The sequence below is a fragment of the Stenotrophomonas koreensis genome (assembly GCF_001431525.1).
In the GTDB taxonomy this organism is placed as follows: domain Bacteria; phylum Pseudomonadota; class Gammaproteobacteria; order Xanthomonadales; family Xanthomonadaceae; genus Stenotrophomonas; species Stenotrophomonas koreensis.
In genome coordinates, this window is sequence record NZ_LDJH01000012.1 from 168,571 (window position 1) to 216,094 (window position 47,524).

Annotated in this window: 44 protein-coding genes, 3 tRNA genes and 1 pseudogene (1 of these 48 cut by a window edge); 26 read left to right on the forward strand and 22 right to left on the reverse strand. The window is 64.7% G+C overall.

From position 1 onward, the window contains the following. The 3 genes from ABB25_RS07875 to ABB25_RS07885 all read right to left on the reverse strand — a co-directional run. Nucleotides 1-1,968: the 5' portion of an EAL domain-containing response regulator gene (locus ABB25_RS07875; RefSeq protein WP_057665642.1), read on the reverse strand. 105 nt of this gene lie to the left of the window's left edge; 1,968 of the gene's 2,073 nt are visible here — the first part of the coding sequence; it begins with the start codon at nucleotides 1,966-1,968; its stop codon lies off the left edge, out of view. 79 nt (nucleotides 1,969-2,047) lie between these two features. After that, nucleotides 2,048-3,232, reverse strand: coding sequence for a BaiN/RdsA family NAD(P)/FAD-dependent oxidoreductase (locus tag ABB25_RS07880; RefSeq protein WP_057665644.1), 1,185 nt, complete (start codon nucleotides 3,230-3,232; stop codon nucleotides 2,048-2,050). A gap of 1 nt (nucleotide 3,233) precedes the next feature. Next, nucleotides 3,234-3,788: a YaeQ family protein gene (locus ABB25_RS07885; RefSeq protein ID WP_057665646.1), complete on the reverse strand. Its 555-nt coding sequence runs from the start codon at nucleotides 3,786-3,788 to the stop codon at nucleotides 3,234-3,236. A gap of 290 nt (nucleotides 3,789-4,078) precedes the next feature. Between ABB25_RS07885 and ABB25_RS07890 the strand changes: the two genes are divergently transcribed. From ABB25_RS07890 to ABB25_RS07910, 5 genes are all read left to right on the forward strand, one after another. Then, complete coding sequence (locus tag ABB25_RS07890; protein WP_057665649.1) at nucleotides 4,079-4,288, forward strand: cold-shock protein; 210 nt, start codon at nucleotides 4,079-4,081, stop codon at nucleotides 4,286-4,288. A gap of 134 nt (nucleotides 4,289-4,422) precedes the next feature. Then, nucleotides 4,423-5,982 carry a protein adenylyltransferase SelO gene (locus ABB25_RS07895; protein WP_057665651.1) on the forward strand — a complete coding sequence of 520 codons (1,560 nt, stop codon included), beginning with the start codon at nucleotides 4,423-4,425 and terminating at the stop codon, nucleotides 5,980-5,982. A 61-nt stretch (nucleotides 5,983-6,043) separates the two neighbouring features. Further along, a complete protein-coding gene (locus tag ABB25_RS07900) occupies nucleotides 6,044-6,580 on the forward strand; it encodes an adenine phosphoribosyltransferase (RefSeq protein WP_057665653.1) in 537 nt (178 codons plus the stop codon). A gap of 51 nt (nucleotides 6,581-6,631) precedes the next feature. Then, a complete protein-coding gene (locus tag ABB25_RS07905; protein ID WP_057665655.1) occupies nucleotides 6,632-7,414 on the forward strand; it encodes a thioesterase family protein in 783 nt (260 codons plus the stop codon). An 11-nt stretch (nucleotides 7,415-7,425) separates the two neighbouring features. Continuing rightward, on the forward strand, nucleotides 7,426-7,749 hold the full coding sequence (locus ABB25_RS07910; RefSeq protein ID WP_152981102.1) for a hypothetical protein: 324 nt from the start codon (nucleotides 7,426-7,428) through the stop codon (nucleotides 7,747-7,749). Nucleotides 7,750-7,828: 79 nt separating this feature from the next. On the opposite strand, the gene dbpA is transcribed toward ABB25_RS07910, so the two are convergent. Further along, nucleotides 7,829-9,205, reverse strand: coding sequence for an ATP-dependent RNA helicase DbpA (gene dbpA / locus ABB25_RS07915; RefSeq protein ID WP_057665658.1), 1,377 nt, complete (start codon nucleotides 9,203-9,205; stop codon nucleotides 7,829-7,831). Nucleotides 9,206-9,584: 379 nt separating this feature from the next. Between dbpA and ABB25_RS07920 the strand changes: the two genes are divergently transcribed. Both ABB25_RS07920 and ABB25_RS07925 read left to right on the forward strand, forming a co-directional pair. After that, nucleotides 9,585-11,480, forward strand: coding sequence for an ATP-binding cassette domain-containing protein (locus ABB25_RS07920; RefSeq protein ID WP_057665660.1), 1,896 nt, complete (start codon nucleotides 9,585-9,587; stop codon nucleotides 11,478-11,480). A 75-nt stretch (nucleotides 11,481-11,555) separates the two neighbouring features. Beyond that, nucleotides 11,556-12,083, forward strand: a complete 528-nt coding sequence (locus ABB25_RS07925; RefSeq protein ID WP_057665661.1) for an SRPBCC family protein — start codon at nucleotides 11,556-11,558, stop codon at nucleotides 12,081-12,083. 27 nt (nucleotides 12,084-12,110) lie between these two features. On the opposite strand, the gene ABB25_RS07930 is transcribed toward ABB25_RS07925, so the two are convergent. Beyond that, a complete protein-coding gene (locus ABB25_RS07930) occupies nucleotides 12,111-12,536 on the reverse strand; it encodes a barstar family protein (protein WP_083488186.1) in 426 nt (141 codons plus the stop codon). After that, nucleotides 12,536-13,036 (reverse strand): guanyl-specific ribonuclease, encoded by a 501-nt coding sequence (locus tag ABB25_RS07935; protein ID WP_083488187.1) that lies wholly within the window; start codon nucleotides 13,034-13,036, stop codon nucleotides 12,536-12,538. The genes ABB25_RS07930 and ABB25_RS07935 overlap by 1 nt, the downstream gene beginning before the upstream one ends. 192 nt (nucleotides 13,037-13,228) lie before the next feature. Between ABB25_RS07935 and ABB25_RS07940 the strand changes: the two genes are divergently transcribed. After that, the gene (locus ABB25_RS07940) at nucleotides 13,229-13,840 is read left to right on the forward strand and encodes a superoxide dismutase (RefSeq protein WP_057665664.1); all 612 of its coding nucleotides are present in this window, start codon (nucleotides 13,229-13,231) and stop codon (nucleotides 13,838-13,840) included. A 60-nt stretch (nucleotides 13,841-13,900) separates the two neighbouring features. Here ABB25_RS07940 and ABB25_RS07945 read toward each other — a convergent pair whose 3' ends face one another. Continuing rightward, nucleotides 13,901-14,701 carry an endonuclease/exonuclease/phosphatase family protein gene (locus tag ABB25_RS07945; protein WP_152981103.1) on the reverse strand — a complete coding sequence of 267 codons (801 nt, stop codon included), beginning with the start codon at nucleotides 14,699-14,701 and terminating at the stop codon, nucleotides 13,901-13,903. Between the two features lie 128 nt (nucleotides 14,702-14,829). Here ABB25_RS07945 and ABB25_RS07950 point away from each other — a divergent pair, with 128 nt between their 5' ends. Both ABB25_RS07950 and ABB25_RS07955 read left to right on the forward strand, forming a co-directional pair. Continuing rightward, complete coding sequence (locus ABB25_RS07950; protein ID WP_057665670.1) at nucleotides 14,830-16,392, forward strand: POT-type proton-dependent oligopeptide transporter; 1,563 nt, start codon at nucleotides 14,830-14,832, stop codon at nucleotides 16,390-16,392. A gap of 13 nt (nucleotides 16,393-16,405) precedes the next feature. Continuing rightward, on the forward strand, nucleotides 16,406-17,026 hold the full coding sequence (locus ABB25_RS07955; RefSeq protein WP_057665672.1) for a rhomboid family intramembrane serine protease: 621 nt from the start codon (nucleotides 16,406-16,408) through the stop codon (nucleotides 17,024-17,026). A 74-nt stretch (nucleotides 17,027-17,100) separates the two neighbouring features. Here ABB25_RS07955 and ABB25_RS14835 read toward each other — a convergent pair whose 3' ends face one another. Further along, entirely contained in the window at nucleotides 17,101-17,274 is a 174-nt protein-coding gene (locus tag ABB25_RS14835) for a hypothetical protein (protein WP_169787802.1), read from the reverse strand. Nucleotides 17,275-17,459: 185 nt separating this feature from the next. On the opposite strand from ABB25_RS14835, the gene ABB25_RS07960 reads away from it, so the two are divergent. The 3 genes from ABB25_RS07960 to cfa are packed head-to-tail and all read left to right on the forward strand — an operon-like array spanning nucleotide 17,460 to nucleotide 19,752. Next, nucleotides 17,460-17,771: a GNAT family N-acetyltransferase gene (locus ABB25_RS07960; protein ID WP_244477773.1), complete on the forward strand. Its 312-nt coding sequence runs from the start codon at nucleotides 17,460-17,462 to the stop codon at nucleotides 17,769-17,771. A gap of 24 nt (nucleotides 17,772-17,795) precedes the next feature. Beyond that, nucleotides 17,796-18,617 (forward strand): DUF3298 and DUF4163 domain-containing protein, encoded by an 822-nt coding sequence (locus ABB25_RS07965; protein WP_057665674.1) that lies wholly within the window; start codon nucleotides 17,796-17,798, stop codon nucleotides 18,615-18,617. Nucleotides 18,618-18,633: 16 nt separating this feature from the next. Further along, nucleotides 18,634-19,752 (forward strand): cyclopropane fatty acyl phospholipid synthase, encoded by a 1,119-nt coding sequence (gene cfa, locus ABB25_RS07970; protein WP_057665676.1) that lies wholly within the window; start codon nucleotides 18,634-18,636, stop codon nucleotides 19,750-19,752. A gap of 65 nt (nucleotides 19,753-19,817) precedes the next feature. On the opposite strand, the gene ABB25_RS07975 is transcribed toward cfa, so the two are convergent. After that, nucleotides 19,818-21,983, reverse strand: a complete 2,166-nt coding sequence (locus ABB25_RS07975; RefSeq protein WP_057665678.1) for a M3 family metallopeptidase — start codon at nucleotides 21,981-21,983, stop codon at nucleotides 19,818-19,820. Between the two features lie 128 nt (nucleotides 21,984-22,111). On the opposite strand from ABB25_RS07975, the gene ABB25_RS07980 reads away from it, so the two are divergent. After that, nucleotides 22,112-22,600 (forward strand): glutathione peroxidase, encoded by a 489-nt coding sequence (locus tag ABB25_RS07980; protein ID WP_057665679.1) that lies wholly within the window; start codon nucleotides 22,112-22,114, stop codon nucleotides 22,598-22,600. A gap of 50 nt (nucleotides 22,601-22,650) precedes the next feature. On the opposite strand, the gene ABB25_RS07985 is transcribed toward ABB25_RS07980, so the two are convergent. From ABB25_RS07985 to ABB25_RS08005, 5 genes are all read right to left on the reverse strand, one after another. Beyond that, nucleotides 22,651-25,056, reverse strand: a complete 2,406-nt coding sequence (locus ABB25_RS07985; RefSeq protein ID WP_057665681.1) for an AAA family ATPase — start codon at nucleotides 25,054-25,056, stop codon at nucleotides 22,651-22,653. Between the two features lie 90 nt (nucleotides 25,057-25,146). Next, the gene (locus ABB25_RS07990) at nucleotides 25,147-25,929 is read right to left on the reverse strand and encodes a ferredoxin--NADP reductase (protein WP_057665683.1); all 783 of its coding nucleotides are present in this window, start codon (nucleotides 25,927-25,929) and stop codon (nucleotides 25,147-25,149) included. 69 nt (nucleotides 25,930-25,998) lie between these two features. Beyond that, nucleotides 25,999-27,852 carry an ABC transporter ATP-binding protein gene (locus ABB25_RS07995; RefSeq protein ID WP_057665685.1) on the reverse strand — a complete coding sequence of 618 codons (1,854 nt, stop codon included), beginning with the start codon at nucleotides 27,850-27,852 and terminating at the stop codon, nucleotides 25,999-26,001. 40 nt (nucleotides 27,853-27,892) lie between these two features. Further along, nucleotides 27,893-28,210, reverse strand: a complete 318-nt coding sequence (locus ABB25_RS08000) for a BON domain-containing protein (RefSeq protein WP_160319422.1) — start codon at nucleotides 28,208-28,210, stop codon at nucleotides 27,893-27,895. A gap of 65 nt (nucleotides 28,211-28,275) precedes the next feature. Further along, nucleotides 28,276-28,926, reverse strand: coding sequence for a trimeric intracellular cation channel family protein (locus ABB25_RS08005; protein WP_057665689.1), 651 nt, complete (start codon nucleotides 28,924-28,926; stop codon nucleotides 28,276-28,278). Between the two features lie 182 nt (nucleotides 28,927-29,108). On the opposite strand from ABB25_RS08005, the gene ABB25_RS08010 reads away from it, so the two are divergent. Further along, nucleotides 29,109-30,629: a fumarate hydratase gene (locus tag ABB25_RS08010; RefSeq protein WP_244477778.1), complete on the forward strand. Its 1,521-nt coding sequence runs from the start codon at nucleotides 29,109-29,111 to the stop codon at nucleotides 30,627-30,629. A gap of 136 nt (nucleotides 30,630-30,765) precedes the next feature. Here the strand turns inward: ABB25_RS08010 and ABB25_RS08015 are convergent, their stop codons facing one another. Then, entirely contained in the window at nucleotides 30,766-31,905 is a 1,140-nt protein-coding gene (locus ABB25_RS08015; RefSeq protein WP_057665693.1) for a phospholipase A, read from the reverse strand. A 130-nt stretch (nucleotides 31,906-32,035) separates the two neighbouring features. Beyond that, the gene (locus ABB25_RS08020; RefSeq protein WP_057665695.1) at nucleotides 32,036-32,521 is read right to left on the reverse strand and encodes a DUF456 domain-containing protein; all 486 of its coding nucleotides are present in this window, start codon (nucleotides 32,519-32,521) and stop codon (nucleotides 32,036-32,038) included. 229 nt (nucleotides 32,522-32,750) lie between these two features. Here ABB25_RS08020 and ABB25_RS08025 point away from each other — a divergent pair, with 229 nt between their 5' ends. Next, entirely contained in the window at nucleotides 32,751-32,960 is a 210-nt protein-coding gene (locus ABB25_RS08025) for a cold-shock protein (RefSeq protein ID WP_057665697.1), read from the forward strand. Nucleotides 32,961-33,032: 72 nt separating this feature from the next. Here the strand turns inward: ABB25_RS08025 and ABB25_RS08030 are convergent, their stop codons facing one another. Both ABB25_RS08030 and ABB25_RS08035 read right to left on the reverse strand, forming a co-directional pair. Next, nucleotides 33,033-33,506, reverse strand: a complete 474-nt coding sequence (locus tag ABB25_RS08030) for a glycine zipper 2TM domain-containing protein (RefSeq protein WP_057665699.1) — start codon at nucleotides 33,504-33,506, stop codon at nucleotides 33,033-33,035. Nucleotides 33,507-33,588: 82 nt separating this feature from the next. Next, complete coding sequence (locus tag ABB25_RS08035; protein WP_057665700.1) at nucleotides 33,589-34,032, reverse strand: hypothetical protein; 444 nt, start codon at nucleotides 34,030-34,032, stop codon at nucleotides 33,589-33,591. A 69-nt stretch (nucleotides 34,033-34,101) separates the two neighbouring features. Between ABB25_RS08035 and ABB25_RS08040 the strand changes: the two genes are divergently transcribed. Further along, on the forward strand, nucleotides 34,102-34,899 hold the full coding sequence (locus ABB25_RS08040) for a tRNA threonylcarbamoyladenosine dehydratase (RefSeq protein WP_057665703.1): 798 nt from the start codon (nucleotides 34,102-34,104) through the stop codon (nucleotides 34,897-34,899). On the opposite strand, the gene ABB25_RS08045 is transcribed toward ABB25_RS08040, so the two are convergent. Together ABB25_RS08045 and ABB25_RS08050 are read right to left on the reverse strand one after the other, a co-directional pair. Beyond that, the gene (locus tag ABB25_RS08045; RefSeq protein ID WP_057665746.1) at nucleotides 34,896-35,681 is read right to left on the reverse strand and encodes a TatD family hydrolase; all 786 of its coding nucleotides are present in this window, start codon (nucleotides 35,679-35,681) and stop codon (nucleotides 34,896-34,898) included. The two genes, ABB25_RS08040 and ABB25_RS08045, sit on opposite strands and share 4 nt — an antisense overlap. A gap of 6 nt (nucleotides 35,682-35,687) precedes the next feature. Next, on the reverse strand, nucleotides 35,688-35,906 hold the full coding sequence (locus ABB25_RS08050; RefSeq protein WP_057665705.1) for a DUF6116 family protein: 219 nt from the start codon (nucleotides 35,904-35,906) through the stop codon (nucleotides 35,688-35,690). Nucleotides 35,907-36,056: 150 nt separating this feature from the next. Between ABB25_RS08050 and ABB25_RS08055 the strand changes: the two genes are divergently transcribed. The 5 genes from ABB25_RS08055 to ABB25_RS08075 all read left to right on the forward strand — a co-directional run bounded on the left by ABB25_RS08055 (nucleotide 36,057) and on the right by ABB25_RS08075 (nucleotide 43,017). Continuing rightward, entirely contained in the window at nucleotides 36,057-36,842 is a 786-nt protein-coding gene (locus tag ABB25_RS08055; protein ID WP_057665708.1) for a glycine zipper 2TM domain-containing protein, read from the forward strand. 95 nt (nucleotides 36,843-36,937) lie between these two features. Next, nucleotides 36,938-38,884 carry an asparagine synthase (glutamine-hydrolyzing) gene (gene asnB / locus ABB25_RS08060; RefSeq protein WP_057665710.1) on the forward strand — a complete coding sequence of 649 codons (1,947 nt, stop codon included), beginning with the start codon at nucleotides 36,938-36,940 and terminating at the stop codon, nucleotides 38,882-38,884. Between the two features lie 212 nt (nucleotides 38,885-39,096). Then, a complete protein-coding gene (locus ABB25_RS08065) occupies nucleotides 39,097-40,512 on the forward strand; it encodes a replicative DNA helicase (RefSeq protein ID WP_057665712.1) in 1,416 nt (471 codons plus the stop codon). Between the two features lie 265 nt (nucleotides 40,513-40,777). Beyond that, nucleotides 40,778-42,193: a cryptochrome/photolyase family protein gene (locus tag ABB25_RS08070; RefSeq protein WP_057665714.1), complete on the forward strand. Its 1,416-nt coding sequence runs from the start codon at nucleotides 40,778-40,780 to the stop codon at nucleotides 42,191-42,193. Nucleotides 42,194-42,318: 125 nt separating this feature from the next. Then, a complete protein-coding gene (locus ABB25_RS08075; protein ID WP_057665716.1) occupies nucleotides 42,319-43,017 on the forward strand; it encodes a YiaD family glycine zipper/OmpA-like lipoprotein in 699 nt (232 codons plus the stop codon). A 56-nt stretch (nucleotides 43,018-43,073) separates the two neighbouring features. Here ABB25_RS08075 and ABB25_RS14305 read toward each other — a convergent pair. Further along, a pseudogene (locus ABB25_RS14305) lies at nucleotides 43,074-43,684 on the reverse strand (ISL3 family transposase); the annotation flags it as partial. A 1,447-nt stretch (nucleotides 43,685-45,131) separates the two neighbouring features. Between ABB25_RS14305 and ABB25_RS08080 the strand changes: the two are divergent. Further along, nucleotides 45,132-46,277, forward strand: coding sequence for a site-specific integrase (locus tag ABB25_RS08080; RefSeq protein ID WP_244477774.1), 1,146 nt, complete (start codon nucleotides 45,132-45,134; stop codon nucleotides 46,275-46,277). A gap of 10 nt (nucleotides 46,278-46,287) precedes the next feature. Here ABB25_RS08080 and ABB25_RS14310 read toward each other — a convergent pair whose 3' ends face one another. Beyond that, nucleotides 46,288-46,902, reverse strand: coding sequence for a DNA-binding protein (locus ABB25_RS14310; RefSeq protein ID WP_083488189.1), 615 nt, complete (start codon nucleotides 46,900-46,902; stop codon nucleotides 46,288-46,290). Nucleotides 46,903-47,173: 271 nt separating this feature from the next. Here ABB25_RS14310 and ABB25_RS08090 point away from each other — a divergent pair. The 3 genes from ABB25_RS08090 to ABB25_RS08100 all read left to right on the forward strand — a co-directional run bounded on the left by ABB25_RS08090 (nucleotide 47,174) and on the right by ABB25_RS08100 (nucleotide 47,503). After that, nucleotides 47,174-47,249, forward strand: a tRNA-Ala gene (locus ABB25_RS08090). Between the two features lie 48 nt (nucleotides 47,250-47,297). Further along, a tRNA-Glu gene (locus ABB25_RS08095) sits at nucleotides 47,298-47,373 on the forward strand. A gap of 54 nt (nucleotides 47,374-47,427) precedes the next feature. Then, nucleotides 47,428-47,503: transfer RNA gene (locus ABB25_RS08100), tRNA-Ala, on the forward strand. Nucleotides 47,504-47,524 lie beyond the last annotated feature (21 nt).

Sequence of the window (47,524 nt, forward strand, 5' to 3'; positions counted from 1 at the left end):
GACGAACTCGGCAATGGTCTGGATCCCCAGTTCGCTGGCACGCTTGGCGATGGTCTCGATTTTCTCCTGCTGCTCGCGCACTTGGTTGTAATCGGCAGTGAAGCTGCGGTCCAGCTTGATGAAGGACGGATGGAAGTGGCTGAGCAGCTGGGCCGAGTCCAGGCCCGAGCCAAACTGGTCCAGCACGATCTGGCAGCCGTGCAGGCCGATGTCTTTCAGGAACTGCTGCGCCGCACGCAGGTTGGTGTAGACCTTGGCTTCGGAAACCTGCAGGCTCAGCTGCGAGCCGTCCACGCCCTGGCTTGCCAGTTCCTGGCTGATGGTGAGCAGATACTGCGGGTCGTTGAATGACTCCGGGCCGACGCGCACGTTGAGGTGGGTGAGATGGCCGGCACGCTTGCGCTCGCCCATCACCCGGATCGCCTGGCGCACCACCCAGCAATTGATCCGGCCCAGCAGTCCATGCTCCTCGGCCAGGCCGATGAAAACGGCTGGTGCGACCAGTTCACCGTTGTTGTCCAGGCGCAGGAAGGCGTCATAGCGCTCGGTCGGCTCACCGGCCAGGCTCAGGATGGGCTGGTAATGCAGCTGGAAGCCATTGCCATCCAGGGCCTGGTCCAGCAGCAGCAACCAGCGCTGCACACGTTCGGCTTCGGCACGGTCCACTGCGGCCGGGTCGAACAGCTGGATGTCATTGCCGCCCAGTGCCGCCGCCGAGGCCAGGCATTCGCTGGCACGGGTGAGCACCTGCGACAGGCCACTGATCTTTTCGCCGATCTGCACGCCACCGACCGACACCGTGACGCTGGCCGAGCGTGCGCCAACGGCGACTACCTGGCTGGCGAAGGCTTCGGTAATACGGCGTGCCAGCGCATTGGTCTGTTCCCAGTTGCCGCGGGCCAGTACGGCAAAGCTGTGCTCGCCCATGCGGCCCACCGCGACCTGTTCTCCGGTTGTACTGGAAAGGACGCCGGCCAGCGCAGCGATCAGGGTATCGGCCTCGTCCAGGCCGAAGTCCGGCAACAAACGCGCATAGTGGTCCGGCTGTACCAGCAGGAAACCGTACTGATGGTCGTTGCGGCTGACCTCGGCCAGTGCCTGCTCCAGCTGCAGCATGAAGGTCGGGCGGTTGAGCAGGCCGGTGACCTGGTCGCGCTGACGCAAGGCCTCCACCTCGCGGGCCAGGTCTGGGTCGATGTCATCACGGCGGCGGAAGATCACCTGCAGGCATTGCTCACCCTCGTAGGTGGCGCTGGTGAATTCCATCACCGCCGGGAACAGCTCGCCATCCACATTGCAGGCATCAAGCTGGTATTGCGGTGGCGGTGACTCGCCCTTGGAAAGCGACTTGAGCAGGGCCTTGAAATCATCCACATACTGCGGGGCAACCATGTCCAGCAGCGAGATGCCTTCGATATCGTCAAAGCTTTCGTAGCCGAACATCTCCAGGTAGGCATCATTGGCACGGATGTGCATGCCTTCGTGGACATAGGCAATCGGGTCGCGCGAGGAGGCAATCAGTGCATCGCAGCGGCGCTCGGTTTCACGCATCTGGGTTTCGATCCGGCGCATGCCGCGGCGGGCCTGCAGGTCGGTGAACTCACGACGGATCACCGACAGGGTGTGTTCGGGGTGCTTGCGCAGGGCAATCCCGCGCAGGCCGGTGCTCATCGCAGCGACAAACCGGGCTTCATCCAGGCTGTCAGCCAGCAATATCAGCGGTACGTCCTTGCCGCTGGCGGCCACCGTGCCGGCAGCACTGACCATGTCGATCCCCTGGCCTTCGGCGACCAGTACCAGGTCAATGGGCTGGCTGCCCAGCAGCTGTGCCAACTCGGCCAGTGAGGTCGGGCGCTGCGGGCGGACCGCGATTCCGTTGTTGCGCAGCAGGCTGACCAGGGCCTCGGCGTTCTCGGCGCTGTCATCGATGATGGCCAGGCGCAGGGTAATTTCGTTGGCGTTATGCATGCAGGCTCCCTCGGTGAGGCTTTAATACACGAAGCGACGCAGGTCGTCCATGCGCGATGACAGGAACTGACCCGTTGCGTCACACCGCCTGCGCGGCGGCATGTGCCGAAGCCCAGGCCCACTGGAAGTTGTAGCCGCCAAGCCAGCCGGTGACATCCAGGACCTCGCCGATGAAGAACAGTCCGGGCTGCAGCCGGGACTCCATCGTTGTCGAGGAGATCTTGTTGGTATCCACGCCGCCCAGCGTGACTTCGGCGGTGCGGTAGCCCTCGGTGCCGGAGGCCGTCAGTGGAAAATCATTCAACAGCCTGGCCGCCGTTGCGAGCTGGCGCGGATCGAACTGGCGCATGGGCTTGTCACCCAGCCACAGCTCGCACAGCCGCTGGGCCAGGCGCTTGGGCAGGACCTCGGCCAGCACGGTACGCAGCTCACTGGCCCCGCGTTCGCGCCGGTTGTGCTCCAGCCAGGCCAGCGCATCGATGCCGGGCAGCAGGTCAAGGTGCAGCGGCTGTCCAGGTTGCCAGTAGTTGGAAATCTGCAGGATGGCCGGGCCGGAGACACCGCGGTGGGTGATCAGCATCTGGTTGCGGAAACTGGCCTTGCCGCAGCTGGCCTGTACCTCCAGTGCCACCCCGGACAGGCCATCAAACTGCTGCAGCGGTTTGCCCGACAGGGTCAGCGGCACCAGTCCGGCACGGGTGGGCAGCACGGCATGCCCGAACTGGCGGGCAACCTGGTAGCCAAAGCCGGTGGCGCCCATGGTCGGCACCGACAGCCCGCCGGTGGCCACCACCAGCGAGCGGGCGGTAAACACACCGCCACTGGTGCGCAGTTGCCAGCCGTCGGCAATGGTCTCGATGGCCTCGACGGTGGTGTCGGTGCGCACCTGCACGCCGGCAGCGGCGCATTCGTCCATCAACAGGCGCACGATCGCCTTGGACGAGCTGTCACAGAACAGCTGCCCCAGTTCCTTCTCGTGGAAGGCAATCTTGTGCTTGTTGACCAAGGCGATGAAGTCGGACGGGGTGTAGCGCGCCAGTGCCGACTTGCAGAAGTGCGGGTTGGCCGACAGGTAATTGGCCGGGCTGGTGCCGGTATTGGTGAAGTTGCAGCGGCCGCCACCGGACATCAGGATCTTCTTGCCGACCTTGTTGGCATGGTCGATCACCTGTACCCGGCGACCACGCTGGCCGGCGCTGAAGGCGGCAAACAGGCCCGCGGCGCCGGCGCCGATGACCAGCACATCACAATCAATCACTGCCACCTCAGGCCTCGCGCTTGCGCCACAGCGGGACAATGGTCAGCGGGTCAAAATGGGCGTCGCCACCGATCAGCTGCATCTCGCCATCCTGGATCAGCACATCAAAACGCATGCTGCGCGCAATCCGCTGGCCCAGGGCCGCCACCGTGGCGGCATCAAAGCCGATCACGGTCAGATTGTCATGCCGCATCAGGGCGCTGCGGTTCTTCTCCCACCAGACCTCGGCACTCTGATCGCCGTAGTTGACCACCACCACGTGGGCGGCGCGGTTGCAGGCCTTGCGGATGCGCGCCGGGTCTGGCTGCCCCAGGTCCAGCCAGGTCTCGATCTGGCCGCTGTAATCGTGTTTCCACAGATCCGGTTCGTCTTCGTTGCTCAATCCGGCACCGGCAAGCAGCCGTTCATCGGCCAGCAGTGCAAAGGCGGCAATCCGTACCATCAGCCGTTCATCCGTCTCGGAAGGGTGCTGGGCATAGGTCAGGTGATGTTCGGCGTAGTAGCCGCGGTCGATGTCGCTGATATTCAGCGCAACCTTGCGCACTGTGGCGGTCAGGGCCATGAGTTTGGGTCCGAAGGGCAGGCGTCATTGTAGCGGTCGCGCAGCGTCAACCGTGGCCTGGCGCCCGCTTTGGATGAAAGCAGGCAAAATATTCTCAGCGGGTTATCGCTTTTTCGATAAAAGCCGCGTATGGTACTCGTACTGTGTTTGTCAGGGTCACCGTAAATCGTGGCCTGGTGTCGCACCGCTTAACGCGGCTGAACATCGATCCGCTTTGCTAACCTGCAACTCAGTCTCGGCCATTTGTCGATGGCTGCGATTTTTTTTCATCAAGTTTCAGGAGTTTGCAAATGTCTGATCGTCAGACCGGCACCGTTAAGTGGTTCAACGACGCTAAGGGCTTTGGTTTCATCACCCCGGAAAGCGGCCCGGACCTGTTCGTGCACTTCCGCGCCATCATGGGCAACGGCTTCAAGTCGCTGCAGGAAGGCCAGAAGGTTTCCTTCGTCGCCGTCCAGGGCCAGAAGGGCATGCAGGCTGACCAGGTTCAGCCGCTGTAATTTTACAGTGCACCTGTGATGCCTTGAACGCCGGCGCTTGCGCCGGCGTTCTTTTGTTTGGCGGCCATTTCGTTACGAAACAGGCCGCACGCAATACGTAATACATAGAGCAAGCAGCCAGTACAGGGTGGCCCATGCAGTGGATCGAACAGGGCCGTTTCATTGACCAGGTGAGCGGGCAAGCCGAGCGCCACAGTGGCGTGCGCCAGCTGCACCAGGCCGCCTGGGCGGCGGCCTGGCCAACGCCGGTACCGGCGGCAAGGATCATTGCCGTTGACTGGCAACTGGCTGACCGTCTCGGCCTGGACGCAGCACTGTTCAGTGACCCCGGTTTCACCCAGGTCTTGGGAGGCAGCGCGCTGTACAGCGGCATGACCCCGTGGGCAGCCAATTATGGCGGGCACCAGTTCGGCCATTGGGCCGGGCAGCTGGGCGATGGGCGGGCCTTGAGTCTGGGCGAGCTGCGTGATCGGCAGGGCAGGGGCTGGGAGATCCAGCTCAAAGGCGCCGGGCAGACTCCGTTCTCCCGCAGCGGCGATGGCCGTGCGGTGTTGCGCTCGTCATTGCGCGAGTACCTCGCCAGTCAGGCGATGGCCGCACTGGGCGTTCCCACAACCGATGCACTGTGCCTGTTGACCACCGGTGCCACGGTGGTGCGCGATGTGCTGTATGACGGCAATCCGCGGCCCGAGCCGGGGGCGATTGTGTGCCGGGTGGCGCCCAGTTTCCTGCGCTTTGGCAGCCTGCAGTTGCCGGCCTGGCGTGGCGAGACTGAACTGCTGCAGGCGCTGGTGGATTTCACCGTGCAGCGTCATTACCCGCAGTTGCTCGGTGTGGCCGAGCCGGCCGCGGCGTTGTTGGCACACGTGGCGGTGGCCAGTGCCGAGCTGGTCAGCCACTGGCAGCGGGTAGGGTTTGTCCACGGCGTACTCAACACCGACAACATGCATCTGGCCGGGTTGACCATCGATTACGGGCCGTTTGGCTGGATGGAGGTGTTCGACCCTGATTACACCCCCAATACCAGCGATACCCACAGTCGCTACTGTTATGCCGCACAGCCGGCGATGGTGCGCTGGAACCTGGTGGCGCTGGCGCAGGCACTGGCGCCGCTGTGCCGCGACAGCCAGCACCTGGCCGATGGTCTGGCAGCTTACGACCGGCATCTGGCCCAGTGCCGGTTGCGTGATGCCGCGGCCAAGCTTGGCTTGCCCGGCGGGCCGGAGGCACTGGCGCTGCAGCGTCGCTGGGAGGGCTTGATGGCCCAGGCGCAGCTGGACATGAGTCTGGCCTACCGGGCCCTGGCGCGGGTACGTGGCGACAATGCGCTGGCCAGTACGCCCTCGCTGCTGTTTGCCAATGCCATCACCGCACCGTCGGCATTTGCGCAGGCGCAGCAGGCCTTGCTGGCGTGGCTGGCCGATTACCGTCTCGCTGTTGCCGCGCACGGACAGGAGGCGGCCGTGCGTGCGGCCGCCATGAATGCGGTCAATCCCTGGCTGACGCCGCGCAACTGGCTGCTGCACCGCGCCGCGCAGGCGGCGGCGCGCAATGACCTGCAGCCGCTGCAACGCCTGAGCCAGGCGCTGCAACAGCCGTATGTGGAAAATCCGGCAATGGCCGACCTGGTGGCCGTCTGCCCGCCCCACCTGCGCCAGCAACCGGGTTGCAGCCTGCTGTCGTGCAGTTCCTGAGTGATCTGCGCTACATCCGCTGGGCGCTACACTGAGCGGCCGTTTTGCAACCGGCAAGCCAATGAACAACCCTGATCAATCGCCCGCGTGGACGGCACAGTTGCGGGATGTGGCCGATTTTCCCAAGCCGGGCATCGTCTTCAAGGACATCAATCCGCTGCTGGCCCACCCACAGGCGCGGGCGCAGGCATTGCAGACCCTGATCGCGCCGTGGCAGCAGATTGCCCCGCAGGCCGTGCTCGGGGTGGAGGCGCGTGGTTTCATCCTGGGCAGTGCGATGGCCCTGCAGATGGACCTGCCCTTTGTCCCGGTGCGCAAGCACGGCAAGCTGCCGGGCCCAGTGGTCAGTGAGCACTACGCGCTGGAATATGGCAGTGACTGCATCCAGATGCAGGCTGACGCACTGCCTGCCGGTACCCGCGTGCTGATCGTCGATGATGTGCTTGCCACCGGTGGCACCCTGGCCGCTGCGGTGGCGCTGGCCCGACAGCTGCAGCTGGAGGTGGTGGGCGGCGCAGTGCTGATCGAGCTGGCTGCGCTGGCAGGGCGCTTGCGTTGGCCCGGCGACGTGCCGCTGCACGCCAGCCTGGTGGTGTGATCGCCCGGGGATTGGGTAGTCTGGCGACCTTGTCTTGCTGCGGAGGCCGCGATGGCCGGTTTGCGCCAACTGCTGGCCGGGTTCGATCCGGATGCCGGCCTGTCCCTTCCTGATGATTGGTGCCAGGGGCGCACCGCCTACGGTGGCCTGACGGCGGCCACGGCCCTGCTGGCAGCGCTGCGCGTGCTGCCGGCAGGGCAGGGCACACTGCGTTCTGCCCAGCTGGCCTTTGTCGGGCCTGCGGATGGCCGGCTGCGTTACAGCGCCAGCACATTGCGCAGCGGCAAGTCGGTGTCCAGCATCGGTGTGGACGTGGCAGGCGACAGCGGCATGGCGGCACGCGCCCTGTTCGTATTCGGCCAGGAGCGTTCCAGCACGATAGCCCACGATTTTTCACCGCCGCCCCCGGCAAGCAGTCACGACCGTTATCCGATGGTGGATCTGGCGGCCATGCCATTTGCCCCGGCTTTCATCCGGCATTTCCAACTGCGGCCAGCGGCCGGAGCGATGCCCCTGTCCGGCGCCGACACGCCGGAAATGGTGATGTGGCTGGCACATGCCGACGCCGCCGGGGTGGATCCGGCCGTTGCCCTGCTGGCCGTTGCCGATGCCTTGCCGCCAGCAGCCTTCACCGCTTACACCCGGCCGGCACCGATCAGTACCATCACCTGGTCGCTGGACCTGCTCGGGCCGCTGCAACCGACCCAGTGGTACCTGTTGCGGTCGGCCAGTGTCCACGCGGCAGACGGCTATTCGGTGCAGAGCATGCAGGTCTGGGACGAATGCGGCCGCCTGCTGTTGCGCGGGCGCCAATGCGTGGCGGTATTTGCCTGATGGCCGTTCCCGTGTCTGCTTCATCGCGCTGGCTGCGCCGCAGCGGTCACTTGCTGCTGTTGTGCTCACTACTGGGCTGGAGTGCCTGGTGGGCCATCTGCAATGTCTACGAATTTGCCCCGGACCTCCCCACCTGGCCGCTGCTGGCGGCCTGGGGCGCAGCGGTTGTGCTGCCCATGCGCCGATCCCGTCGCGCGATCGTGCCGCTGCTGTTGGCCGGCATCAACGGCTTGTGCGTGTTGTTGCAGCATCGTGCCGGGGCCGATGGCGTTGGCCTGGCCCAGCTGCCGCTGGTGGCATTGATGATCGCCGTGCTGTGCTGGCATCGCCGTTGAGGCACGCCGTGGCTGAACCCAAAAGCAGATGGCCGGCACCGGGCCGGCCGTCTGCAGCGTCAGCGTCTGCCGGGTGCGATCAGAGCTTGCGCACGCGAAAGCGCTTGCCCTTGATCTTGCCGGCTTCCAGCTTGGCCAGTGCGCGGCCGACCTGCTCGCGGGCAATGGCCACATAGGAGCGGGTGGGCTGGATCACGATCTTGCCGATCGCCTTGCCCGACAGCCCGGCCTCGCCGGTGAGCGCACCGAGGATGTCGCCAGCGCGCAGCTTGTCGGTCTTGCCGCCATCGATGCGCAGGGTAACCATCGCCGCCTGTGGCAGCTGCGCCGGGCGGGCGGTGGCGAGCGGGGTTTTCTGCCAGTTCAGTGGTTCACCAGCCAGCACTTCCAGAGCCTGCGCACGCGGCTTCTCGCGCGCAGCCACCAGCGAGATGGCCAGCCCGGTGGCGCCGGCGCGGCCGGTACGGCCAATCCGGTGGCGGTAGCTCTCGGTATCGGTGGGCAGCTCGTAGTTGATCACGGCCGCCAGTTCCTCCACATCCAGGCCGCGGGCGGCCACGTCGCTGGCCACAAGTACATTGCAGCTGCGGTTGCTCAGGCGCACCAGCACCTCCTCTCGGTCGCGCTGCTCCAGCTCGCCGTGCAGGGCCAGCGCGGAGAAACCGAATTCCTGCAGCGAACGGGCCACTTCATCCACGTCCTTGCGGGTGTTGCAGAACACCACCGCCGATTCGGGCGTGTACTTGAGCAGCAGCCCGGCCAGCGCTTTCTGCTTCACCGCCGGCTCGGCTTCGCAGAACAGTTCGGTGATTGCCGGGGCGTGTTCGTTGCCATCGACGGTGACTTCCACCGGATCATTGAACAGCTCACGGGCCAGTTCGCGGATTTCTTCCGGGAAGGTGGCCGAGAACAGCAGGCTCTGGCGCTGGGCGTGGGTGCGCCCGGCCAGCTCGGCAATCGGCTCGGCAAAGCCCATGTCCAGCATGCGGTCGGCCTCGTCCAGCACGAAGGTGCGCACCTGGCCCAGGTTCAGGAAACGCTTGCGGGCGAGCTCCTGCACCCGGCCGGGGGTGCCGACGACCACGACCGGATCATGCGCCTGCAACGAAGCGATCTGTGGGTCCAGGGCAATGCCGCCGGTGAGCACGCTGAGCTTGAGGTTGGCGATGCCGGTGGCCAGCTTGCGCAGCTGGGCGCCGACCTGGTCGGCCAGCTCGCGGGTCGGGCACAGCACCAGCGCCTGGGTGCGCGACACACTCGGATCCAGCTTGTTGAGCAGGCCCAGGCCAAAGGCGGCGGTCTTGCCACTGCCGGTCGGTGCCTGGGCGATCAGGTCGCGGCCGGCAAGGATCACCGGCAGGGCATCGGCCTGCACCGGGGTCATGGAGGTATAACCCAGGGCATCAAGGCCGGGGCGCAGCGCTGCATTCAGCGGAAGGGAGGAAAAGTCGCTCATGGCCCATTTTCGCAGATGACGCGCCGTCGTGCCTGATCCCACGCTGGTCACTGTCATGGCCAGAGCGAGCCCGGCCCTCACTGCCGAAGCGCCACGGATCGCGTGGCTGGCAGCGATCAACAGCGCCGGCGCTTCGTACGTACCCCCAGCTGTCGCCGCTCAGTAGCAATGCCGCGCAGGCCGCCCGGGCAGTGGCACAGCTGCAGCAGGTGCGCCCCCCCGGGCCAGCACCCCGGCCATCGTGGCTGCCGGTGTTGAGCGCCCTCGGGCGGCTTGAGCATCCGCAGTGGCAACGTCCGCCGGCCTTTGCACGTCTGTTGAGCATGGCGGTGATCCCACATCGGCGCCCATCGTACCGCCCAACCCGTACAATGGCGGCATGCCTTTGATCACTCTGCAAAACGTCGACTACAGCGTCGGCGGCCCACTGTTGCTGGAAAAAGCCGAACTGTCGATCGAACCGGGCGAGCGCATCGCCCTGATCGGCCGCAACGGCGCCGGCAAATCCACCCTGATGAAATTGATGGCCGGCGAACTGAAGCCGGACGATGGCGAGATCCGCGTCCAGCAGGGCGTGCGCATCACCCGGCTGGAACAGGAGGTGCCGCATGGCGCGGCCGGCAGCGTGTTTGACGTGGTTGCCGATGGCCTGGGCGAGCTCGGCCATTGGCTGGCCGAATTCCACCGCCTGACCCATGCCGAGGATTACGACGGCGATGCGGTCGCTGCGGTGCAGACCCGGATTGAAGAGGTCGATGGCTGGGGCCTGGACCAGCGCGTGGCCGAGACCCTGACCAAACTGGAACTGGATGGCGAGCTGGAATTTGCCCGCCTGTCCGGCGGCATGAAGCGCCGCGTGCTGCTGGCCCGTGCGCTGGTCGCTGCCCCGGACGTGCTGCTGCTGGACGAGCCGACCAACCACCTGGACATCGAGGCGATCGACTGGCTGGAAGCCTTCCTCAAGGGCTGGGCCGGCTGCGTGGTCTTTGTCACCCATGACCGCCGCTTCCTGCGTGCGCTGGCCACCCGCATCGTCGAGATCGACCGCGGCCAGGTCACCAGCTGGCCGGGCGACTGGGCCAACTACGAGCGCCGCCGCGAGGAGCGCCTGCATGCCCAGGCCCAGGAAAGTGCCAGGTTCGACAAGCTGCTGGCACAGGAGGAGGTCTGGATCCGCCAGGGCATCAAGGCCCGGCGTACCCGTGATGAGGGCCGTGTGCGCCGCCTGAAGGCGCTGCGCAACGAGCGCAGCGCCCGCCGCGAACTGGGCGGCAACGTGCGCATGGAAGCGGCCGTGGGTGAGAACTCCGGCAAGAAGGTGATCGAGCTGAAGGATGTCAGCTTTGCCTTCGGTGAGCGCAGCATGGTCAAGGACTTCTCCACCCTGGTCATGCGCGGTGACCGCATCGGCCTGATCGGGCCCAACGGCAGTGGCAAGACCACCCTGCTCAAGCTGATGCTCGGCGAGCTGGCCCCGGACAGCGGCGAGGTCAAGCTTGGCACCAACCTGCAGATTGCCTATTTCGACCAGTACCGTGCGACCCTGCGCGAGGACTGGAGCGCGATCGAGAACGTGGCCGAGGGCCAGGATTTCCTCGAGTTCAACGGCAAGCGCAAGCACGTGCATGCCTACCTGCAGGACTTCCTGTTCACCCCCGAGCGGGCACGCGCGCCGATCACCCGGCTGTCCGGTGGCGAGCGCAACCGCCTGCTGCTGGCCAAGCTGTTCGCCCAGCCGTCCAACCTGCTGGTGATGGACGAACCGACCAACGACCTGGACGTGGAAACCCTGGAGCTGCTGGAAGAGCTGCTCGGCGACTACCCGGGCACCCTGCTGCTGGTCAGCCATGACCGTGACTTCATCGACAACGTCGTGACCTCGACCATGGTGATGGAAGGCGACGGGAAGATCGGCGAGTACGTGGGCGGCTACAGCGACTGGGTTCGCGACCGCGACCGTGTTGCCGCCGCAGCCATGGCCGCGGCCCGGCCGGTGGAAACCAGGCCGGCGGCTGCCGTTGCCGCCGCCTCGGCAGCAGCCGAGCCGGCAGTGGCAAAGAAGAAGCTCAGCTACAAGGATGCACGCGAGCTGGAGCAGCTGCCGGGCCTGATCGAGCAGCTGGAACTGGACGTGGAAGGGCTGACTGCGGCAATGAACGACCCGGCCTTCTATACCCGTTCCAGCGCCGAGGTCACTGCCCACACCCAGAAGCTGTCGGCGGTGCAGGCAAAACTCGATGCCGCCTACGCCCGCTGGGAAGAGCTGGACGGCTGAGAGAGCCTGCCCGGCGCTTGTCGCCGGCGGGCACTGCCCGCATGCTGCCCCTTGACCAAGACCGGGAGAGGGGCAATGACACCAACATGGATCCTGATCGCCACCGTGCTGGCCTGCGGCCTGGCGCTGCCGGCGCGTGCCGAGGTGCGCCAGGCCTCGGCCAACGGCTTTGAGCTGGAAAACAGCGAGCTGGTGCAGGCCCCGGCCGACAGGATCTGGGAGGCGATGACCGCCGGTATCGACCATTGGTGGCCAAAGGACCACAGCTGGTGGGGCAGCGAGAGCACGTTGCGTCTGGATGCCCATGCCGGTGGCTGCTTCTGCGAGCTGGCCGGCGAGCGCCAGGCCCAGCACCTGCAGGTCGCCCTGGTCGAACCGGGGCAGCGCCTGCGCCTGCTGGGCGGGCTCGGACCCTTGCAGGCGATGGGCCTGCACGGCGTGGCCGAATGGACGCTGGAGCCGCAGGGCCAGGCCACCCGGGTGGTATGGCGTTACACCGTCGGCGGTTACAGCACGACCGACCTGACTGCACTGGCAGCGGTCGTGGACCGGGTCCAGGCCCAGCAGCTTGATGGACTGGTGCGCTGGGCCGGCACCCGTTGATCCCGGCAAGCGCTGATCAGCCGGCTCTCAGCCGGGTGTCACCGGCAACGCTTCGCTGCAGGTAAATACCTGGAACGCCACCCCGCGCATGGCCCAGCCGGCTGCGGCTTCGGCCAGGATATCCAGCGCGGTGTCCAGCACCTCGTGGTCAGCCTTCTCCAGGTCGGCAGTGCCGTCCAGGACCAGTACATGGCCGCCGGCGTCCAGCCAGGACAGGTCACCCAGCGCATCGGCCAGCGCATCCCAGTTGCCGCCCAGCCCGTCGGGAAAGGCCATCGCCGCGGCAAACAGGGCCAGCAGGGTCGGCTTGTCATGGGTATCGGCCAGGGCCAGGCGCGCCACCCGCAGCCCGGCACGCTCGGCCGCGTCGATCAGTTCGGGCAGCATGCTGGCCGGGATGTCACGCACGCCATTGCCGGTAACCGGCGCCGCGGCAGGAGGATGTTGGTTCATCAGTGGCGGCTCGCAGGCGGGGTGAAGGGGCGGAAGCTGGCGTAGTGGTCGGCGGTGTAATACCACTCGCGTGGCGGATGGCCGCCGGTGACGATACGCCGTGGGCCGCGATGGCTCAGGCCCGGGGTGTCCACGGTGTACTCGCGATACCAGCCGCGTTCGCGCGGTGGCAGCAGGCGTTCGCGGTTGCCGAAGACGGTGCCGTCCTGGCGGTAAGGGTAGGGCCCGCCGCGCTGGATCAGGGCCACGGTCTGCCGCGCCTCGGGGGTCAGGAACGCAGGCCACTGCCCGGAAGGGGCTGGCTCCGGTGTGGCCGCCGTGCCGGTACCGCTGCCAGCACGCGCGATGGCCGGAGCGATCTGTTCCAGTGCCTGCGCCGGGTCGCTGCGCAGACGCTCCGGGCTGACGCCGAGCCAGAGCGCGGCCAGGCCGAGGACGGCCGTGGCCAGCCAGGCCAGTGGGTGATTGCGGCGCGATTGTTTTCTGGAACGCTTGCCCATCGATGGACCGTCATGCAGGAAATCAGGGCTGATTATCCGCAAACCGTGACCGCCTGGCAGTGTCCGCCGATGGCTGAAACAGAACTTTCCTTGATGCCACCCTTGGTAAGTTGGGCCGGCATCCCTACCATTGCACAGTTAGTACGTGTCGGCAGCCTGCCGACGTCCCATGCATCACCAGGAGATAGCCCCATGGCACACAGCCTGCCCGCACTGAAGTTCGCCAGCGACGCCCTCGAGCCGTTCATGGATGCCCAGACCGTGGAGATCCACCACGGCAAGCACCACCAGACCTACGTCAACAACCTCAACGCACTGGTCGAAGGCACCGAATATGCCGACCTGTCCGTGGAAGACCTGCTGCGCCAGGTATCGCAGATTCCGCAGCCGCTGCAGCAGGGCATCCGCAACCAGGGCGGTGGCCACGCCAACCATGCCCTGTTCTGGGACGTGATCGGCCCCAATGCCGGTGGTGCACCGGTCGGCGCGCTGGCCAAGGCCATCGACGAGCAGCTCGGTGGCTTTGACAAGTTCAAGGAAGAGTTCACCAAGGCCGCCACCACCCAGTTCGGTTCCGGCTGGGCCTGGCTGAGCGTCACCACCGACGGCAAGCTGGTGATCGAGAAGACCGGCAACCAGGAAAGCCCGCTGATGGAAGGCCGTACCCCGGTGCTGACCATCGACGTGTGGGAGCACGCCTACTACCTGAAGTACCAGAACCGCCGTCCGGAATTCATCGCCCAGTTCTACAACCTGATCGACTGGAACGCGGTGGAAGCCCGTTACCAGGCCGCCATCGGCTGAGTCCTGGATTCCCGTTGTTGCAGACAAAGGCCGGGCATTGCCCGGCCTTTGTCTTTCACCTCAAGCCTCTGCCGATGGCTGTTGCAGTTCCAGCTCCACCACCAGGCCCAGCAGCGGTGCCGGCGAGGCGGGAGCATCGGCGCCTTGCCGCAGTGGCGCGGGCTCCTGCAGCTCCAGCAGGGTCACTGCATGCAGCCGTGCCTGCTGGTTTTGATACAGCACGTCCAGGCCATGGGCCTGGGGGGTGCCGGCACTGCGCCGTGCGGCACGCAGGCCCGGCATCAATTGCTGCAACTCGGCATGCTGGGAGCCAAAACGGCCTGCGATCAGCGTAGTCGCTGCCGGTGCATGGCTGGTCATCCAGTTGCGAAGATCGGCAGCCTGGCGCAGCCGACGCGGGTGATGCTGCTGGCCTGCGACCAGGCTGGCGGTATACAGCCGGACCTGCTGCTGCCCGACCAGCAGCCGCAGGTAACCGGCCGCTACCGGCGCACTGCCATCCTGGGCATGCAGCAGGGTGGCACCATCCTCCATCACCGGTCGTGCACTGAGCAGGGCGGTGCCGCGACGGTGCGGCCGGCTGGGGGGATCGGCGCTGACAAAGTCACAATGCATCCGCAGGGGCTGGGCCAGGCTGCAGACATCCACAGGACTGCTGCCCTGGACGTGAACGTCCTGCACCACCAGGACATCCGGTGTGGCCCGGGTCAGCAGGGCAAGGACCTGCTCGCGTCGGGACGGCCACACGCTTTCCGGCAACGCAATATTGGCCACCACCAGATACGCAGGACGTGCCTGCAGCGGCAGCGCTGCAGACAGCACAAGACACAGGGCAATGCAGCGGGGCAGCAGTCGGGGCATGGGCCACGGCAACGGGTGGGCGGGCCAGTATCGCCGGCTGCCGGTGCACAGCGCGTGCAATAGTCGGCACTGCCCCGGGCATATGCGGTAGTCTTGCAGGCTTGAAAATTTCCAGGATCGCCAGCGACATGACGACCCCCGCTTCCGCCGCGCCCACTGCCGGCAAGATGCCCCGCCAGATTCCGTACATCATCGGCAACGAAGCCTGCGAACGCTTCAGTTTCTACGGAATGCGCAACATCCTGGTGCAGTTCCTGATCACCTCGCTGCTGCTGCAGGAGTTGACCGCCGAAGGCCGCGCGTCCGAAGCCAAGGACATCATGCACAGCTTCATGATCGGGGTGTATTTCTTCCCGCTGCTCGGTGGCTGGCTGGCCGACAAGTTCTTCGGCAAGTACCACACCATCCTCTGGTTCTCGCTGATCTACTGCGCCGGCCATGCCTGCCTGGCGCTGTTCGAGGACAGCCGCCAGGGCTTCATGCTGGGTCTGGGCCTGATTGCCCTGGGCGCCGGTGGCATCAAGCCGTTGGTGGCCTCGTTCATGGGCGACCAGTTCGACCAGTCCAACAAGCACCTGGCCAAGCTTGTCTTTGATGCCTTCTACTGGATCATCAACTTCGGCTCGCTGTTTGCCTCGCTGCTGATCCCGCTGGTGCTGAAGAACTACGGTCCGGCCTGGGCCTTCGGCATCCCTGGCATCCTGATGTTCATTGCCACCTTCATTTTCTGGATGGGGCGCAAGAAGTACGTGCTGGTGCCGCTGCCGCCCAAGGATCCGAACTCCTTCGGCAATGTGATCCGCACCGCCTTGCTGACCCAGTCGCCGGGCCAGGGCCGTCCCGGCCTGTGGGTGGCGGTGACCGGTGTGATCGCTGCCATCGCCTCGATGGGGCTGGTGCCGCAGCTGGGCATCGTGATCTGCCTGTGTATCGCCCTGGTGTTGATCCTGGCCGGCATCGGTGGCGGCACCATGATGCAGCTGGACCGCGCCCGCGGCGTGCATCCGGCCGAATCGGTCGATGGCGTGCGCTCGGTGATGAAGGTGCTGGTGATCTTCGCCCTGACCACCCCGTTCTTCTCGCTGTTTGACCAGAAGGCCTCGACCTGGGTGCTGCAGGGCAGCCAGATGAGCATGCCGTCCTGGTTCACGCCCTCGCAGATGCAGGCGCTGAACCCGCTGCTGGTGATGATCCTGATCCCGTTCAACAACATGGTCCTGTACCCGGCCCTGCGCCGCATGGGCATGGAGCCGACCGCGCTGCGCCGCATGACTGCCGGTATCGCCTTCTCGGGTCTGGCCTGGATCGTGGTCGGTGGCATCCAGGTGATGATGGACGGCGGCAATGCCATGTCCATTGCCTGGCAGATCCTGCCGTACGCCCTGCTGACCTTCGGTGAGGTGCTGGTCTCGGCCACCGGTCTGGAGTTTGCCTACAGCCAGGCACCGGCGGCAATGAAGGGCGTGGTGATGAGCTTCTGGAACCTGACCACCACCATCGGCAACCTGTGGGTGCTGCTGTCCAATGCAGCGGTGCGCAACCAGGGCGTCACTGACAAGATCGCCAGCACCGGCCTGAGCGAGGCGGCGTTTTTGATGTTCTTCTTCGCTGGCTTTGCCTTCATCGCCGCCATCGCTTTCGGTCTGTATGCACGGACCTACAAGGCCGTGGACAACTACCGCGCTGCCTGAAGGACCCAATGCAATGCAGTCCCCGTTTACCTTCCTGCTCATTGCCATCACCGGCCTGGTCAGCTGGCAGGCGTTCAACAACCGCCGCCTGGCTGACCGCCTGATCCTGTGGCCGCCGGCGATCAGCCGTCACCGCCAGTACGACCGTCTGATCGGCTATGGCTTCATCCATGCCGACTGGGCGCACCTGATCTTCAACATGATCACGCTGTTCTTCTTCGGCCGGCTGATCGAACAGGTGATGGCCCAGATCAGCGGCAGCGTGTTGACCTTCCCGCTGTTCTACCTGGGTGCGCTGGTGGTATCGATCCTGCCCACTTACCTGAAAAACAAGAACAACCCCAATTACCTGAGCCTGGGCGCGTCCGGTGCGGTGTCAGCCGTGCTGTTTGCCTTCATCCTGCTTTCGCCGTGGTCGCTGATCTTCGTGCTGTTCATTCCGGCACCGGCCATTGTGTATGCGGTGTTCTATGTCGGCTACAGCCTGTGGATGGACAAGCGCGGTGGCGACCAGATCAACCACAGCGCACATCTGGCCGGTGCTGCCTTTGGCGTGCTGTTCATGCTGTGCATGGAGCCGGGGATACTGGGCCATTTCCTGCAGCGCCTGGCCAACCCCAGCTTCTCGCTGTAAGCCTAACGGTCCCAATGCAGAAGGCCCCGTCAATGACGGGGCCTTCCTGCAGGCGCCGGCCGCATCCGCCGGTGCTATGACGCAGTGGTGGGCGACTGATAGGTGTCCTGCAGACGGGCATACACCTCACGCTCGATCAGGGCGAAATCATGCCCGCCGGACTGGCCACTGATGGCCAGCTGGAACAACCCTTCCAGCAAGCTCTGATCGTGGTCGGGTCGGCCCGGTTCACTGGTGCTGTTATCCATAAAGCCCCTCCGTCATCGACGACTGCTTTCCAGCAAGCAAATCGCATGCCAGGTCATCGGCAAACAAAACAGTGGCTTGGCAGGGACAAGGCCAGGAATCCCGGCCAGTAACTGACGTAAAGTGACACTACCTGCCGTGCTTTCCTGCATTCACGCAACCCGTGCAGCCTGGGCAGGATACTTGCATGGTTTTCCGCTGCTACCTGTTCAAATCCATGCCCACCGCCATGATCACGCACGACCCCGCAGGCCACCGTTTCACCCTTGAGCAGGACGGCCATCTGGCCTTTGTCGAGTATCGACTCGCCGACCAGCAGATGATCATCACCCATACCCAGGTGCCCGAGGCGGTTGCCGGGCAGGGGATTGCCGCACGGCTCAACGAGCAGGCACTGGAGCATGCGCGTCAGTCAGGGCTGACGGTGGTGCCTGTGTGCAGTTACACCCAGTCCTATATCCGGCGCCACCCGCAGTACCAGGATCTGGTTGTCCGCTGAATCTGCAGCCTACAGGGAGGTGATATGAACAAGCATGCTGTGCTGGTTTCCGTAGTGATGCTGTGCCTGACCCAGGCCGGGTGCAAACCCGAGCCGGCTGCTGAGCCCAGGCCGTCAGCGACCCCTGCTGCTGCCGGCTCCGAAGCCAGGCCAGAGACGGTGGCATTGGTCGATGTGATCGAGACCTCGCCGAGCAGGATCATCGGCATCAGTTATCCGCACGATGCCAGCATCCCGGCCGGATTGGCTGGCGTGTTGCAGCAGTATGCCGGGCAGGCCCGCGACGAACTGCAGATGGCGCTCGATGGCCTGGGCAACGACCAGCCACGGGCACCCTATGAGCTGAGCCTGAGTTTCACCGTCAGCGCCGATACCCCGGCATTTATGGCGGTATCGGCCGATGGCAGTCGCTATACCGGCGGTGCCCACGGCCAGCCGTTGATGGCGCGTTTTGTCTGGCTCAAGCAGCAGCAGCGTCTGCTGCCCATCGATGCGTTGATCACCGAGCCAGCCAGCCGCGCGGCACTGGCCGACTATGTCCAGAATGCCCTGGTCCAGCAGATGGAAAACCGTCTGCGTGCCGACCAGCTCTCGGCCGAGGAGCTGGCATCGGCACGCTCCAATGCCCGCCGGATGATCAACGAGGGCACCGCGCCGGAAATGGAGAATTTCAGCCAGTTCCTGCCGGTGGTTGATCGTCAGGGCCAGATCACGGCCTTGCGGTTTGTTTTTCCGCCGTACCAGGTCGGCCCTTATTCCGATGGTACGCAGACGGTGGACGTGCCGGTCAGTGTGCTGTTGCCGCACATCGCGGCCGAATTCAGGGGGCTTTTCGCAGCCGGATAAGACACAGGAGGGGACGGTGGATCTGGGATTGCAACAACGCGTGGTTGCTTTGCTGGAGGAGGCCGACATCAGCGTCGGTGGCCAACGGGAGCAGGACATCACCGTACATGACCCGCACTTCCATGCGCGGGTGCTGGCCCATGGCTCGCTGGGCCTGGGCGAAAGCTACATGGACGGTTGCTGGGACGCCGTACGGCTGGATGCCTTCCTGTTCCAGCTGATGCAGGCACGCATTGACGAGCGTGTGCACGGCATGGGCGAGCTGGTGGATGCCCTCAAGGCCCGGCTGTTCAATCTGCAGGCAGGCAAGGGCAGCTACGAGGTCGGTCGCCGCCACTACGACCTGGGCAACGACCTGTACCAGGCCATGCTCGGGCGATGGATGGTGTACAGCTGTGGCTACTGGCGGCAAGCCGCCGATCTGGACCAGGCGCAGGAAGCCAAACTGGACCTGGTCTGCCGCAAATTGCGCTTGCAGCCGGGCCAGCGCGTGCTGGACATCGGCTGCGGCTGGGGCGAGGCATTGAAATTCGCCGCCGAGCGCTATGGCGTTCAAGGCGTGGGTATCACCATTTCCGTCGAACAGGCCGAGCATGCCCGGCGCCTGTGTGCCGGGCTGCCGGTAGAAATCCGCTTGCAGGACTACCACCAGCTCGATGAGCCCTTCGATGCCATCCTCTCGCTGGGCATGTTCGAGCACGTGGGCGAGAAGAATTACCGCGACTACTTCCAGGTGGTCCGGCGTTGCCTGCGCCCGCAGGGGCTGTTCCTGCTGCATACCATCGGCACCAATGTCTCGCGCCATCGCACCGACCCGTGGATCGCACGGTACATCTTCCCCAACTCGATGCTGCCTTCGGCCGCGCAGATTGCCAGCGCCAGCGAAGGCCTGTTCGTGCTCGAGGACTGGCACAATTTCGGCACCGACTACGACCGTACCCTGCAGGCCTGGTGGAGCAACATCCAGGCCGCTTGGCCACGGCTGGACGCACTGCGCTATGACCAGCGCTTTCGCCGCATGTGGCACTTCTACCTGGCCGGGTCGATGGCCACCTTCCGCAGCCGCCGCGCCCAGTTGTGGCAACTGGTGCTGTCACCGGAAGGGGTGCCCGGTGGCTACCGGGCACCGCGCTGAGGCGCTGGATTGCCAATGAAAAACCGCCCGGCAATGCCGGGCGGTGTGTCTGCAGGCGCGGTTGTTTACTGGGCAGCGTCAGCCGGGACCAGCCCACGCTTTTCCAGCAGCGGCCCGATCTGCGGCTCGTGACCGGCAAAGTCGCGGAAGATCTGCATCGCATCGGCGCTGCCACCACGCGAGAGCAGGGTCTTGCGGAAGTGATCGCCGTTGGCCCGGGTCAGCCCGCCGTTCTGCTTGAACCACTGCTGGGTGTTGGCATCGAGTACTTCGGACCAGATGTAGGCGTAATAGCCGGCCGAGTAACCGCCCATGATGTGGCTGAAGTAGGTGGTGCGGTAACGCGGCGGCACCGGGGCATAGTAGATGCCGGCGTCTTCCAGCGCCTTGCGCTCGAAGGCGATCACATCGGCCGGTGCGGGCACCTGCCCGGCACTGATCTGGTGCCAGGCCTGGTCGAGCATCGCAGCGCCCAGGTACTCGGTGGTCATGAAGCCCTGGTTGAACTTGGCGGCGGCAACGACCTTGTCCAGCAGGGCCTGTGGCATGGCATCGCCGGTCTGGTGGTGCTTGGCATAGTTGGCCAGGATGGTCGGCTCGTCGGCCCACATCTCGTTGACCTGGGAAGGGAACTCGACGAAGTCACGTGGCACGGCGGTGCCGGCGAAGGACGGGTACTTCACGTCGGAGAACATGCCGTGCAGGGCATGGCCGAACTCGTGGAAGGTGGTGGTGACCTCGTCCCAGGTCAGCAGGGTCGGCTGGCCGACCGGCGGCTTGGGGATGTTGAGGTGGTTGGCTACCACCGGCAGGTCACCGGTCAGCCCGGACTGGCTGACGTAGGCATTCATCCACGCGCCGCCACGCTTGGAGGCACGGGCGTAGGGGTCGAACAGGAAGATCGCCAGCTGGCTGCCGTCGGCGTTGAACACGTCATAGACGGTCACATCCGGGTGGTAGACCGGCAGGTCGGTGCGCTGCTTGAAGCTCAGGCCGAATTCCTTCTCGGCGGCAAAGAACACGCCGTCTTCCAGTACGCGGGTGATTTCGAAGTACGGCTTGAGCTGGGATTCGTCGAAGTTGTACTTGGCCTGGCGCACCTTCTCGCTGTAGTAGGCCCAGTCCCAGGGCTGCAGCTGGAAGGTCGGCTGGCCGGCGGCCTGCTGCTCGGCATCGATCATCGCCTGCAGGTCGGCGGCCTCGCGCTGGGCGTTGGCCACGGCAGCCGGTGCCAGCTGGCGCAGCATGGCATTGACCGCTTCGGGAGTCTTTGCGGTCTGGTTGCCCAGGCCATAAGCGGCGAAATTCGGGTGACCCATCAGCGCGGCCTTTTCGGCACGCAGGGCCATGATGCGCGAGACCAGGGCGGTGTTGTCGTAGTCGCCGCCCTTGGAGCCGCGATTGATCGATGCCTCGTAGAGCTTCTGGCGCAGGTCGCGGTTGGCCAGGTTGCTCAGCAGCGGCTGACCGGTGGTGTTGAGCAGGGCAATGACGTACTTGCCTTCCAGACCGCGGGCCTTGGCGGCCTCGGCAGTGGCGGCAATCTGGCCTTCGGACAGGCCGGCCAGTTCGGCCACATCCTCCACCACGATGTAGGAGCTGTTGACCTCGTTGAGCACATTGAGGTTGAACTTGGCGCCGAGCTCGGCCAGTTCGGCGTTGATCGCCTTGACCTTGGCCTTGTCGGCGTCGGACAGCCGGGCACCACCGCGCTCGAAGTTTTCGTAGTAGCGCTCGATCAGGCGCACGCCTTCGGCATCCAGACCCAGATCATTGCGCTGGGCATACAGGGCAGCAATGCGCTCGAACAGCTTGCTGTTCAGCGCGATGGCATCGCGATGGGCGGCAAAGCGGGTGGCGTACTGGGTCTGCAGCGCCTTGCGTGCGTCATTGGTGTCGGCACCGGCCAGGGCCGAGAAGACGGTACGGGCGCGCTGCAGGATCGCGCCGCTGCGCTCCATGGCCAGGATGGTGTTGTCGAAGGTCGCTGCGGCCGGATTGTTGGCAATGGCCTCCACTTCTTCCAGTTCCTGGGCCATACCGGCATCGAAGGCCGGGGCAAAGTCGCTGTCGGCAATCCTGTCAAAGGCCGGGTAGTGCAGCGGCAGCGCGCTTTCGGCAAAGAACGGATTGGCGGCTTGGGCGGTGGCAGCATTCGGCGCAGCGTCGGCAAAGGCCGGGGCCGACAGGCCCAGCGACAGGGCCAGGGCAAGTGCGAGACGGGTAGGCAAGGCGATATCCTCCGGGTGGTGAACCGCCTGTGAGAGTACCGCATGGCCGTGCTGGACTCGACATAGGCCGCCGTCGCCTGCCGCAGCGGGCGCGTCACCGCCTCCATTTCATACAGGAAACCCACCCGGTGGATTCGGTTTTTGATTTTGTTTTCAATGACATCCACGGTCAGCCGCAGGCCTTGTCGCAATGGCGCGGCCAGTCGCTGCTGCTGGTCAATGTGGCCAGTCGTTGCGGTTTTACCCCGCAGTACACCGGGCTGGAAGCGTTGTGGCAGCGCTACCGCGATCAGGGACTGGTGGTGATTGGCTTTCCCTGCAACCAGTTCGGTGGCCAGGAGCCCGGCGATGCGGCGCAGATCCAGTCGTTTTGCCAGCTTGATTACGGCGTCAGCTTCCCGTTGTCGGCCAAGGTTGATGTGAAGGGTGAGCAGGCCGACCCGTTGTGGCAATGGCTGGGCAAGCAGAAGCGCGGGCTGCTGGGCACGCGCGCCATCAAGTGGAATTTCACCAAGTTCCTGATCGGTCGGGACGGACAGGTATTGCGCCGCTACAGCCCCACCCGATCCCCGGCACAACTGGAAGCCGACATCCTCCACGCCCTGCAGGCGCCATGAAAAACGGCCGGGTAATTCCCGGCCGTCCTGGGCAGCACGTCGATGCCGGATCAGACGGCGGTCGCCAGCTGACCCAGCAGGTCCTCGGCGCGAATGCTGACCTTGGTCGGATCGCCGTGATCGACCATTGCCCGCTGCAGCGCGCTGCGGGTGCCGGCAGTGACCAGGGACTGCAGGTCGCGACCGGACAGGCCGGCCGTGGACTGTGCCAGTTGCTCGATCAGGCTGTCTTGGTCGCCTTCGATCGGCTTGCCGGCCAATTGCAGGCGGACAATGCCGCGGCGTGCTTCCAGATCCGGCAGGGCCACTTCGATCTTGCGCTCCAGGCGCGAGAGCAGGGCCGCATCGATGCTGTCAGGCAGGTTGGTGGCGGCCAGCAGGAATACCTGGCCCGGACGCGAGCCGATGCCGTCCAGTTCCTGCAGCATCTGGGCGACGATCTCGGTGGTCATCACATCGCCACCGTCACGGGAGCGGGCGATGGTGTCCAGCTCGTCCAGGAACAAGATGCACGGGGCCTGGGCGCGTGCCCGCTCGAACAGCTGTTTCACCTTCTCGCCCGATGCACCGATGTTGGATGACTTCAGGTCGGCCGAGGAGGCGGCGATGAAGGACAGGCCGGACTGGCTGGCCAGCACACGGGCGATCTGGGTCTTGCCGGTCCCCGGCGGGCCGTAGAGCAGGATGCCGCGCGGCACCGGCAGGTTCATCTTCGCCAGCTCCTCGGCGTGGACCAGTTCCTTGCCCAGTGACTCGAACTCGCGACGCGTGGCCGCCGGCAGGATGATGTCATCCCAGGTCAGGGTCTGAACCGAAGTCGAGGACTTGCCACGCAGCCGGGCCACGGCAGCAACGAAATCCTCGATGGCCGGCTGGCCTGCCGGATGACCGGAAACCACGTTGGTGACCAGGGTGGAGAGATCACGGCCGCTCATGCCGGTGGTCTCGCGCACCAGCACCTCGGTGACCGGCAGGGCGACATTGGCTTTGTCGAACTCACTGGCCAGAATGCGCTGGCGGGCCTCGGCATTGGGGGCAGGCAGCTCGATGGACGAGGAAAAACGCGAGAGCACCGCATCATCGATCAGCTCACGACGGTTGGTCGCGCCGATCACCAGCACATTGCCACCGCCCTGGTTGAAGCCGTCCCACTCGGCGATGAAGGTCTGCACCAGCTCGTTGCCGAAGGTATCGGTGTCACGGCCGCCGCGTCGGGCAAACGCGCTTTCGCACTCGTCAACGAACAGGATGGTCGGCCCCTTGCTGCGGGCATCGGTCCAGAGTTTCTTGACCTTGGGACCGGTCTGGCCGATGTATTCGGCCTTCAGGTCGGCGATGGTGACCGCGACAAAGTTGCACTCCACATGCTCGGCCAGCTTGCGCGCGATCAGGGTCTTGCCGGTGCCCGGCGGGCCCCAGAGCAGGATGCCACGGGGCAGGGGGGGCACGCCGGCGGCAAAGCGATCCACCAGCTTGAGGATGGTTTCCAGGGTGTCATTGGGTATAGCCACGTCCTGCCAGTTGCGCTCCACCCTGTCCAGCGACGCCAGACGGGCGGACAGGGCCTCCATGGCGGCCTGCTCGCGGGCCAGCGGCTCGGCAGCCCGGGCAAGTTCCTGGGCCGGGGCGGCCAGGGCCTGCAGCGGCTCGGCCAGGTCGGCCGCCAGCTCGGCAAGCTGGGCACTGCGTGACTGCATGTGGCCGTTGATCATGGCAAAGCCGGCCGGATGGCCGTTGGCGGCCAGGCGCAGCGACAGCACATAGCCGTCCTGGGCAGTGGTCAGGCCGATCTGCACGCTGTTGGAATTGTCGTGCGCCTCGCTCAGCTGCCAGCCGGCAATCGCCTGGCCGGGCGAGTCTGCCGGTGCACTGTAGGCCGGGTAGGGGAAGCGGCGGCCATCGCTGGCCTTGCTACCCAGGGCGACCAAGGTGGGAGTCAGGCCGGCCAGTTCATCAAGCAGCGCCAGCTGGCTGGCGGCGCTGCGGGCTGCGAGCTTGCGCCGCCCCCACCAGGCAAGCCCGGCCCAGATGGCCACGCCCAGGCCATGGTTGAGCAGCAGGAAGATTGGCAGCAGGACCGGTAGCAACAGGTCGCTGAATTCATAGGACACCATCGCAATGGTGCCCATCAGGCTGTTCTTGCCAAACACCAGGTACAGCACCACCGCCCATAGCAGCACGGTCAGCCAGGTGCGGCCACCGGTCACCGCGCGCAGGCTCATGGCCTGCCACAGATGTCCTTTGCCCGCACGTTTGATGACCTGCTTGCGCGTGGCTGCCACTGCGTTTTTCCACAGTCGCTCACGCAGTTGGCTGGCGGCGCCGTTGGCACTGGCCAGTGCCGGCTGCGCGGCTTGTGTGGCAGCGGCCAGGCGGCCCTGCAGCTGTGCCGATTGCTCCAGCAGCTGCTGGCGTTGCGTGTCGATGAAACCGGCGCGGGAAGATGTGGCGCCCATGAACTGTCCCCCTGAAAACAAAACGGGTCGGACTGGAACGTCCGACCCGCAGCACTATAGGGAATTTGTACAGCAGCGTTAAGCGCTTGCTTACTTTTCCACGAAGGCCCGTTCAAACACGTAATGGCCCGGCTGGCCGATGCGCGGGGACACCTCGAAGCCACGCGCGTCCAGGACCTGGCGCAGGTCAGCCAGCATCTGCGGGCTGCCGCAGATCATGAAGCGGTCATTGGCCGGGTCGAAATCCGGCAGGCCCAGCGTACGCGGCATCTGGCCGTTTTCCATCAGGGTGGTCAGGCGGCCCTGGTTGGCAAACGGCTCGCGGGTGACGGCCGGGTAATACAGCAGCTTGTCGCGCACGATATCGCCCAGGATCTCGTCGTTGGGCAGGGTCTTTTCGAAAAATTCGCGGTAGGCCAGATCCTTCTCGAAGCGCACGCCATGACAGACGATGACCTTCTCGAAGCGCTCGTAGGTTTCCGGGTCCTTGACGATGGACAGCCACGGCGCCAGGCCGGTACCGGTACCGAGCAGGTACAGGTGCTTTCCGGGGTGCAGGTCGGTGATCAGCAGGGTGCCGGTGGGCTTCTTGCCGACCAGGACCTTGTCACCGGGCTTGAGGTGCTGCAGGCGCGAGGTCAGCGGTCCGTCGGCCACCTTGATGCTGAAAAAGTGCAGCCGCTCCTCCCAGTTGGCACTGGCAATGGAGTAGGCGCGCAGCAACGGCCGGGCACCTTCGTTTTCCAGGCCAATCATCACGAACTGGCCGTTTTCGAAACGGAAGCCGGCATCGCGGGTGGTGGTGAAGCTGAAATAGGCATCGGTCCAGTGGTGGACCGCAAGCACGGTTTCGTAGCCGTAGGCAGCAGACATGAGTGATTACATCGGTGAGTCAACAGGCTGATTCTACCTCAAGGGCCAAGCCGGGCTTGAAATCCACGTTCAGCGATAGCCCTCGGCCTGCAGTGCGAACAGTTCGGCATAGCGGCCGCCCGCGGCCATCAGCTGCTCGTGGGTGCCGGACGCTTCGACCCGGCCATTGCCCAGCACCAGGATGCGGTCGGCCATGCGCACGGAGGAGAAGCGGTGCGAGATCAACACCGCGGTGCGCCCGGAAGAGAGCTCCTTGAAGCGCTGGAAGACCTCGAACTCACTGCGCGCATCCAGTGCCGCGGTCGGCTCATCCAGGATCATCACCTGGGCATCGCGCATGTAGGCTCGGGCGATGGCGATCTTCTGCCACTGACCACCGGACAGGTCCACGCCCTGGCGGAAGCGGCGGCCGACAATCTGCTCGTAGCCATCGGGCAGGCCGGCAATCACGGCATCGGCCATGCCACGGCGGGCGGCTTCCTCGATGCGGGCGCGGTCGCCCATGGCATCGACCTGACCGACGCCGATGTTCTCGGCCGCGGTGAGGTGGTAGCGGACGAAGTCCTGGAAGATCACGCCCAGGTTGGCGCGCAGGTCATCGACGTCGTAATCGCGCAGGTCCACCCCATCGAGCAGGATGCGGCCCTCGTCCGGGTCGTAGAGCCGGGCCAGCAGCTTGACCAGGGTGGTCTTGCCGGCCCCGTTCTCGCCGACCAGGGCCAGTACCTCACCGGCACGCAGCTCAAAGCTCAGGTGGCGTACCGCCCATTTGCTCGAGCCGGGGTAACAGAAGCCCACATCCTCGAAGACAAACCCCTGCCGCAGTGGCTTGGGCACGGGCAGGGCGCCGGGCCTGGAGTCGATTTCCGGCTCGATGGCAAAGAAGGAAAACAGGTCATCCAGGTACAGCGCCTGGCTGGCGACCTGGGAGAAGCCCACCAGCAGGCCTTCGAGCAGCTGGCGCAGGCGCTGGAAGCTGCCGGCCAGGAAGGTCAGGTCGCCGACGGAAAATTCGCCGCGCACCGTGCGCCAGGCGATGTAGGCATAGGCCAGGTAGTAACCGGCCGTACCCAGCGCGGCCAGCGCCGTACCCCAGGCGGCACGCCGGCGCGCCAGCGAGCGGTTGGCCAGGTAGAACTTGCCGGCCAGCTGTTTGTAACGGGCGATCAGGAAGTGGTGCAGGCCGAAGATCTTCACTTCCTTGGCCGTTTCCACGCTGCCCCCGGTCTGGCGGATGTATTCGAGCTGGCGCCGCTCCGGGGTCCAATGGAAGTTGAGGGTGTAGCCCTGGGTATTGAAGTGCGATTCGCCGATGAAGGCCGGTACCAGGGCAACGGCCAGCAGCACGATCAGCCAGGGCGCATACACCACCAAGCCCACGGCCAGGCTGGCCACGGTGATGATGTCCTGCACCTGGCCAAACAGCTGGCTCATCAGGCTGGAGCGGCCCATGGTCTGGCGGCGGGCCCGTTCCAGCCTGTCCTGCTGCTCGGGGTCTTCCAGGTCTTCCAGGTCCAGCCGGGCGGCATGCTCCATCAGGGCCACCGAGCTGGCGTTGGTGAACAGCTCGCCAAGCATGCTGTCGGCATAGCTGACCAGCCGGCCGAGCAGGTCCGAGCCGATGGCCAGGCCGAACTCGGCCGCCAGCAGCCACAGCAGCGGGGTCAGCAGGCCCGACGACAGGGCTTGCTCCAGCGGTGGAAACGGCCCGGGCAGCCCGGCCAGGCGTACGGCCTCGTCGATGATCAGCTTGCCCACCCAGAGCATGGTCACCGGCAGCAGGGCCCGGATCAGGCGCAGGCCAAGGCTGGCCAGGGTCAGACCGGCACTGGTGCGCCAGATCATGGCCAGGAAGGGCGGGATGTTGCGCAGCGCACCGAAACGTTCGCGCAAGGTGGGACGGGCAGCCGGGGCAGTACTCATGGGCAGGGCGAAGGTTCCAGTGCGGGCAGGTCGGGCAGGGTCAGCGGCGGGGACGCAATTCGGCCTCGGCGGCCAGAACCGCGCTGTCCCCGTCGGGATTGTCGCGCACGGCCTGGCCCGGCTCACCGAAGGCCCGGCTGCCACTGTCCACCTGCAGGCGGCTGTCCACCCCGCGGACACCGATCAGGGCCTGGATCCGTGCGCGGATATCGGCCGCGACCTCGGCGCTGGGCACATCGCCCCGCAGCACGACATGGCCATCGGTGACCTGGGCCAGCACCTGGCTGGCCTGACCGTGGGTGCCCAGCAGCTGCACCACGTCGGCGGCAATGAGGGAGTCGGCTCGGTTCTGGGTCATGCGCAGGTCCTCCATGCAAGGGGAATGCAGCATGCCAGTGATGGCGTTAGCGTGCTGTCCGCCACTCAGCGTGGCGGGCCGTCCGGCGCCGGCGGATCATCGCTGTTGCCCTGCAGGGCCACCGGCAGGTGCCAGCCGAAGTGCATGGCCATCACCCGCAGGCCGAAGCACAGGCCGGCCCCGGCCAGGGCGCAGGGCAGGGGGGGCAGGGCCAGCCAGTGGCCGATGGCCACCACCGCCGCCCCGGCCAGGGCCGCAATCGCGTACAGCTCGGCCTGCAGCACCAGGGGTACCCGTGCTACCAGCACATCGCGGGCGATGCCGCCGCCGATGCCGGCCAGCATCCCCAGCGCCGCCGCCATTGGCGGGGCGATGCCAAAGGACAATGCCTTCTCGGTGCCGGCCACCGCAAACAGCGCCAGCCCCATGGCGTCGAACAGACGTACCGGGAACTGCAGCCGCTCGATCAGCGGCGCCCAGAAAAAGGTGACCACCCCGGCCACCAGGGTGGTTGCCGGATAACGCCAGTCGCTGATCGCCACCACCGGGGTGGCGCCGATCAGTACATCGCGGGTCATGCCGCCGGCCAGTGCGGCGGCAAAGGACAGCACCAGCACCCCGAAGATATCCAGCCGCCGGCGTACCCCCAGGGTTGCGCCGGAAAGGGCGAAGGCAAACGTGCCGATCAGATCCAGAATCAGAACAAAAGTTTCCATGCCGCCATTTTGCCCGCCCGCGCGTGCGCCCACCATCGCCGTAACGGCCGCCCGGCCACTTGGATTGCCGTTATCCCTTGGTAGGCGGGCGCGTGGCGGCGAACCGGCGTAGAATTAAGCAGTTATCCACTGCAAGCCGAATGCCCGCCGTGAGCCAGACCAACGCCAACCGCGACCCCCACCTGCCGGTTTCGATCAAGCAGGAAGACCTGATCCAGTCCATCGCCGATGCCCTGCAGTACATCTCGTACTACCACCCGGTCGACTACATCAAGAACCTCGCCGCCGCCTACGAGCGCGAGGAGTCGCCGGCGGCCAAGGAAGCGATGGCGCAGATCCTGATCAACTCGCGCATGTGCGCCGAGGGTCATCGCCCGATCTGCCAGGACACGGGCATCGTCACCGTGTTCCTTCAGATCGGCATGAACGTGCGCTGGGACGACGCCACCATGGGCGTGGAGGACATGGCCAACGAGGGCGTGCGCCGTGCCTACGCGCACCCGGACAACAAGCTGCGCGCCTCGGTGCTGGCTGACCCGGCCGGCAAGCGCATCAATACCAAGGACAACACCCCGGGCGTGGTCAACGTCAAGGTGGTACCGGGCAACACCGTCGAGGTGATCGTCGCGGCCAAGGGGGGCGGCTCGGAAGCCAAGAGCAAGTTCGCCATGCTCAACCCGTCCGACTCGATCGTTGACTGGGTGCTCAAGACCGTGCCGACCATGGGCGCCGGCTGGTGCCCGCCGGGCATGCTCGGCATCGGCATTGGTGGTACCGCCGAGAAGGCGATGCTGCTGGCCAAGGAGGCGCTGATGGAGCCGATCGACATCACCGAGCTGCAGGCCCGTGGTGCCTCCAACCGCGCCGAAGAGCTGCGTCTGGAGCTTTATGAGAAGGTCAACGCACTGGGCATCGGCGCCCAGGGCCTGGGTGGCCTGACCACCGTGCTGGACATCAAGGTCAAGGATTTCCCGACCCACGCGGCCAACCTGCCGGTGGCGATGATTCCCAACTGCGCCGCCACCCGCCACGCCCATTTCACCCTGGACGGCAGCGGCCCGGTGATGCTGGATCCGCCATCGCTGGAAGACTGGCCAAAGCTGACCTACGACGCCTCCAAGGGCACCCGGGTCAACCTGGACACCATCACCCCGGAAGAAGTGGCCAGCTGGAAGCCGGGCCAGATCCTGCTGCTCAACGGCAAGCTGCTCACCGGCCGCGACGCCGCGCACAAGCGCATGGTGGACATGCTCAACAAGGGTGAGCAGCTACCGGTCGATCTGAAGGGCCGCTTCATCTACTACGTCGGCCCGGTCGATCCGGTGCGTGACGAAGTCGTCGGCCCGGCCGGCCCGACCACCGCCACCCGCATGGACAAGTTCACCGAGCAGGTGCTGGAGCAGACCGGCCTGCTCGGCATGGTCGGCAAGGCCGAGCGCGGCCCGGCCGCGATCGAGGCGATCAAGAAGCACAAGTCGGCCTACCTGATGGCCGTCGGTGGTTCGGCCTACCTGGTGTCCAAGGCGATCAAGGCCGCCAAGGTGGTCGGTTTTGCCGACCTGGGCATGGAGGCGATCTACGAGTTCGAGGTCCAGGACATGCCGGTGACCGTGGCGGTGGATTCCACCGGCGAGTCGGTGCACCAGACCGGCCCGAAGACCTGGCAGGCGAAGATCGGCAAGATCCCGGTGGTCGTGGCGTAAGCTGCGATCGACCAGTAGCAAAAAGCCCGGGCACTGCCCGGGCTTTTTGTTGTTGCGGCACCGGCGCGCTGACACCGGCGCGCTTGTCGGGGAATACCCTGCCTCCCGGTCTGCACCGCTGGGCATGGCGGTGCCATCAGAACCAGTCCAGCAGCGAGACCCCCAGGCCGACATGGGTGGATTTGTGGTTGTAGTCGATCATGCTTTCGCCATAGCCGCTGAATACCTGCAGGTGGCCGCGCAGCAGGTTGGTCAGCGGGAAGCCGTAATCGACCTGCAGCGAACCGTGCGAACGCTCGCCGCCGCGCAGCGAGTGGCGGCCGGTCAGCGACAGGGTATGGCCATCGCGCGTCCAGACCACGGTGGCATCGCCACGGCCGATGTAGTCATCGATATCCGGGTTGTTGTCCTCGCTGTTGCTCTCCGGCACCCGGTACCACGGCCGCAGCATCAACGCCCAGTTGTCACGGTCCAGGCCGACATTGAGGATCACCCGGTTCCAGGAGCGCGACAGCGGGTCGGAGCGGCCATTGGACTGGTGGTTCAGGTGCAGCGCGGTCATTCGTCCGTTCCAGCCCAGCAGCGAGTAGCCATTGCGGAAGGCCAGCATCACTTCCGGCTCGTAGTTGGTTTCCCGGAACGGGCGCGAAACCTCGCTGTTGTAAGCCTGCCAGCGCGAGGACTGGGTATAGCCCATCCAGATGTCGCCGTTGTCGCCGAACACGTTCTCGGCGACCTTGGTCTTGAAACTGAGCTGGAATTTCAGCTCGGTGTTGTCGATGGCCTGGGCGGTGGTGGTGGTGTTGTTCGGATTGGGCGAGGACGGCAGCTGGTTCGGGTCACTGGACCAGAACGCCGGCAGCAGGTAGACCGGCTTGTAGGCCCGCAGCTGGAAGGTGCCGAGCTTGGAATCGTTGGCCAGCTCCCAGCGGCTGTCCAGCAGCGAGCCCTTGCCGGCATTGGCTTCATCGCCACTGGCATGAAGATCGGTAGTGAAAAACTCACGCAGCCGTTCACCGCGCGGGAGCGGCGCACTGGTGCTGGACTGCTCCTCGCGCCGTTGGGCACGCGCCTGTGCGGCCGCTTCATCTGCCGCGGCGGGATCGGGAGTCATGCGCCCGAGGGCGGCGTCATAGCAGGCCAGTCGGGCGGCGTCGGAAGACAGCGCCACGCAGGCCTGGGCCGACGGGCTCGGTGGTGCGGGCTCGCTGGCCAGGGCGGGCCGGCCAAGCAGGCAGAGCAGGGCAGAGGCAAGGGCGGCAGTGCGTACAGGCATGAAAGGGATCCGTGGTCATTGCCAGAATGGAGGCGCAGCCAGCAGATGCGGGCCAGCGCGATGAAGATTATCGCGGTTTATTGCCAGCGCATTGTCTTCGGGCTTGCCCAGAACCAGAGTGGTTGGGCCATCACCACCACCAGGCCAGCGCGAACAGCCCCAGCATCGCAACGGCCAGGCCCAGCTTCAATGCCACCGCAATGACCAGGCCCAGCCAGGTGGCCAGCCCGACCTTGGTGGCCAGGCCCAGCTTGCGCGTCTGCCAGTACTCACCGAGCAGGGCGCCGAAAAAGGGGCCGGCCAACAACCCCCACGGCAGGAACAGCAGGCCGACCAGGCTACCGACGATGGCCCCCAGCATCGCCTGCCGGCTTGCGCCCAGCCCTCTGGCGCCCAAGGCAGAAGCGACGATATCCACCAGCACCGAGACCAGGGTCATCACGCCCAGTGCCAGCAGCGGCAGCCAGCCCACCCGCTGGAAGTCATCGGTCCATGCCGCCAGCAACAGGCCTGAAAATACCAGCGGCAGGCCGGGCAGCGCCGGCAGCAGGATGCCGGCAATGCCGATGGCCACCAGCAGGCCCGCGAGCAGATAAAAGATGAACGAACTATCCATGGTGGGTTCCCACTGTGTCCAAAGGGGCTTGACAGATTGCGTGCCGAAAGGTTGCTTTTTGATTTTGGCGCTGTTAATTTTTTGACGCTGGGCTTTGCCAAGTCAGTTACAACGGCTTGGGTGGGGGGCCGGAATGCCGACCTGCACGATCGATTCCTCCTTGCAGTAAGCCGCAGTCGAAGTATCTACACCACTTGTTTGCTTAATACTGGAAGTTGGAGAGAGAAAGATGGCAGAGCGTGAAACCGGTACGGTGAAGTGGTTCAATGATGCCAAGGGTTTTGGCTTCATCAGCCGCGAGAATGGCGAAGATGTGTTCGTGCACTTCCGTGCCATTCAAATCCAGGGCTTCAAGAGCCTGAAGGAAGGGCAGAAGGTCTCCTTCACCGTGGTCCAGGGGCAGAAGGGCCTGCAGGCTGATGCCGTGCAGCCGGCCTGAGCACCTCCGATATCGATAAACGACAAGGCCCGCAAGTTGCGGGCCTTGTCGTTTAAAGCGGCGGCAGAACAATCAGCGGGCAACAACGCGGCCGTTGACCACGCGCACCTGGCTGTTCTGGCCGAAGCCTTCTACCGACTTCTGGTTGACCACCACGACACGGCCATCGTCCATGCGTACGGTGATGTCATAACTGACACCGGTGGTGTTTTGCTGGATACGGTTGCCGGCAAGCGCGCCGGCCGCAGCACCGGCAACGGCGGCGACATTCTTGTTGCCACGGCTGCCGCCGGTATGGTCAGCAATCTCGTGCCCTGCAACAGCGCCGACGATGCCACCCAGTACCGCACCCGTGGCGGCCGGAGCGGTGCGGCCGGAATCGAGCACCATGATGCGGGTGACCGTGCCGCAGTCGCTGCACACCTGGCTGCTGGCATAGCCGCTGTTGTAACCGTTGTTGTAACCACTGTTGTAGCCACCACCGCTGGCACAGCCGACCAGTGCCAGGACTGTCAGGCCGGCCGGAATCATCACCGAGAGCTTCATGTTTGTCTCCTTACCAAAGCGGGTTAGCTGGGTTGATGGGCATGGTGTCCACTGATAGATGAATGCAGTGAGAATCTGACGGTCAGGGTTTGAAAACCTGATGGCAGCCCTTGCAGGTCTGGCCAATGGCCTGGTTGAGTTCAGCCAGTGCCTGGCAATCGGCCGGCGGCGCGAGCAGGGCCGCATTGAGGGTGGAGCGCAGCTCGGCTGCCTGTTTCTGGAACTGGACATCGTCCTTGAACTGCGGGAAAGCGGCATCGATATCGTTGGTCAATGCGCGCAGGGTCTGCAGTGGCTGTACGACATCGGCCGGGGTGCAACGGCTTTGCTCCTGGGTCTGGCGCAATGCCGCACTTTGTTTGGCCATGATGGTCATCAGCGCGCCGGGGAACGGATCCTGGCGCTGTTGCCAGGCGCGCATGCCCATCACCGTGGCGATGATGCCCAGCACCAGGCCAAAGATCAGCACGAACAGATAGCGCGAGGCGGTGGAGGGGGTCTTTTTCGAAAGCAGCTCGTCGGCCATGGCAAAGTCTCCTTGAACAGCCGTTGATGGTACTGCGGCCACTGCCGGCCAGCACGCTAAAATGCCACGATGAACGAGATTCTGCGCGAACGATTTGCCGGCATTGACCGGTTGTACGGGGTTGGCACGGTGCAGCGGCTGGCCGCCTGCAAGGTGGCCGTGGTGGGCATGGGCGGGGTCGGCTCATGGATTGTCGAGGCATTGGCGCGCACCGCCGTGGGTAGCCTGACCCTGATCGATGCCGACGATATCTGCGTATCCAACACCAACCGCCAGTTGCCGGCACTGGAAGGGCAATACGGCCGCAACAAGAGCCAGGCAATGGCCGAGCGTTGCCGGGCGATCAACCCACTCTGCCAGGTAACCGTGGTCGAGTCTTTCCTGACCCCTTCCAATCAACAGCAGCTGCTCGACCAGGGATTTGACCTGGTGATTGATGCCTGCGACAGCTTTCGGGTCAAGGTCGAGGCAATTGCCTGGTGCCGTCGCCGCAAGATCCCGCTGCTGACGGTCGGCGCGGCTGGTGGCCGTACCGACCCGACCCAGGTGCGGGTCCGCGACCTGTCGCGTACCGAACACGACGCGATGCTGGCGCTGATCCGCAAGAAGCTGCGCACCGAGTTCAATTTTCCGGCCAACCCCAAGCGGTATTTCGGGGTGCCGGCGGTGTACTCGCTGGAGAACGTCAACTACCCGCAGGCCGACGGCAGTGTCTGTGGCATCCGCCCGCAGCTGGGGCCGGATGCGGCATTGAATCTTGCCTGTGGCGGCGGTCTGGGCGCGGCGACGCATATCACCGGCGCCTTCGCATTTGCCGCCGCGGGCAAGGCAATCGAGATGCTGATCACGCCGAAAAAGACGGCCTAGACCGCCGCTTGCTCCAGGGCGGGCAGGTTGAACAGACGGCGGGCGTTGGCGCTGGTCAGGCTGGCCAGCGCTGTCGGCGTGGTCTGTCGCAGGCGGGCGGCACATTCGGCGATCGCTGCCAGCCGGGCCGGCGCGTTGCGCTGGCCCTGGCAACAGGCATCGGGCTGGTCCGGGGCATCGGTCTCCAGTAGCAGCTGCCAGTCGGGCAGGGCTGCGACCAGGCGCTGCAGCCGTTGCGCGCGCGGGTGGGTCATCGGCCCGCCCACGCTGATGTGCACCCCCAGCCCGGCCAATTGCCTGGCCTGCTCGATGCTGCCCGAATAGCTGTGCACCACTGCGGCCACGTCCCCGGCGCGCTTCAGCGTCAGGATCACTTCTTCGACCGCCTTGCGGGCATGGATGATCAACGGCAGGCGTGCCTGCCTGGCCAGGCTGATCTGTGCCTGGAAGTAGTAGCGCTGCTGTGTCGCATCCCAGGCTGGCGAGCTGAAATCCAGGCCGCATTCGCCCACCGCCACCGCCTCACCGGCTGCCAGCGCCTGTTCCAGTGCGCGCAGGTCGGTTGGCCGGTGGTCGTCGACGAACATCGGGTGCAGGCCGAAGACCGGGTACAGGCCTTTGGCCATCGCGCTGGCTGCGCGCACCGCCGGCCATCGCGCGGCTGTCGTGGCCGGGATCACCATCTGGCGCACACCGGCTGCCGCAGCGGCGGCAATCACGCACTGGCGGTCAGCATCAAAGCGTGGGTCATCCAGATGGCAGTGCGAGTCGACCAGGTCCAGCATGGCTCAGCGTCGGCCATCGATGACCGGGTCGATCGGTTGTTTACGTTTTTTCCAGCTGGCCAGCAGCAAGGTGCCCAGCCCGAACAGGATCTCGTCCAGGAACGGGATCGGGTCGGGAAGCAGCATCGACACCGTGAACAGCACGGCGGTGATGGCAAACAGGGTCGGAAAGCGCAGTTTTCCGGCCCAGCCAAGTAGACCCAGGGAGAACACGTTCGGCATGCACAAAAGCTCATGGAAGAGGCGTAGTCACCACTATGGGGGCTGGCAAGCTGTGATTCCATCCGCAGTTGCGTCAAATTTCTGCCATCAGTTCAGTTGATCCATGCTGAAATCTGCAGCCTGCCTCGTTTTTTGTGAGACCCCACGACAATGAACAACAAGAACACCTTGATCCTGGCCGCTGGCGGCGCCTTGCTGGTCGGCGGGATCGCTACCGCTGCGTTTCTGGCCGGAGGGGCGAGCAAGCAGGCGGACCTGGCCGCAGCCAGCACGGGCCTGGCCGGTACGCTCGATGCGGTCGACCCGGATACGCTGCCGGCCGGTGCACAACTGACCCAGGCCGATGTGGTGGCGGTGTCGCCGGTGCGCAAGCAGCGCCAGATCACGGCGACCGTAACCCAGAGCACGCCGATCGTGCAGACCGTCAACAGCACCCGCGACGAGCAGCAGTGCAACGATGTCGTGGTCCAGGAGCGAGCACCTGAGCGTGATGGCAATGTCGGCGGTACTGTCGCCGGCGCGGTGATCGGCGGCCTGGTCGGCAACCAGATCGGTGGCGGCGACGGCCGCAAGGTCGCTACCGTGGCCGGTGCGGTGGCCGGCGGCGTGATTGGCAACCAGGTCGACAAGCGGCATGTCGGCGGCCGGGTCAGCGAGCGGGTGGAGCGTCAGTGCCAGACCATCCAGGTGCCGGTCAGCGAAGAGAAGGTGGTCGGTTACGACGTCACCTATCGGACCGCCGAAGGCATCGTTGCCACCCGGCGCATGGAAACCAAGCCAGGCCAGAGCATCGTCCTGGATGCCGACAGCGAGGTCGTTGGCTATGACGTCACCTACCGCCTGGACGGCAATGAGCACCAGGTGCGCCTGCCGCAGCGCCCGCAGGGTGACCAGCTGACCCTGGTCGACGGCCAGGTGCCCGGCGCGATCCAGTAACCGGTGTCGGCACCGGGCCAGGCAATCGCGCTTGAATCTGGTCACAATGCACGCCTTGAGTTGATCAGCGGCCCGCCGGGCCAGTGGATGCAGGCATGTGTGGATTGGCAGGGTTGTGGGCTCCCGCAGCGGGGCACGACCAAGCGCAGCTGGAGCGGTATGGGCAGCAGATGGGCAATGCCATCGCCCATCGGGGCCCGGATGATGCCGGGATCTGGGTCGATGCCGGACAGGGCCTGGCATTGGCACATCGCCGGCTGAGCATCCAGGACCTCTCACCGCTGGGCCATCAGCCGATGCGCAGCGCCGATGGCCGCTATCAGCTGGTCTACAACGGAGAAATCTACAACTTCCAGCAGTTGAGCCAGGAGCTGGCCAGCCTGGGTCATGCCTTTGCCGGCCATTCCGATACCGAAGTGTTGCTGGCAGCCATCGTGCAATGGGGCCTGGAGGCTGCGCTGGAGCGCAGCAACGGCATGTTTGCGCTCGCACTGTGGGACAGCCAGACCCGGCGTCTGGCGCTGGCGCGTGACCGGGTGGGCAAAAAACCGCTGTATTACGGCTGGGCCGGAAATACGCTGGTATTTGCTTCAGAACTCAAGGCGTTGTGGCAGCACCCGCAGTTCAGCAATCCGGTCAACCCCGATGCGCTGGCGCTGCTGCTGCAGCTGGACTACATCCCCGCCCCGCACAGCATCCATAAGGATTGCTGGAAGCTGCAGCCCGGCTGTGTGCTGTGGCTGGATGCGGCGGCCATCATGGCCGGCCCGCAGGCGCACCAGCCCCGGCATGATCAGATCCCGTTCTGGTCGGCTGCCGAGGCCATGCGCCGTGCGCTGGACAATCGCTTTACCGGCAGCTTCGAGCAGGCGGTGGACGCGGTGGACCGGCTGCTGGCCGATGCCGTCAACCTGCGCAGCGTGGCCGATGTGCCGGTGGGGGTGTTCCTCTCCGGCGGGACCGATTCGGCGCTGGTGGCCTCGATGATGCAGGCGCGCGGGCAGGGCCAGGTGCGCAGCTTCAGCATCGGCTTTCGTGGCTCCAGCCATGACGAGGCGCCGCTGGCCAAGGCCGTGGCCACGCACCTGGGAACCTGCCACACCGAGCTGTACGTCGATGGTGCCGATGCCCTGGCCGTGGTGCCACAACTGCCGGCGATGTTCGACGAGCCATTTGCCGATGCCTCGCAGGTGCCTACCGCGCTGGTGGCACGGCTGGCGCGCAGCGGGGTGACGGTTGCCTTGAGTGGCGATGGTGGCGATGAGCTGTTCTTTGGCTACCTGCGCTACAGCCGGGCCTTGCGCAACTGGGCGATGCTGCGGAAAGTTCCGGCCAGCCTGCGTCGCCGGCTCGGAAGTGCCGTGGGCGAAGGCGGGCGTACTGGCGGCCTGGCAGCGGTACGTGCCGAACTGGACGCCTTTGGCATTGGTGATGTCTACCGCCACCGCGTGCAGCGCTGGCGTGACCCGGTCGCCATTGTCCGCAATGCCGGTGCCGGCGCATTGGACAGCATCTACCAGCAGCCTGACCCGCTGGCAGGGCAGGGCGAGGATGCTGATGCCATGATGCTGGCGGATTTTTCCTGCTATCTGCCCGACGATTTGCTGGTAAAGGTCGACCGCACCAGCATGGCGGTGGGGCTGGAGGCGCGTGCGCCGCTGCTGGATTGGCGCGTGGCCGAGCTGGCCTGGTCGATGCCGCTGGCCTTCAAGCACGATGGCCGCCATTCCAAGGCCCTGCTCAAACAGGTGTTGTGCCGTTACCTGCCGCAGGAGATGGTCTACCGGCCCAAACGCGGTTTCGGTGCACCGGTGTCGCAATGGCTGTCCGGCGCGCTGCAGCCCTGGGCCGATGCGTTGCTGGACCGGCAGCGCCTGCGCCGTGAGGGGTATCTGGATGCCGATGCAATCGCCACGATCTGGAGCCAGTTCAAGGCTGGCCAGCGTAAATGGCATACCCATCTGTGGGGCGTGCTGATGTTCCAGAGCTGGTTGCAGCATTGGCAGCAGGTGCGTGCGCAGGTGCCGGGCCAACAGCGCTAAGCTTGGCCCGGGAAGCAGGCATCGGCTCATCGGACAGCATCGTCCGGTCACCGGCTGCAGGCAGCTGTCCGGGTTGCCGGATCAGCCGTCTGGCCGGGTTTGGGCGATAATGCCGCCTGTTTGTGGCTTGATTGGTGGTTGCGCCTTGTGCGTCTGCCCGGCTCCGGCCCGGCTGTTGTGTTTTTTTGCTTGTCGTCAGGAAAAATATCCCCATGTCGCGTACCGGCTTTCGCGCTGATCGTTTCCCCCGCAACGAGCGCAGCAATGAGCAGCGCCTGGACCAGCTGCGGGTGCCACCGCATTCGGTAGAGGCCGAGCAGGCCGTACTGGGGGGCTTGATGCTGGCGCCAGAGGCGTATGACCGGGTCAATGACCAGCTCACTGCCGAAGACTTTTACCGGCGTGATCACCAGCAGATCTACACCGCCATCCGCGACCTGTCCGAACGCGGCCAGCCGTTTGATGCGGTGACCCTGGGCGAATGGTTTGCCAGCCAGGGCAAGCTGGCCATGGTCGATGATGGCGCCTACCTGGTGGAGCTGGCCACGACCACGCCATCGGCTGCCAACATCGTGGCCTACGCCGAAATCGTGCGTGACAAGGCGGTACTGCGCCAGTTGATCCAGGTCGGTACCGACATTGTCGATTCCGGCTTCCAGCCCGAGGGCCGCCCCAGCACCGAGCTGTTGGCCAGTGCCGAAAAGAGCGTGTTCGCCATCGCCGAGCAGGGCGCCAAGGGTCGTACCGACTTTGTCGCCATGCCCGGGGCGCTGAAGGATGCCTTCGAGGAGCTGCGCAATCGTTTCGAGAACGGCGGCAACATTACCGGCCTGCCGACCGGCTACACCGATTTTGACAACATGACCGCCGGCCTGCAGCCGACCGACCTGATCATCCTGGCCGCCCGTCCGGCGATGGGCAAGACCACCTTTGCGCTGAACATCGCCGAATATGCGGCGATCAAGTCGAAAAAGGGCGTTGCAGTATTCTCGATGGAAATGTCGGCCTCGCAGCTGGCAATGCGCCTGATCTCTTCCAATGGCCGCATCAATGCCTCGCGCCTGCGTACCGGCCAGCTCGAGGACGAGGACTGGGCGCGTGTCACCGGCGCGATCAAGATGCTCAAGGAAACCAAGATCTTCATCGACGACACCCCGGGGGTGTCGCCGGAAGTGCTGCGCTCCAAGTGCCGCCGGCTCAAGCGTGAGCATGACCTGGGCCTGATCGTGATCGACTACCTGCAGCTGATGAGCGTGCCGGGCAACAGCGAGAACCGTGCCACCGAGATCTCCGAGATCAGCCGTTCGCTGAAGGGCCTGGCCAAGGAACTGAACGTTCCGGTGATTGCGCTGTCCCAGCTCAACCGCTCGCTGGAAACGCGTACCGACAAGCGTCCGGTGATGGCCGACCTGCGCGAATCCGGCGCCATCGAGCAGGACGCGGACATGATCGTGTTCATCTATCGCGATGACTACTACAACAAGGAAACCTCGCCGGACAAGGGCCTGGCCGAAATCATCATCGGCAAGCACCGTGGTGGCCCGACCGGCTCGTGCAAGCTGAAGTTCTTCGGTGAATACACCCGTTTTGACAACCTGGCCCACGATTCGGTCGGTTCTTTCGAGTGATCCCGGCGGCGGGCGCGGATCGCCACCCCGCGCCGGCAGCAAAGGCCCGCATGATGCTGGCGCGCTAGGCAGTGCCGCACGTGTCCATCAGGGTGCCGGGCAGGGCAGATGATGCTGCGTGCATCCACAATGGCCGGCCCGGCGTAGAAGTGAGGGCTTGTCAGGCGTGCTGCCAGCTCCGGGTTGATGGGGTGATGCACTCCACTGCAAGCGTGCGCCCATCCTGATGGTCGTCCCCATCTCCTCCCGTGCCCCTGCTGCTGCCATGTCCTCATCATCCTCTGCCCTGATCTGGTTTCGCCGCGATCTGCGCCTGGCCGACAACCCCGCGCTGGATGCCGCACTCGCTGCTGGACTGCGGCCGATTCCGGTCTACATCCACGCGCCGGAGGAGGAAGGGGAATGGGCGCCAGGAGCGGCTTCCAATGCCTGGCTGGCGCGCTCATTGAGTGCATTGCAGCAAGACCTGCGCCAGCGCGGCAGTGACCTGCTGATCCTAAAGGGCGACAGCCTGGACTGCCTGCAGCAGCTGCTGCGGCACACCGGTGCGCAGGGGGTGTACTGGAACCGCCGCTATGAGCCACTGATCAGCCAGCGTGATGCACGGATCAAGCTGGCCCTGCGTGAGAGCGGTGTGCAGGCCCGCAGCTTCAACGCCCGGCTGCTGGTGGAGCCCTGGCAGCTGTTGAGCGGGCAGGGGACCCCATACAAGGTATTCACCCCGTTCTGGAAGGCGCTGCAACCGCAGCTGCAGCTGCCGGCCTTGTCGGCAGCACCGCAGCACCTGCCCGCCCTGCCGTTGACGGAGCTGCCGGCCAGCCTGCCCGTGGCAACGCTGGGGCTGAGCCCATCGTTGGACTGGGATGCTGGTTTCTGGTCACGTTTTGTTCCCGGCGAAGCCGGTGCGGGGCAGGCACTGTCGGTCTTCGTCGAGGGCGCATTGAGCGGTTATCTGCAGCAACGTGACCTGCCTGACCGCGTCGGCACCTCGCTGTTGTCGCCACATCTGCATTTTGGCGAGATTGCCCCTTGGCGTATTGCACAATCTATAAATGAAATACGTAATGCAGAAGTCGTGACGGATGCAACCGGCTATCTCCGCCAGCTGGCCTGGCGCGATTTTGCCCACTACACGCTGTATCACTTCCCGCGCAGCGCTGATTGCAACCTCAACCCACGCTTTGAACAGATGGCCTGGCAGCCGGCAATGGAGGATTTCCTCCGGGCCTGGCAGCGGGGGCGTACCGGGGTACCGATTGTTGATGCCGGCATGCGCGAGCTGTGGCACACCGGCTGGATGCACAACCGGGTACGGATGATTGTCGGCAGCTGGCTGTGCAAGCACATGCGCGTGCACTGGCTGCACGGCGCGCGGTGGTTCTGGGACACCCTGGTCGACGCGGATCTGGCCAACAACAGCCTGGGCTGGCAATGGATCGCCGGTACCGGTGTGGATGCCGCGCCTTATTTCCGGGTGTTCAACCCGGTCACCCAGGCTGAAAAATTTGATCCGCAAGCGCGCTACATCAGCCGCTGGCTACCCGAACTGGGCCGGCTTCCGGTCAAGGCACGTTTCGCCCCCTGGTTGCATGGCGGAGCGCCCGGCTACCCGCCGCGGCCGTTGGTTGATCTGGCCAAGGGCAGGGAGGCGGCACTGGCCGCCTATCACGCCTGCCGCTGAGGCTGAATGGGCTGCTTATCAAGCTGAACGAGTGCCGGGGAGTTTTCCGATCATCACTGGAACATTTCGCCGACACACTTATTCTGAACGCCTTACTGACTGGGCGTCATGCCCAAGGAGCCTCCATGAATACTGCCATCCGCAACCTGTCTTTGGCTTTGGTAAGCGTCGCTGTTCTTTCTGCCTGCGCCACCACCGGTGGCTCCTACACCTACAGTGATGCCAGCGGCAATCCGACCCAGCAGCAGAACAAGACCGGCCGTAATGCCGCCATTGGCGCGGGCATTGGCGTGCTGGCCGGTCTGCTGTCCGGTGACAGCGCCACCGAACGTCGCCAGCACGCCATGGTCGGCGCCGGCATCGGCGCCCTTGGCGGTGCCGCGATCGGCCAGTACCAGGACCGCCAGGAGCGTGCGCTGCGTGAGCGCACCGCCAATACCGGGATCGAGGTCGACCGCCAGGGCGACAACATCACCCTGAGCCTGCCTGACGGCATCACCTTCGATTTCAACAAGAGCACGCTCAAGCCGCAGTTCTACGGTGCACTCAATGGCGTGGCCTCCACCCTGGCCGAATACAACCAGACCATGATCGAAGTGGTCGGGCATACCGACAGCATCGGCAGCGATGCGGTGAATGACCGTATCTCCAGGGAGCGTGCCGAGGCCGTTGCCAACTACCTGCGTGGCCAGGGCGTGCAGAGCGCACGGATTGAAACCCTGGGGGCCGGCAAGCGCTACCCGGTTGCCGACAACAACACCGAGGCTGGCCGTGCCGCCAACCGTCGTGTTGAGATCCGTGTGGTGCCGTTTACCAACAACTGATTGCCAGCACGCCAGTGAGTACAAACGGGTCGCCATCCGGCGGCCCGTTTTTTTGTTCATCGTTGAATGCCCGGGAATGCTACACGGATCTTCAGGAAGAAGTAGTTCTGATTACGGTACCCGTAGGCCCGGCGCTTGATGACCTTGATCGTGTTGTTGATGCCTTCGACGATGCTGGTGTTGAGCGGGTGCCGACAAGCCGGACAGGATCCCTTGCAGGTACGCTTTGAGCTTGATTGCGAAGTGGGCCAGTACAGCGATACCGCTGCCTTGGGCTTGTTCCAGCCGGTTTGTCGTGCCGCAGCCTGTTGGCCTGATCGACCCGCACCCGGTCGGTCACTTCGCGGCCGTACTTGGCCACGACATGGAACACGTCGAAGACGACTTCGGCATTGGGACAGCGGGCTTTGATCTCCAGCTCATAGGTGGTTGTCATGTCGATCGCGACGGCCCGGATCTGCGCAGCAACGCCGGCAGGGAGCTGCTCGAAGAAGGTCCGCGCGGTCTCGCGGGAGCGACCGTTGCTGACCCACACGACCTGACGACGGATCGGATCGACCACGACCGTGGCATAGTGATGGCTCTTGTGAAGGGCAAACTCATCCATCGCCACCAAGGTGCACGAGCTGATTCCATGGCGAACCATCGCGCCCACCACAGCGGCCTTGGTCTTCAGGCATACGGCAAGCGGCGTCATGAAACATCCAGATCGAAATCACCGCCGTCCATCCGATCTGCTACGGGATAGTCCTATCGACGATGACAAGCCTGGCTGATGGCCTGCGATTGGGAAGATCCACACGCTGCAACAGTCGTTTGGCTGGAGCCTGATGAAGGACAATCATGAACAGACTCATCGTCCTGTGTTGGCTGTTTGTCGTGCCCGCCGGACATGCACAGCATGTCTACAAGTGCACAAGCGGCCTGTCGGTTTCTTACCAGTCCCAGCCTTGCCCAGGCGCGACCGAAGCCATCTGGCATGCACCGCCAGCGACGATTGATCTGGCGATAGAACAGCACAACCAGGCTGTCCGGCAAGAAATGGACCGACGGCAGGCAGCCACAGTGCCCACCAGAAAACGTGCGGCATCGCGTCCTGCCAGCGCAGCGATTGGCATCGCACGCGATCAATCCGCCTGTGACCGGGCCAGAGCCGCACGTACGGCGGCATACGCCCGATTGGGAACACGGCGCACATTCGAGCAATCACGACTGTGGGACAACCGGGTTTTTGATGCTTGCAGATGACAACCGAAGTATTCGAGCAGTCGGCAAAGCCAGCCAGGCTCGAGGCAGCTCACGAGCGCGAAGCCACCACAAAACCCATCGAAGGCGGCGCGCAATCCACTACTTCGCATAATGTATATTATGTAATTAAGACGGCTGCCTTGGGCGAAACGCACGTGGCTGATTCAAGGATGCAGGCTCTTCCTGGCCTGCAGAGAATTGCCGTGTGTCCTGACGCGCCGGCAGCAACCCTCCTGGGTTGAGTAGCGAGGCCTATGGGAATTCAGATGATTTTGATACGCAGCAGCCTGTGCCGATGAGCGCGCCCACAGGCAGCGGCATATCCGCAGCAAGAAGGCCACTTCAGTACACCTGAAGCAAACAACAAGCCACACCCCTCAGGGATTTCACCCTGAACCATCGAAAGAATCCCGGCCGCCAGGCCTGTGTAAAAACCGGACGGCAGGCACATGCCGGTAGGTGCAACGTGCGGGTACGACCGCGCGCTTGCAGCACGACGGCCCGTTCTGCTTGCCAATAGAGAAATGGGCGCTGACAGAATGCTGGCCACCAGCCACCAGCCACCAGCCACCAGCCACTTGGACTGGCTGCGAATCGGTGCCCGATCTGTCTTGAGCGACAATGCACAAGCCGCAGCGGCTATTGATGCAGGGTCAGCAGAACCAGCTCAGCGACCTCCCAGCGCTGGAGGAGTTCGGCGGGCGCGTCAGACCGTCGTTGCATGACTGTGTGCCGCGCAGGTGCAATAGTCTTGTCCAGGACCTTACCCACGCAGGGCAACTCGGGCGACAGCCATCCAAACGGACGGCACCCAACCGTGTGTTGACCTGGAGCGCATGGATTTTTCTTTCATACAGGTGTGATAAGTGGTCGTTATCAACTACAATCAAACCATGAAGAAGAGCCTGCAAGCCAATGAATTAAAAAAGGATTTCAATTCAATATCCACCCATTCCCTGGAGTTCCTGGAGGCGGGCGCGCAGCGTGCAGTCGAACAATTCCTTGAGCAAGGTACGCCACCCAACACCGTCCGCAGCTACGCAGCCGCATTTGCCTACCTGCAGGCGTGGTACCGCTTGCGCTTTGATGCCGACATCAGCGCCGGGCCGATGCCGGTCGCCGCTGCGGTGCAGTTCATCATCGATCACCTGGCGCGACGCGATGACGACCGGATACTGGCTCTTGAACTCCCCCACTCCATTGATCGGCAGCTGGTTGGCCTGGGCGTGAAGCGAGAGTTGGGTCCACTGAAAACCAATACCGTAGTCCACCGGCTCTCGGTACTGGGCAAATACCATCGTCTGCGCGGTTGGGATAGCCCTACCGACGATGCTCGCTATCGCACGGTCCTGCGCAGTGCGCGCAACACCCAGGTGCACGAGGGCGAACGGATCAGCAAGAAAACCGCCGCCACTGCCGACCCTTTGCAGGCCATGCTTGCCACCTGCGACGACGGCTTGCGCGGGTTGCGTGACCGCGCCCTCCTCCTGGTGGGCTGGAGCAGCGGTGGCCGGCGCCGGGCAGAACTGGCCAACATACAGTGCCAGGATCTACTCAGGCATCCTGACGGGAGCTATGCGTTGAGCCTGGGGCTGAGCAAGACCGAGCGCGACGGACAGGTGCGCCAGAAGCCGATACGCGGTAAGGCCGCACTGGCCCTGTCTGCCTGGCTACAGGCCGCGGCAATCAGCCAAGGGCCGGTGTTCGTGCGACTGTTGCGCGGCGGAAAACCTGCCAAAACCGCGCTGAGCGGCAACCATATTGCATTGATTGTGAAACGACGGGCCCAGCTGGCAGGGCTGCAGGGCGACTGGGCAGCGCACAGCCTGCGTTCGGGCTTCATCACTGAAGCCGGACGGCAGAACATGGCGATTCCGGATGTGATGGCGATGACCGACCACCGCTCAGTCAATACCTTGATGGCCTATTACCAGGCCGGAGAATTGCTGGCCGCGCCCGTGGCCAACCTGCTGGCCAATGCCGCCGAGCCCGACCCGCAGCCATCGACCTGATCGATGTGGCTCAGGACTTTGTCTCCAAACGGGAAATGCGCGCTGCCAGATCGCCGAGCTGCTCCAGCTGGCGCTGCATCATCGCCAGCTGCGCCTTGCTTTCACCCAGCGCCTGGCGAAGGTTCGCCGCGTCGGCCAGCGCCCGGTCGCGTTCCTGCAGCGCGGCGTCGCGGTCGCTGTAGCAGCGCTCGATGTGCTCCTTGCTGCCCTGCTGCTGCAACTCAAATGCTTTGATTTGTTCGTGCAAGGCCTGCTGTTGCTGCGCCAGCTCCTGCTTGGCTGCATCGATGGTGCGCTGGTGTGCCTCTTCGCGTGCTGCGGCAGAACGCTGTATCTCCATCAAGGCCGCAGCAGTCAAGGCCGCAATCGTACCCCCGTCGCTGGTCGCACCCAAGGTCGGCGGCGTGGATACGGCAGGCTGCCCCCCCTCAGTCGGTGCGCGCTCAAGCAAGCTCGGCCCGTAGCAGGCGAACCAGCTGCCGATGAAATTGGAAATCACCGGTGGCGAGCCTCGTTGCCCAAGCTCTGCCCGCACATTGATATGGGTCGGCGCCTCCCCTCGGGAGATGATGCTCTCGATGGCGGCAAACGCATCGCTGCGGTCAATTCGGGTCACGCGGGGCATAGGGGTTTCATCTGTGCTGAGTAAATAAATAGTAACACGATAATTACGTATTACGTAATAAATTTAGGAGATTAAAGCTTTGGGTCAACCAGGACTGCACCCTGCAACAGCCCGTGGCGAGACATCCGCCGGCTGCCCCATCCAACCATAACCGCCCCGGGAGCAAGCTTTCACCCAGATCCGGCAAGGCTTCAAGCCCCTCGGAAATTTTTGTGAAAAAAAGCTTGTGCTGCCCTGCGTGTCTGGCTATTATTTCGTTCTCGGCAACACCGGGGCCATAGCTCAGCTGGGAGAGCGCCTGCATGGCATGCAGGAGGTCAGCGGTTCGATCCCGCTTGGCTCCACCACTTCAAACACTAGGCCGTTTGAAGACAACAAAATTTGATGATCAATGCGTCCCCATCGTCTAGAGGCCTAGGACATCACCCTTTCACGGTGGCGACCGGGGTTCGAATCCCCGTGGGGACGCCAATCATCACCCTTCCCTCCCAGGGAAGGCCAGTCGAAAGACTGGAAGGTTACATCGGGGCCATAGCTCAGCTGGGAGAGCGCCGGCATGGCATGCAGGAGGTCAGCGGTTCGAGCCCGCTTGGCTCCACCACTTAAAACACTAGACAGCTTT

Coding starts and splice junctions, on each gene's coding strand:
- ABB25_RS07960 (WP_244477773.1), top strand. CDS start 17,460: ATGGTTTTCCGCTGCTACCTGTTCAAATCCATGCCCACCGCCATGATC.
- ABB25_RS08025 (WP_057665697.1), top strand. CDS start 32,751: ATGGCAGAGCGTGAAACCGGTACGGTGAAGTGGTTCAATGATGCCAAG.
- asnB (WP_057665710.1), top strand. CDS start 36,938: ATGTGTGGATTGGCAGGGTTGTGGGCTCCCGCAGCGGGGCACGACCAA.
- ABB25_RS08030 (WP_057665699.1), bottom strand. CDS start 33,506: ATGAAGCTCTCGGTGATGATTCCGGCCGGCCTGACAGTCCTGGCACTG.
- ABB25_RS14310 (WP_083488189.1), bottom strand. CDS start 46,902: ATGCCCCGCGTGACCCGAATTGACCGCAGCGATGCGTTTGCCGCCATC.
- ABB25_RS14835 (WP_169787802.1), bottom strand. CDS start 17,274: ATGGATAACAGCACCAGTGAACCGGGCCGACCCGACCACGATCAGAGC.
- ABB25_RS07885 (WP_057665646.1), bottom strand. CDS start 3,788: ATGGCCCTGACCGCCACAGTGCGCAAGGTTGCGCTGAATATCAGCGAC.
- ABB25_RS07990 (WP_057665683.1), bottom strand. CDS start 25,929: ATGTCTGCTGCCTACGGCTACGAAACCGTGCTTGCGGTCCACCACTGG.
- ABB25_RS08000 (WP_160319422.1), bottom strand. CDS start 28,210: ATGACCCAGAACCGAGCCGACTCCCTCATTGCCGCCGACGTGGTGCAG.
- ABB25_RS08075 (WP_057665716.1), top strand. CDS start 42,319: ATGAATACTGCCATCCGCAACCTGTCTTTGGCTTTGGTAAGCGTCGCT.
- ABB25_RS07940 (WP_057665664.1), top strand. CDS start 13,229: ATGGCACACAGCCTGCCCGCACTGAAGTTCGCCAGCGACGCCCTCGAG.
- ABB25_RS07920 (WP_057665660.1), top strand. CDS start 9,585: ATGCCTTTGATCACTCTGCAAAACGTCGACTACAGCGTCGGCGGCCCA.
- ABB25_RS07995 (WP_057665685.1), bottom strand. CDS start 27,852: ATGAGTACTGCCCCGGCTGCCCGTCCCACCTTGCGCGAACGTTTCGGT.
- ABB25_RS07985 (WP_057665681.1), bottom strand. CDS start 25,056: ATGGGCGCCACATCTTCCCGCGCCGGTTTCATCGACACGCAACGCCAG.
- ABB25_RS07950 (WP_057665670.1), top strand. CDS start 14,830: ATGACGACCCCCGCTTCCGCCGCGCCCACTGCCGGCAAGATGCCCCGC.
- ABB25_RS08070 (WP_057665714.1), top strand. CDS start 40,778: ATGTCCTCATCATCCTCTGCCCTGATCTGGTTTCGCCGCGATCTGCGC.
- ABB25_RS08040 (WP_057665703.1), top strand. CDS start 34,102: ATGAACGAGATTCTGCGCGAACGATTTGCCGGCATTGACCGGTTGTAC.
- ABB25_RS07945 (WP_152981103.1), bottom strand. CDS start 14,701: ATGCCCCGACTGCTGCCCCGCTGCATTGCCCTGTGTCTTGTGCTGTCT.
- ABB25_RS07955 (WP_057665672.1), top strand. CDS start 16,406: ATGCAGTCCCCGTTTACCTTCCTGCTCATTGCCATCACCGGCCTGGTC.
- ABB25_RS07930 (WP_083488186.1), bottom strand. CDS start 12,536: ATGAACCAACATCCTCCTGCCGCGGCGCCGGTTACCGGCAATGGCGTG.
- ABB25_RS08050 (WP_057665705.1), bottom strand. CDS start 35,906: ATGCCGAACGTGTTCTCCCTGGGTCTACTTGGCTGGGCCGGAAAACTG.
- ABB25_RS07925 (WP_057665661.1), top strand. CDS start 11,556: ATGACACCAACATGGATCCTGATCGCCACCGTGCTGGCCTGCGGCCTG.
- ABB25_RS08055 (WP_057665708.1), top strand. CDS start 36,057: ATGAACAACAAGAACACCTTGATCCTGGCCGCTGGCGGCGCCTTGCTG.
- ABB25_RS08035 (WP_057665700.1), bottom strand. CDS start 34,032: ATGGCCGACGAGCTGCTTTCGAAAAAGACCCCCTCCACCGCCTCGCGC.
- ABB25_RS07935 (WP_083488187.1), bottom strand. CDS start 13,036: ATGGGCAAGCGTTCCAGAAAACAATCGCGCCGCAATCACCCACTGGCC.
- ABB25_RS08065 (WP_057665712.1), top strand. CDS start 39,097: ATGTCGCGTACCGGCTTTCGCGCTGATCGTTTCCCCCGCAACGAGCGC.
- ABB25_RS08015 (WP_057665693.1), bottom strand. CDS start 31,905: ATGCCTGTACGCACTGCCGCCCTTGCCTCTGCCCTGCTCTGCCTGCTT.
- ABB25_RS08020 (WP_057665695.1), bottom strand. CDS start 32,521: ATGGATAGTTCGTTCATCTTTTATCTGCTCGCGGGCCTGCTGGTGGCC.
- ABB25_RS07895 (WP_057665651.1), top strand. CDS start 4,423: ATGCAGTGGATCGAACAGGGCCGTTTCATTGACCAGGTGAGCGGGCAA.
- ABB25_RS07890 (WP_057665649.1), top strand. CDS start 4,079: ATGTCTGATCGTCAGACCGGCACCGTTAAGTGGTTCAACGACGCTAAG.
- ABB25_RS07900 (WP_057665653.1), top strand. CDS start 6,044: ATGAACAACCCTGATCAATCGCCCGCGTGGACGGCACAGTTGCGGGAT.
- ABB25_RS07905 (WP_057665655.1), top strand. CDS start 6,632: ATGGCCGGTTTGCGCCAACTGCTGGCCGGGTTCGATCCGGATGCCGGC.
- dbpA (WP_057665658.1), bottom strand. CDS start 9,205: ATGAGCGACTTTTCCTCCCTTCCGCTGAATGCAGCGCTGCGCCCCGGC.
- ABB25_RS07965 (WP_057665674.1), top strand. CDS start 17,796: ATGAACAAGCATGCTGTGCTGGTTTCCGTAGTGATGCTGTGCCTGACC.
- ABB25_RS08005 (WP_057665689.1), bottom strand. CDS start 28,926: ATGGAAACTTTTGTTCTGATTCTGGATCTGATCGGCACGTTTGCCTTC.